This window comes from Parendozoicomonas sp. 209JJ7-1 (genome assembly GCF_058147085.1).
Window position 1 is genome coordinate 1 of record NZ_JBYVJU010000007.1, and the last position, 55,707, is coordinate 55,707.

The 55,707-nt window shown below is 51.2% G+C and carries 61 protein-coding genes, 4 tRNA genes and 1 rRNA gene (1 of these 66 only partly in view); 56 read left to right on the forward strand and 10 right to left on the reverse strand.

What is annotated here, in order from left to right:
- Positions 1-110 precede the first annotated feature (110 nt).
- Positions 111-226, forward strand: a 5S ribosomal RNA gene (gene rrf / locus ACY2RQ_RS08350).
- Positions 227-295: 69 nt separating this feature from the next.
- Here rrf and ACY2RQ_RS08355 read toward each other — a convergent pair.
- Entirely contained in the window at positions 296-907 is a 612-nt protein-coding gene (locus ACY2RQ_RS08355) for a DUF924 family protein (protein ID WP_490112511.1), read from the reverse strand.
- An 83-nt stretch (positions 908-990) separates the two neighbouring features.
- Here ACY2RQ_RS08355 and birA point away from each other — a divergent pair, with 83 nt between their 5' ends.
- From birA to ACY2RQ_RS08440, 17 genes are all read left to right on the forward strand, one after another.
- Positions 991-1,959 (forward strand): bifunctional biotin--[acetyl-CoA-carboxylase] ligase/biotin operon repressor BirA, encoded by a 969-nt coding sequence (birA, locus tag ACY2RQ_RS08360; protein WP_490112512.1) that lies wholly within the window; start codon positions 991-993, stop codon positions 1,957-1,959.
- Entirely contained in the window at positions 1,946-2,686 is a 741-nt protein-coding gene (locus ACY2RQ_RS08365) for a type III pantothenate kinase (protein WP_490112513.1), read from the forward strand. Before birA ends, ACY2RQ_RS08365 begins: the two co-directional genes overlap by 14 nt.
- 6 nt (positions 2,687-2,692) lie before the next feature.
- Positions 2,693-3,403 carry an SPOR domain-containing protein gene (locus tag ACY2RQ_RS08370; RefSeq protein ID WP_490112514.1) on the forward strand — a complete coding sequence of 237 codons (711 nt, stop codon included), beginning with the start codon at positions 2,693-2,695 and terminating at the stop codon, positions 3,401-3,403.
- A gap of 153 nt (positions 3,404-3,556) precedes the next feature.
- Positions 3,557-3,640, forward strand: a tRNA-Tyr gene (locus ACY2RQ_RS08375).
- A gap of 114 nt (positions 3,641-3,754) precedes the next feature.
- Positions 3,755-3,828, forward strand: a tRNA-Gly gene (locus ACY2RQ_RS08380).
- Between the two features lie 14 nt (positions 3,829-3,842).
- A tRNA-Thr gene (locus ACY2RQ_RS08385) sits at positions 3,843-3,918 on the forward strand.
- A gap of 88 nt (positions 3,919-4,006) precedes the next feature.
- A complete protein-coding gene (gene tuf / locus ACY2RQ_RS08390) occupies positions 4,007-5,230 on the forward strand; it encodes an elongation factor Tu (RefSeq protein WP_490112515.1) in 1,224 nt (407 codons plus the stop codon).
- 121 nt (positions 5,231-5,351) lie between these two features.
- Positions 5,352-5,427: transfer RNA gene (locus ACY2RQ_RS08395), tRNA-Trp, on the forward strand.
- Positions 5,428-5,470: 43 nt separating this feature from the next.
- Positions 5,471-5,842: a preprotein translocase subunit SecE gene (gene secE / locus ACY2RQ_RS08400; protein ID WP_490112516.1), complete on the forward strand. Its 372-nt coding sequence runs from the start codon at positions 5,471-5,473 to the stop codon at positions 5,840-5,842.
- Between the two features lie 9 nt (positions 5,843-5,851).
- A complete protein-coding gene (gene nusG / locus ACY2RQ_RS08405; RefSeq protein WP_490112517.1) occupies positions 5,852-6,385 on the forward strand; it encodes a transcription termination/antitermination protein NusG in 534 nt (177 codons plus the stop codon).
- Positions 6,386-6,550: 165 nt separating this feature from the next.
- Positions 6,551-6,982: a 50S ribosomal protein L11 gene (rplK, locus tag ACY2RQ_RS08410; RefSeq protein ID WP_490112518.1), complete on the forward strand. Its 432-nt coding sequence runs from the start codon at positions 6,551-6,553 to the stop codon at positions 6,980-6,982.
- A 1-nt stretch (position 6,983) separates the two neighbouring features.
- Positions 6,984-7,679 (forward strand): 50S ribosomal protein L1, encoded by a 696-nt coding sequence (gene rplA, locus ACY2RQ_RS08415; protein WP_490112519.1) that lies wholly within the window; start codon positions 6,984-6,986, stop codon positions 7,677-7,679.
- A 333-nt stretch (positions 7,680-8,012) separates the two neighbouring features.
- A complete protein-coding gene (rplJ, locus tag ACY2RQ_RS08420; RefSeq protein ID WP_490112520.1) occupies positions 8,013-8,543 on the forward strand; it encodes a 50S ribosomal protein L10 in 531 nt (176 codons plus the stop codon).
- A gap of 105 nt (positions 8,544-8,648) precedes the next feature.
- Positions 8,649-9,023 carry a 50S ribosomal protein L7/L12 gene (gene rplL / locus ACY2RQ_RS08425; protein ID WP_490112521.1) on the forward strand — a complete coding sequence of 125 codons (375 nt, stop codon included), beginning with the start codon at positions 8,649-8,651 and terminating at the stop codon, positions 9,021-9,023.
- 653 nt (positions 9,024-9,676) lie between these two features.
- Positions 9,677-13,756, forward strand: coding sequence for a DNA-directed RNA polymerase subunit beta (rpoB, locus tag ACY2RQ_RS08430; RefSeq protein ID WP_490112522.1), 4,080 nt, complete (start codon positions 9,677-9,679; stop codon positions 13,754-13,756).
- A 79-nt stretch (positions 13,757-13,835) separates the two neighbouring features.
- A complete protein-coding gene (gene rpoC, locus ACY2RQ_RS08435; protein ID WP_490112523.1) occupies positions 13,836-18,032 on the forward strand; it encodes a DNA-directed RNA polymerase subunit beta' in 4,197 nt (1,398 codons plus the stop codon).
- 276 nt (positions 18,033-18,308) lie between these two features.
- Positions 18,309-18,788 (forward strand): TetR/AcrR family transcriptional regulator, encoded by a 480-nt coding sequence (locus ACY2RQ_RS08440; protein WP_490112524.1) that lies wholly within the window; start codon positions 18,309-18,311, stop codon positions 18,786-18,788.
- A gap of 73 nt (positions 18,789-18,861) precedes the next feature.
- Here the strand turns inward: ACY2RQ_RS08440 and ACY2RQ_RS08445 are convergent, their stop codons facing one another.
- The 3 genes from ACY2RQ_RS08445 to ACY2RQ_RS08455 form a co-directional block, all read right to left on the reverse strand.
- On the reverse strand, positions 18,862-19,563 hold the full coding sequence (locus ACY2RQ_RS08445) for an HAD family hydrolase (RefSeq protein ID WP_490112525.1): 702 nt from the start codon (positions 19,561-19,563) through the stop codon (positions 18,862-18,864).
- Positions 19,564-19,723: 160 nt separating this feature from the next.
- Entirely contained in the window at positions 19,724-20,632 is a 909-nt protein-coding gene (locus ACY2RQ_RS08450) for a hypothetical protein (protein ID WP_490112526.1), read from the reverse strand.
- Between the two features lie 334 nt (positions 20,633-20,966).
- The gene (locus ACY2RQ_RS08455) at positions 20,967-21,650 is read right to left on the reverse strand and encodes a hypothetical protein (RefSeq protein WP_490112527.1); all 684 of its coding nucleotides are present in this window, start codon (positions 21,648-21,650) and stop codon (positions 20,967-20,969) included.
- Between the two features lie 511 nt (positions 21,651-22,161).
- On the opposite strand from ACY2RQ_RS08455, the gene ACY2RQ_RS08460 reads away from it, so the two are divergent.
- Entirely contained in the window at positions 22,162-22,911 is a 750-nt protein-coding gene (locus tag ACY2RQ_RS08460) for a SapC family protein (protein WP_490112528.1), read from the forward strand.
- An 8-nt stretch (positions 22,912-22,919) separates the two neighbouring features.
- Here the strand turns inward: ACY2RQ_RS08460 and ACY2RQ_RS08465 are convergent, their stop codons facing one another.
- Complete coding sequence (locus ACY2RQ_RS08465) at positions 22,920-23,285, reverse strand: hypothetical protein (protein ID WP_490112529.1); 366 nt, start codon at positions 23,283-23,285, stop codon at positions 22,920-22,922.
- Between the two features lie 278 nt (positions 23,286-23,563).
- On the opposite strand from ACY2RQ_RS08465, the gene rpsL reads away from it, so the two are divergent.
- The 4 genes from rpsL (at position 23,564) to tuf (ACY2RQ_RS08485) (ending at position 27,943) form a co-directional block, all read left to right on the forward strand.
- Positions 23,564-23,938 carry a 30S ribosomal protein S12 gene (gene rpsL / locus ACY2RQ_RS08470; RefSeq protein ID WP_490112530.1) on the forward strand — a complete coding sequence of 125 codons (375 nt, stop codon included), beginning with the start codon at positions 23,564-23,566 and terminating at the stop codon, positions 23,936-23,938.
- Positions 23,939-24,074: 136 nt separating this feature from the next.
- Positions 24,075-24,545, forward strand: coding sequence for a 30S ribosomal protein S7 (gene rpsG / locus ACY2RQ_RS08475; RefSeq protein WP_490112531.1), 471 nt, complete (start codon positions 24,075-24,077; stop codon positions 24,543-24,545).
- 24 nt (positions 24,546-24,569) lie between these two features.
- Complete coding sequence (gene fusA / locus ACY2RQ_RS08480) at positions 24,570-26,684, forward strand: elongation factor G (RefSeq protein WP_490112532.1); 2,115 nt, start codon at positions 24,570-24,572, stop codon at positions 26,682-26,684.
- Positions 26,685-26,719: 35 nt separating this feature from the next.
- Positions 26,720-27,943: an elongation factor Tu gene (tuf, locus tag ACY2RQ_RS08485; protein ID WP_490112515.1), complete on the forward strand. Its 1,224-nt coding sequence runs from the start codon at positions 26,720-26,722 to the stop codon at positions 27,941-27,943.
- A gap of 134 nt (positions 27,944-28,077) precedes the next feature.
- Here tuf (ACY2RQ_RS08485) and ACY2RQ_RS08490 read toward each other — a convergent pair whose 3' ends face one another.
- On the reverse strand, positions 28,078-29,484 hold the full coding sequence (locus ACY2RQ_RS08490; protein ID WP_490112533.1) for a YfcC family protein: 1,407 nt from the start codon (positions 29,482-29,484) through the stop codon (positions 28,078-28,080).
- A gap of 320 nt (positions 29,485-29,804) precedes the next feature.
- Between ACY2RQ_RS08490 and ACY2RQ_RS08495 the strand changes: the two genes are divergently transcribed.
- The 33 genes from ACY2RQ_RS08495 (at position 29,805) to ACY2RQ_RS08655 (ending at position 49,612) form a co-directional block, all read left to right on the forward strand.
- On the forward strand, positions 29,805-30,668 hold the full coding sequence (locus ACY2RQ_RS08495) for a hypothetical protein (protein WP_490112534.1): 864 nt from the start codon (positions 29,805-29,807) through the stop codon (positions 30,666-30,668).
- 166 nt (positions 30,669-30,834) lie between these two features.
- Positions 30,835-31,161, forward strand: a complete 327-nt coding sequence (rpsJ, locus tag ACY2RQ_RS08500; RefSeq protein ID WP_490112535.1) for a 30S ribosomal protein S10 — start codon at positions 30,835-30,837, stop codon at positions 31,159-31,161.
- Positions 31,162-31,280: 119 nt separating this feature from the next.
- The gene (gene rplC / locus ACY2RQ_RS08505; protein ID WP_490112536.1) at positions 31,281-31,949 is read left to right on the forward strand and encodes a 50S ribosomal protein L3; all 669 of its coding nucleotides are present in this window, start codon (positions 31,281-31,283) and stop codon (positions 31,947-31,949) included.
- A 14-nt stretch (positions 31,950-31,963) separates the two neighbouring features.
- Complete coding sequence (rplD, locus tag ACY2RQ_RS08510; protein WP_490112537.1) at positions 31,964-32,566, forward strand: 50S ribosomal protein L4; 603 nt, start codon at positions 31,964-31,966, stop codon at positions 32,564-32,566.
- Complete coding sequence (gene rplW / locus ACY2RQ_RS08515; protein ID WP_490112538.1) at positions 32,563-32,859, forward strand: 50S ribosomal protein L23; 297 nt, start codon at positions 32,563-32,565, stop codon at positions 32,857-32,859. The genes rplD and rplW overlap by 4 nt, the downstream gene beginning before the upstream one ends.
- A gap of 11 nt (positions 32,860-32,870) precedes the next feature.
- Positions 32,871-33,695: a 50S ribosomal protein L2 gene (rplB, locus tag ACY2RQ_RS08520; protein ID WP_490112539.1), complete on the forward strand. Its 825-nt coding sequence runs from the start codon at positions 32,871-32,873 to the stop codon at positions 33,693-33,695.
- 18 nt (positions 33,696-33,713) lie between these two features.
- Positions 33,714-33,992 (forward strand): 30S ribosomal protein S19, encoded by a 279-nt coding sequence (rpsS, locus tag ACY2RQ_RS08525; RefSeq protein WP_281647855.1) that lies wholly within the window; start codon positions 33,714-33,716, stop codon positions 33,990-33,992.
- A 12-nt stretch (positions 33,993-34,004) separates the two neighbouring features.
- The gene (rplV, locus tag ACY2RQ_RS08530; RefSeq protein ID WP_490112540.1) at positions 34,005-34,340 is read left to right on the forward strand and encodes a 50S ribosomal protein L22; all 336 of its coding nucleotides are present in this window, start codon (positions 34,005-34,007) and stop codon (positions 34,338-34,340) included.
- Between the two features lie 11 nt (positions 34,341-34,351).
- A complete protein-coding gene (rpsC, locus tag ACY2RQ_RS08535; RefSeq protein ID WP_490112541.1) occupies positions 34,352-35,053 on the forward strand; it encodes a 30S ribosomal protein S3 in 702 nt (233 codons plus the stop codon).
- Between the two features lie 12 nt (positions 35,054-35,065).
- Positions 35,066-35,479 carry a 50S ribosomal protein L16 gene (rplP, locus tag ACY2RQ_RS08540; RefSeq protein WP_155162188.1) on the forward strand — a complete coding sequence of 138 codons (414 nt, stop codon included), beginning with the start codon at positions 35,066-35,068 and terminating at the stop codon, positions 35,477-35,479.
- Positions 35,479-35,670, forward strand: a complete 192-nt coding sequence (gene rpmC / locus ACY2RQ_RS08545; protein ID WP_490112542.1) for a 50S ribosomal protein L29 — start codon at positions 35,479-35,481, stop codon at positions 35,668-35,670. The genes rplP and rpmC overlap by 1 nt, the downstream gene beginning before the upstream one ends.
- 2 nt (positions 35,671-35,672) lie before the next feature.
- Positions 35,673-35,936 (forward strand): 30S ribosomal protein S17, encoded by a 264-nt coding sequence (gene rpsQ, locus ACY2RQ_RS08550; protein ID WP_490112543.1) that lies wholly within the window; start codon positions 35,673-35,675, stop codon positions 35,934-35,936.
- 54 nt (positions 35,937-35,990) lie between these two features.
- Positions 35,991-36,359 (forward strand): 50S ribosomal protein L14, encoded by a 369-nt coding sequence (gene rplN / locus ACY2RQ_RS08555; RefSeq protein WP_490112544.1) that lies wholly within the window; start codon positions 35,991-35,993, stop codon positions 36,357-36,359.
- 9 nt (positions 36,360-36,368) lie between these two features.
- Positions 36,369-36,686, forward strand: a complete 318-nt coding sequence (gene rplX, locus ACY2RQ_RS08560) for a 50S ribosomal protein L24 (protein ID WP_490112545.1) — start codon at positions 36,369-36,371, stop codon at positions 36,684-36,686.
- A gap of 11 nt (positions 36,687-36,697) precedes the next feature.
- Entirely contained in the window at positions 36,698-37,237 is a 540-nt protein-coding gene (gene rplE, locus ACY2RQ_RS08565; RefSeq protein WP_490112546.1) for a 50S ribosomal protein L5, read from the forward strand.
- 13 nt (positions 37,238-37,250) lie between these two features.
- Positions 37,251-37,556: a 30S ribosomal protein S14 gene (gene rpsN / locus ACY2RQ_RS08570; protein WP_490112547.1), complete on the forward strand. Its 306-nt coding sequence runs from the start codon at positions 37,251-37,253 to the stop codon at positions 37,554-37,556.
- Positions 37,557-37,580: 24 nt separating this feature from the next.
- Entirely contained in the window at positions 37,581-37,973 is a 393-nt protein-coding gene (gene rpsH, locus ACY2RQ_RS08575) for a 30S ribosomal protein S8 (RefSeq protein ID WP_490112548.1), read from the forward strand.
- A 12-nt stretch (positions 37,974-37,985) separates the two neighbouring features.
- Positions 37,986-38,519, forward strand: coding sequence for a 50S ribosomal protein L6 (gene rplF / locus ACY2RQ_RS08580; RefSeq protein WP_490112549.1), 534 nt, complete (start codon positions 37,986-37,988; stop codon positions 38,517-38,519).
- Between the two features lie 25 nt (positions 38,520-38,544).
- Entirely contained in the window at positions 38,545-38,895 is a 351-nt protein-coding gene (rplR, locus tag ACY2RQ_RS08585; protein ID WP_490112550.1) for a 50S ribosomal protein L18, read from the forward strand.
- A 12-nt stretch (positions 38,896-38,907) separates the two neighbouring features.
- On the forward strand, positions 38,908-39,417 hold the full coding sequence (gene rpsE / locus ACY2RQ_RS08590; protein WP_490112551.1) for a 30S ribosomal protein S5: 510 nt from the start codon (positions 38,908-38,910) through the stop codon (positions 39,415-39,417).
- A 7-nt stretch (positions 39,418-39,424) separates the two neighbouring features.
- Entirely contained in the window at positions 39,425-39,610 is a 186-nt protein-coding gene (gene rpmD / locus ACY2RQ_RS08595; protein WP_490112552.1) for a 50S ribosomal protein L30, read from the forward strand.
- Position 39,611: 1 nt separating this feature from the next.
- Entirely contained in the window at positions 39,612-40,046 is a 435-nt protein-coding gene (gene rplO / locus ACY2RQ_RS08600; RefSeq protein ID WP_490112553.1) for a 50S ribosomal protein L15, read from the forward strand.
- Positions 40,047-41,372 (forward strand): preprotein translocase subunit SecY, encoded by a 1,326-nt coding sequence (secY, locus tag ACY2RQ_RS08605; protein WP_490112554.1) that lies wholly within the window; start codon positions 40,047-40,049, stop codon positions 41,370-41,372.
- 42 nt (positions 41,373-41,414) lie between these two features.
- Positions 41,415-41,531, forward strand: coding sequence for a 50S ribosomal protein L36 (rpmJ, locus tag ACY2RQ_RS08610; protein WP_155162175.1), 117 nt, complete (start codon positions 41,415-41,417; stop codon positions 41,529-41,531).
- A 168-nt stretch (positions 41,532-41,699) separates the two neighbouring features.
- Positions 41,700-42,056: a 30S ribosomal protein S13 gene (gene rpsM / locus ACY2RQ_RS08615; protein WP_490112555.1), complete on the forward strand. Its 357-nt coding sequence runs from the start codon at positions 41,700-41,702 to the stop codon at positions 42,054-42,056.
- A gap of 43 nt (positions 42,057-42,099) precedes the next feature.
- Positions 42,100-42,489: a 30S ribosomal protein S11 gene (gene rpsK / locus ACY2RQ_RS08620; RefSeq protein WP_087112141.1), complete on the forward strand. Its 390-nt coding sequence runs from the start codon at positions 42,100-42,102 to the stop codon at positions 42,487-42,489.
- A gap of 16 nt (positions 42,490-42,505) precedes the next feature.
- Positions 42,506-43,126: a 30S ribosomal protein S4 gene (gene rpsD, locus ACY2RQ_RS08625; protein ID WP_490112556.1), complete on the forward strand. Its 621-nt coding sequence runs from the start codon at positions 42,506-42,508 to the stop codon at positions 43,124-43,126.
- Positions 43,127-43,156: 30 nt separating this feature from the next.
- Positions 43,157-44,158 carry a DNA-directed RNA polymerase subunit alpha gene (locus ACY2RQ_RS08630; RefSeq protein WP_490112557.1) on the forward strand — a complete coding sequence of 334 codons (1,002 nt, stop codon included), beginning with the start codon at positions 43,157-43,159 and terminating at the stop codon, positions 44,156-44,158.
- Between the two features lie 31 nt (positions 44,159-44,189).
- On the forward strand, positions 44,190-44,576 hold the full coding sequence (rplQ, locus tag ACY2RQ_RS08635) for a 50S ribosomal protein L17 (RefSeq protein ID WP_490112558.1): 387 nt from the start codon (positions 44,190-44,192) through the stop codon (positions 44,574-44,576).
- Between the two features lie 742 nt (positions 44,577-45,318).
- Positions 45,319-46,599, forward strand: a complete 1,281-nt coding sequence (locus tag ACY2RQ_RS08640; RefSeq protein ID WP_490112559.1) for an amino acid permease — start codon at positions 45,319-45,321, stop codon at positions 46,597-46,599.
- A 109-nt stretch (positions 46,600-46,708) separates the two neighbouring features.
- Positions 46,709-47,869, forward strand: coding sequence for a pyridoxal-phosphate-dependent aminotransferase family protein (locus ACY2RQ_RS08645; RefSeq protein ID WP_490112560.1), 1,161 nt, complete (start codon positions 46,709-46,711; stop codon positions 47,867-47,869).
- 323 nt (positions 47,870-48,192) lie between these two features.
- Positions 48,193-49,086, forward strand: a complete 894-nt coding sequence (locus ACY2RQ_RS08650) for a DMT family transporter (RefSeq protein WP_490112561.1) — start codon at positions 48,193-48,195, stop codon at positions 49,084-49,086.
- Between the two features lie 379 nt (positions 49,087-49,465).
- Positions 49,466-49,612: a hypothetical protein gene (locus tag ACY2RQ_RS08655; RefSeq protein ID WP_490112562.1), complete on the forward strand. Its 147-nt coding sequence runs from the start codon at positions 49,466-49,468 to the stop codon at positions 49,610-49,612.
- 163 nt (positions 49,613-49,775) lie between these two features.
- On the opposite strand, the gene ACY2RQ_RS08660 is transcribed toward ACY2RQ_RS08655, so the two are convergent.
- The 4 genes from ACY2RQ_RS08660 to ACY2RQ_RS08675 form a co-directional block, all read right to left on the reverse strand.
- Positions 49,776-50,636: a hypothetical protein gene (locus ACY2RQ_RS08660; RefSeq protein ID WP_490112563.1), complete on the reverse strand. Its 861-nt coding sequence runs from the start codon at positions 50,634-50,636 to the stop codon at positions 49,776-49,778.
- 14 nt (positions 50,637-50,650) lie between these two features.
- On the reverse strand, positions 50,651-51,493 hold the full coding sequence (locus tag ACY2RQ_RS08665; RefSeq protein WP_490112564.1) for a HEAT repeat domain-containing protein: 843 nt from the start codon (positions 51,491-51,493) through the stop codon (positions 50,651-50,653).
- Between the two features lie 175 nt (positions 51,494-51,668).
- Positions 51,669-54,509 carry an excinuclease ABC subunit UvrA gene (uvrA, locus tag ACY2RQ_RS08670; RefSeq protein WP_490112565.1) on the reverse strand — a complete coding sequence of 947 codons (2,841 nt, stop codon included), beginning with the start codon at positions 54,507-54,509 and terminating at the stop codon, positions 51,669-51,671.
- 129 nt (positions 54,510-54,638) lie between these two features.
- Positions 54,639-55,707 carry the 3' portion of an alpha-hydroxy acid oxidase gene (locus ACY2RQ_RS08675; protein ID WP_490112566.1) on the reverse strand. 122 nt of this gene lie beyond the right edge of the window, so only the last 1,069 of its 1,191 coding nucleotides appear in the window; the start codon falls outside the window, past its right edge; the stop codon is at positions 54,639-54,641.

The following is a 55,707-nucleotide window of genomic DNA, read 5'->3' on the forward strand; positions in this document are numbered from 1 at the left end:
AACGAAGCATCGCCGATGGTAGTGTGGGGCTTCCCCATGTGAGAGTAGGTCATCGCCAGGCTTCAAATTCGAATATCCAGACCGATTGTCTGTTTATTCAAACAGTTTTGCTTGACGGCAAAAGAGCTTTGGAACCACCCGATCCCATCCCGAACTCGGCAGTGAAACGAAGTATCGCCGATGGTAGTGTGGGGCTTCCCCATGTGAGAGTAGGTCACTGTCAAGCTTTAAATTAAAAACCCTGAAAGGTCTCCTTTCAGGGTTTTTTCGTTGTGCATGATTTTTTGTTTGCGCCTTACTGGCCAAAGGTGGCGGCTTCCCTTTCCAGCCAGTTTTTTTCCTCTTCTGTGGTGTCTCTTTGAAGTGCTGTGTTCCTGTATGGAAAACGGCCAAAGCGAGCAATAATATCTCTGTGGCTTTGGGCGTAGTTTATGCTGCTCTCTACAATTTCTTTTTTCTCTGCTGGGACTTCTTTAGCTAGTGATAAAAATACTTTGATGGATAGCTCCTGGGCCTCCAGATTTTCAGCATGCATCAGAGGCATATAAACAAACTGGCGCTCTGAGTAGTTCAGCTCTTTATCCCAGCCTTTCCCTATACATTGATAGGACAGTTCAAGGGCTCGCTTATCACCTGCAAATGCTTTTGCTGCTTTTCGGTAAATATTCCGGGGAAACTGATCCAGAAGAATAATAAGGGCCAGAAGGCTTTTTGGGGATTGCTCCCATTCAGATAAACCGCCTTCAATGGCCTTGTCTGCAGAGGCTTTAAATTTTGCTGAGATTTCAGAGTCAGTATCAGGGCTGGAACCAAACCAGAGTGGTCCTTTGTTTTCGGTTGGGTAGCCATCTTTCATAGGGCCGAACCAGAAGGATAATACGGATTCCGGGGTGATATTCGGGGTCATGTCTGGGTGTCCCGCAATTTGCCACTGTCCTCTCCGAGATTGTCACTATATTATCCGGCTATCAAGAGATATAGATATTGCCCATGGAAAGTTTATTAAAGCTGTTGGCGGATGGTCGCTTTCATTCCGGAGAGGAGCTTGGTGCTGCTCTGGGGGTCAGCCGTGCGGCGGTTTGGAAAAAGCTGAAGACATTATCGGATCTAGGGCTCAGTGTTGATGCGGTCAGAGGGAAAGGGTATCGCCTTCCGACGAGTATTGAGTTATTGAACCACAATTCCGTGCTTTCTGGAGTGACTCCTGATGTTCGGGATGATGTGGCCCTTGATTGTCGCCTGATTACCACGTCGACCAATGATGATGTGCGAAAAATTCCAAAAGACCGGGGGCGGTGGCCTGTATGCATATCGGAATATCAGAGTCAGGGGCGTGGTCGCAGGGGGCGGGTCTGGCAGAGTCCGTTTGGTGCCTCCCTCTATTTTTCCATGGTGTGGCGAGTGGATGGCGGCCTTGCCGGTATGGAAGGGCTGAGTCTGGCTGTTGGATTGGTTGTATTAAGGACGTTGGAATCTCTGGGGGTGCCGGGTCTGAAGTTAAAGTGGCCCAATGATATTTTGGCGGGCGACAAAAAGCTTGCCGGTGTCTTGCTGGAGATAAGTGGTGATCCGATGGGGGTCTGTGAAGTTGTTATTGGAACAGGTATCAATCTGGCTCTTGGTCTTGAACAAAAAGCAAAAATTGATCAGCCGGCCACAGATGTAAAAACGGTATCGGGAAGGGTTATCAGCAAAAACCGCTTGGCGGGTATGCTGATAGGTAGCCTTGTGGATATGCTGACAACTTTTAAAAGTTATGGCTTCACGCCTTTCCGAACGCAATGGCAGGAGTACGATGCTTTTGCCGGGCAACCAGTTGTGTTGAGCATGGGTGCAGGAAGCGTTTCGGGAGTGGTTGCGGGTGTCAATGATGCCGGGGCTGTACTTATAAAAGGCGATTCAGGAATCACGGCGTACTCCGGAGGGGAGATTTCTCTGCGTAAATATGAATATTCTTGATATTGATGCAGGAAATACGCGTCTGAAGTGGCGATTTCATGAGAATGACAAAGAGTCTCTGGCGGGCACGTTATCCAATCGCAGCAATCAGGAATTTCTTGATGCTTTTTGCAGGGCATTACCAGCTCCTGTTGATATATGCAGGTTGTCGTCAGTCAGATCGAAAGAAAAAGTAAACGACCTGGTGCAGGTGCTTGAGGAAGGCCTGAGCGTAAATGTTCTGCAACCCGTTCCGGTAAATGATCTGGGGGGGCTTGTTGTGGAAGGTGTTGATCCCGCCAGGCTCGGATGTGATCGGTGGCTCGCTATGCTGGCTGGAGTGTGTCTCTATCCCGGGAGAAACATTATTGTTGTGGATAGTGGAACTGCCCTTACTCTGGATGTTATCGGGGCTGATGGTGTTTTCCTGGGAGGGCTGATTTGCCCCGGGATTAACACAATGCTTACGGCTATGGTGAAAACGGCAGACCGGCTGGTTTTGCCGGAGCGTCTGGATTGCAAAAGGGGTACAGCGCTCCACAGTATTCAGGCCGTACAAAATGGTGCACTGTCTATGGCTGTTTCATTAATAGAAAAAGAAGTTGAACGATTAAATAGGGAGGTTGTTGTTGTTTTATGTGGCGGGGATGCATCAATCCTGGCAGAAAGCCTGGAGATTCCCGTTCAGCATCAACCGGATTTGGTGTTTACAGGGCTTGAAGTTGCATTGCCCGTACGGGAACTATAACGAGTCATGATTATGCGCTGGTTGCTGGCTGTGCTTCTTGTTTTAAATTGTGGTTACTTTGCTTATAACCAGTGGTTCCGGGAAGTTGAAGTAAAGTCTGAGAAAGAAATCTCCCAGCCTGTCTCCGGAGAAGTTATACGCCTTTTGTCTGAAGATATTGCTTCAGGCAGGGCGGAGCGAATAGCTTCTGCTTCTTCTGAGGTTGTTCAGGAGTCTGTGCAGAAGGCGAAAACCTTCCTTTGTACACAGATTGGGGCTTTTCAGGCTGAAGGCACTGCTGACCAAGTTGTGCAAAGACTGATGGCGGCAGGTATAGGCTCAGATATCCGCAAGGTGAAAGTTCCCACCAGGCCGGATTTCTGGGTTTATATTCCACCCCTGCCAAACAGAGGTGCGGCTATTCGAAAGCTGAAAGAACTTCAGGCAAATAAAATAGACAGCTTTATTATTACCGAAGGTGATCTGGCCAATGGCATTTCCCTGGGCCTGTTCACAAAAGAAAAGTTGGCCAGGCAGTTATACGACAAATACTCGGCAGAAGGTTACAATGTAAAAAAGAAAGAGTTGGAGCGCTTTCATTTTGAATACTGGGTTGAGATAAAAAGAGAGGATCGGGATCTTTTCAGTGATGAGCTTTGGGCCAGTATTAAGGAGAGATACGGGTTTGTAGAAAAACACGACAATTTGTGTGATGCACCTGTTGCAAGCCCTCAGTAGTTTCAATAGAATGCGCCTCGCGCTGGTGAGGCAGGCGTCGCAAACGAGGGGAGGTTAGTCGAAAATAAATTAACTTTTTCTAACCGTTTGAAAAGAGAAGAAAAACTTCTCTTGACATCGAAAGGTCTCAAGATAAAATATCGGCGAAAATAAGGTGGGGTTCCCGAGCGGCCAAAGGGATCAGACTGTAAATCTGACGCGAAAGCTTCGCTGGTTCGAATCCAGCCCCCACCACCAAACATTTCAAGGTTGAAATGCCATGCTCTTGAAGGGTGCTTCAACTCTGTTATTCTCATAATGTTTTTTCGTGACCTGTTTTTCTGTATGGGTCCGGGTTTTCATGTGGGTTATGCGGGTATAGTTCAATGGTAGAACCTCAGCCTTCCAAGCTGATGATGCGGGTTCGATCCCCGCTACCCGCTCCAATATCTTTTTTGTGGCTCTTATAGCTCAGTTGGTAGAGCGCATCCTTGGTAAGGATGAGGTCACCGGTTCAAATCCGGTTAAGAGCTCCATGTTTCTTGGGGTAGATACTTTGTGTCTGCCCTGTTTGCGTATGTGCGGTTGTCGCGCAGATCTCGAAAGCCTCAAGCGGAGAGCGTTATGGCTAAGGAAAAGTTTGAACGTACGAAGCCGCACGTAAACGTCGGCACCATCGGTCACGTTGACCACGGTAAAACCACTCTGACGGCAGCTCTGACTCGCGTTTGCGCCGAAGTTTTCGGTGGTGAGATGAAGGCTTTCGATCAAATCGATAACGCTCCCGAAGAGCGTGAGCGTGGCATCACCATCTCTACTGCCCACGTAGAGTATGATTCCGACAAGCGTCACTACGCCCACGTAGACTGCCCCGGACACGCTGACTACGTTAAGAACATGATCACCGGCGCTGCCCAGATGGACGGCGCGATTCTGGTTTGTGGCGCTACCGACGGCCCCATGCCCCAGACCCGTGAGCACATCCTTCTGTCCCGTCAGGTTGGTGTACCCAGGATTGTTGTTTTCCTGAACAAGGCTGACCTGCTGGCTGAAGATTGCGGCGGTGTTGGTTCTGAAGAGTACGCTGAGATGCTGGAACTGGTTGAAATGGAGCTGCGTGAGCTGCTGGACACGTATGAGTTCCCCGGTGACGACACTCCGATCATCGCTGGTTCCGCTCTGATGGCCCTGAACGGCGAAGACGACAACGAACTGGGTACTACTGCTGTTAAGAAGCTGGTTGAGACTTTGGATACTTACATCCCTGAGCCTGAGCGTGCTATCGACCAGCCCTTCCTGCTGCCTATCGAAGACGTATTCTCCATCGCTGGTCGTGGTACTGTTGTTACCGGTCGTGTTGAGCGAGGCGTCATCAAGGTTGGTGAAGAAGTCGAAATCATCGGCATCAAAGAAACCACCAAGACCACTGTTACCGGTGTTGAAATGTTCCGTAAGCTGCTCGACGAAGGTCGTGCGGGTGAGAACGTTGGTGCCCTGCTGCGTGGTGTGAAGCGCGAAGAGATCGAGCGTGGCCAGTGTCTGGTTGCCCCTGGCTCCGTAACTCCTCACACCAAGTTTGAATCTGAGGTTTACGTGCTGTCCAAGGACGAAGGTGGTCGTCACACTCCGTTCTTCAAAGGCTACCGTCCTCAGTTCTACTTCCGTACCACTGACGTGACCGGTAACGTAGAGCTGCCCGAAGGCGTTGAAATGGTAATGCCTGGCGATAACATCCAGATGGTTGTTACCCTGATCGCGCCTATCGCGATGGAAGACGGTCTGCGTTTCGCTATCCGTGAAGGTGGTCGTACTGTTGGCGCAGGTGTTGTTGCCAAGATCATCGAGTGATAATGATGGCTCTTCTTGTTCTGTAAGTGGTTGAATTTGCTCCGGGATGGTGTATAGTACGCGCCCCGGAGCTGCTTGGAATCCGTGAGGATTTTTTGGCTTAAGGGATTCATTTTTCAGTAGGCCATTAGCTCAATTGGTAGAGCACCGGTCTCCAAAACCGGGGGTTGGGAGTTCGATTCTCTCATGGCCTGCCAGATCCCTTCCCGGATAAGTCCCTGATCTGTTGAGATATTCTGGATGAGTGGTAAAACAGAGATAGAAACCGTCAGTCGCTATGATGGCCTGAAATGGGTTATTGCGGTGCTTCTCGTGCTTGCTGGGGCGAGTGCGAATGTTTATTTTGCTGATGTGTCTATTCTGTACCGGGCCATTGGTCTGGTCGTGCTGGCCTGTGTGGTTGTTGCTGTCGCTCTGCAGACAGAAAAAGGACAGACATTCTGGGGGCTTCTGCGTGATGCCAAGGCCGAAGTTCGCAAGGTTGTATGGCCGACACGTCAGGAAACAGTACAGACCACCGTTATCGTAGTATTGGTCGTGCTGGTAATGAGCCTGGTTTTATGGGGTTTGGATAGTCTGCTAGGCTGGATTGTCAGCAGCCTGATTGGATAAGGACAGAAGATGGCTAAACGTTGGTATGTTGTCCACGCCTACTCCGGATACGAGAAACAGGTGCTTCGCTCTCTGGGTGAGCGAGTCAAGCTGTATGGTATGGAAGACCTGTTTGGCGAGATTCTGGTTCCTACAGAAGAAATCGTAGAAATCAAGAACGGGCAGAAGCGTAAAAGTGAACGTAAGTTCTTCCCGGGCTATGTCCTGGTGCAGATGGAGATGACTGAAGACTCCTGGCATCTGATTAAGGATACTCCCAGGGTTCTTGGTTTTATTGGTGGTACGGCAGACAAACCCATGCCGATCACCCAGAAGGAAGCAGATGTTATCCTTCAGCACGTCCAGGAGGGTGGTGACAAGCCACGTCCCAGGACGTTGTTCGAGCCCGGCGAAATGGTGCGGGTTATTGATGGCCCCTTCGCAGATTTCAATGGTGTTGTCGAAGAGGTGAACTACGAGAAGAGCAGGCTGCAGGTTGCAGTTATGATCTTCGGTAGATCTACTCCGGTTGAGCTTGAATTCGGGCAGGTAGAGAAAAGCTGATTCGCTGCTGTAAGGCGGTGTCAGGCAGATATGGAATTTCTGGCCTCGCATGTCGTAGAAGTACGTAGTGCGGGGCTTTTGGTGTCCGGGGTTAATCCCTGGTTGTGGGGAGCCGAGCTGATTCTCTGAATCGGTATGGCGTTTGAACCCTTTAAGAGGTTTATCATGGCTAAAAAAGTTACAGCTTATATTAAGCTGCAAGTGCCTGCTGGTAAGGCAAACCCGTCTCCGCCCGTTGGTCCTGCTCTGGGTCAGCACGGCGTGAATATCATGGAATTCTGTAAGGCTTTTAATGCTCAGACTCAAAGCGTTGAAGCTGGAATGCCGATTCCTGTAATCATCACCGTTTACAATGATCGCAGCTTTACTTTCGAAACCAAGACTCCGCCGGCTTCCGTCCTGCTGAAGAAGGTTCTGAAGCTGAAGAAAGGTTCCGGTCGCCCCAACACTGAAAAAGTTGGTACTGCTACCCGCGAACAGCTGCTGGAAGTTGCCAAGATCAAAGAACCTGATCTGACTGCTGCTGACGAAGACGCCGCTATCCGTACCATCGCTGGTTCTGCCCGTTCCATGGGTATCAATGTGGAGGGCATCTAAGATGGCAAAACTGACTAAGCGTGCCAAGCTGATCGCTGAAAAGGTTGAGTCCACCAAGGCTTACTCTTTTGAAGATGCCGCCAAAATTCTAACTGAACTGTCCACCGTTAAGTTCAAGGAATCTGTAGACGTTTCCGTGAACCTGGGTGTTGATCCCCGTAAATCCGATCAGGTTGTACGTGGCTCCGCTATTATGCCCAGCGGTACTGGCAAAGACGTTCGCGTAGCTGTATTTACTCAGGGCGCTAACGCTGAAGCTGCTACAGCTGCCGGTGCTGACATTGTTGGTATGGATGACCTGGCTGCCCAGGTTAAAGCTGGCGAAATGAACTTCGACGTCGTTATTGCTTCTCCGGATGCAATGCGTGTTGTTGGTCAGCTGGGCCAGATTCTGGGTCCCCGCGGCCTGATGCCCAACCCCAAAGTTGGCACTGTAACTCCTAATGTTGCAGACGCAGTCAAGAACGCTAAATCTGGTCAGGTACGTTTCCGTACTGATAAAAACGGTATCATCCACGCCAGTGTTGGTAAAGTTGATTTTGAAGCAGCCGCTCTGAAAACCAACGTTGAGGCGCTGGTTGCAGAGCTCAAGAAGCTGAAGCCTGCTTCTGCCAAGGGCGTATATCTGAAGAAGATCACCCTGTCTTCTACCATGGGTCCTGGTCTGACTATCGACGCTTCTACTTTAGATATATAAAAACTGGGATATCTGATCCTGTAGAACTGATAGCAAAAATTCGCTGTTGCGCAGTGAGTGCTGCGCAACAGTAACCATCTTTGGGGTCCTCGCATTCGAGGACTGTCAAAGATCGCAGGTGCTGATCTGCCTTTTCAGTGGAAGCTGAACCTTTTCGGTATTAACTGGAAGAGCAGGGCGGAAATGCTTAATTTCCTGCGTAGACGGTGAATCGATTGTCTGACAATTAGCCCTTCACCGTATTAAGTATCGCTGGGTTTTGCACCGCAATGCAGAACTTAGTGAGTGAAGCACTTTACTAAGAAGCACTTTACTAAATTGGAGTAAAGCCCCATGGCGTTAGGTCTCGAAGACAAGAAAGCGATTGTCGCTGGTGTCAATGAGGCTGCCCAAAATGCTTTGTCGGCTGTAATCGCGAACTACCGCGGCCTGACTGTTGACCAGATGACTGCCCTGCGCAGTGAAGCCCGTAAAAACGGTGTTTACCTGAAGGTCGTACGTAACACTCTGGCCAAGCGTGCTGTTCAAGGTACTGATTTTGAGTGCCTGAACGAAGCTTTGGTAGGTCCTACTATCCTGGCGTTATCTCAGGAAGATCCGGGCTCTGCGGCTCGTGTCCTGAAGGAATTCGCTAAGGAAAATGACGCACTGGAAGTGAAGGCTCTGTCCATTGGCGGCAAGCTGCTCGGAGCCGAGCAGCTTGACGTTCTGGCCAAAATGCCGACCCTGGATCAGTCGCGTGCGATGCTGATGAGCGTGATGATTGCACCTGTGACCAAGCTGGTACGGACTATGAACGAGTTCCCGTCCAAGATCACCCGTGCAGTGGCAGCTGTTGCCGACGAGAAGAAGAAAGCCGCCTGATTTTTAAGATCAGGTTTTATGTAGCGCCCTTCTGATCGTTTTAACTTATTTTGCTCTCGCAAGAGGGTACAGGTTTTACCCTGAAGAATTCTGGAGAATAGAGAAATGGCTCTGTCCAAAGAAGATATACTGAACGCTATCGCTGAAATGAGCGTAATGGAAGTTGTTGAGCTGGTTGAAGCAATGGAAGAGAAGTTCGGCGTTTCTGCCGCTGCTGCTGTTGCTGCTGCTCCTGTTGCTGCAGGCGACGCTCCTGTTGCTGCCGAACAGACTGAGTTCGACGTAATCCTGACTGGCGCTGGCGACAAGAAAGTCAACGTTATCAAGGTTGTCCGTGCTGCTACTGGCCTGGGTCTGAAAGAAGCCAAGGCTGTTGTAGACGGCGCACCTTCTCCTGTTAAGGAAGGCGCGTCCAAGGACGAAGCTGAAGAGCTGAAGAAGCAGCTGGAAGAAGCTGGTGCATCTGTAGAAGTTAAGTAATTCTACTTTGCATGCTAAGGCTTATTGCAGAATAAGCCGAATGGCTGGTGCCTGAAGGCACCGGCCTCTTTCCGTTGTTAAGGCTTAATCTTCTGGAAACTATCCGGAGTTAGCTGTACCCTGTCATGTTAGCTGTCGAGGTGATTCGGTTGTGGCCGGTATTCGACGGAAAAGAATAATCGTCTGGTGACAGGCGTGATCGGTTTTGTTATGCGGAATGCGCGAAAAACTGCATAACCAGGCTGGTTTGAAAGTAAAAGTATTTGTGTTCTGGTCAACTTGGTTTGGCGGTTCAGAATCTGCGGAACAGCAGGTTTGCGGGGGTAGGCACTCGGCTTGCAGCAACTATTGCGAGTGGTTTCATGACAGACTTTTTCGACTTCATGTTCAACGGGGTTCCGGTGGGCAGAGGTCTTTTTCTGTGTGAAAAGCTGGGCTTTTCCTAGTATTCCCTTCTGTACCAGTGAGGTTCGGTTTTGGGTTAGAGCCGGACAAACCAAGTTTACCGGAGCACCGGTCGTGAAGGCTTCGTTTTCTTCGTAAAACGTGGACTTCAGGAAACTAAATGAGAGGCTACCCGCCCTCGAGACAAAGGTCGTGGCCTATGTAGGCTTGCACGACAGATCCGCAGGTGACCTAGCTGGGGAACGCTGATGGCTTACTCGTATACAGAGAAAAAACGTATCCGTAAGGATTTCGGCAAACTGCCGCAAGTCATGGATGTGCCCTATTTACTGGCAATTCAGCTGGATTCCTATCGGAAGCTGTTGCAAACCGATACGGGTCCGGAAGGACGTAACGATATCGGATTGCACGCGGCTTTCAAGTCCGTATTTCCGATTGTCAGCTACTCAGGCAATGCAGCACTGGAATATGTTGGATACCGTTTAGGGACTCCGGCATTTGACGTAAAAGAATGCCAGTTGCGTGGCGTAACCTATGCCGTGCCTCTGCGCGTCAAGGTGCGTCTGATTATCTATGACAGAGAAAGTGCCAATAAGGCAATCAAGGACATTAAGGAACAGGAAGTCTACATGGGCGAAATTCCGCTCATGACTGACAACGGTACCTTCGTTGTAAATGGTACCGAGCGGGTGATTGTATCCCAGCTCCACCGTTCTCCGGGTGTTTTCTTTGACCACGACCGTGGTAAAACCCATTCATCCGGCAAGCTACTTTATTCCGCGCGGGTTATTCCCTACCGTGGTTCCTGGCTGGACTTCGAGTTTGATCCGAAAGATCTGCTTTTTGTTCGTATCGACCGTCGTCGCAAGCTGCCGGCAACAATTTTGCTGAGAGCCCTGGGCTACAGCAGTGAACAAATCCTGGATCTGTTCTTCGAAAGCAACGGATACAAAATTGGCAGCGAAGGTGTCACCTTCGATCTGGTGCCTGAGCGTCTGCGTGGCGAAGCAGCCAGCTTCGACATCAAAGACCCTGATGGCAATGTGATTGTTGAGCAGAGCCGTCGTGTCACTGCGCGTCATATTCGTCAGCTGCAGAAAGCCAATATCAGAACTCTGGATGCACCGCCCGAATACATCCTGGGCAAGGTGCTGGCCAAGCCGGTTATCCACTCCGCCACTGGTGAAATCCTGGTTGAGTGCAACACTGAGCTGACCATGGAACTCTATGAGAAGCTGCTGGCTGCCGGCGTTAAGTCCGTTGAGGTTATTTATACCAACGAGCTGGACTGTGGTTCTTATGTTTCCGATACCCTGCGTGCCGACACCACTACAAACGCCATGGAAGCACTGGTAGAAATTTACCGTATGATGCGCCCTGGTGAGCCGCCTACCAAGGAAGCCGCTGAGCAGCTGTTCCAGAACCTGTTCTTCACCGCCGAGCGTTACGACCTGTCCGCTGTTGGCCGTATGAAGTTCAACCGTCGCCTGGGTCGTGGGAGCGACACCGGCTCCGGTATCCTGGATAACGCCGATATCACCGAAGTTATGAAGACTCTGGTGGATATCCGTAACGGTAAGGGCGTATGTGACGATATTGACCACCTGGGTAACCGTCGTGTCCGTTCCGTTGGTGAAATGGCAGAGAACCAGTTCCGTGTCGGCCTTGTGCGTGTAGAGCGTGCGGTCAAGGAACGCCTGTCCATGGCAGAATCCGAAGGCCTGATGCCCCAGGATCTGATCAACGCCAAGCCTGTTGCAGCGGCTATCAAGGAATTCTTTGGTTCCAGTCAGCTGTCCCAGTTTATGGACCAGAACAACCCGCTGTCCGAGGTTACTCACAAGCGTCGTGTTTCTGCTCTCGGTCCTGGTGGTCTGACCCGTGAACGTGCCGGCTTTGAGGTTCGAGACGTACACCCCACTCACTATGGTCGTGTATGTCCTATTGAGACCCCTGAAGGTCCGAACATCGGTCTGATCAACTCCCTGGCAACCTATGCCCGCACTAACGCATACGGTTTCCTGGAGTCCCCGTACCGTAAGGTTATCGACGGTCAGGTGACTGATGAGATTAATTACCTGTCTGCTATCGAAGAAGGTGAGTATGTTATCGCTCAGGCTTCTGCGACAGTCAACGAAAAGGGTAAGCTGAGCGAAGACCTGGTTAACGTTCGTCACCGCAACGAAGTGACCCTGACGCCTCCGGAAAATGTTCAGTACATGGACGTTTCTCCCCGTCAGGTTGTGTCTGTTGCGGCATCACTGATTCCGTTCCTGGAACACGATGATGCGAACCGTGCATTGATGGGTTCCAACATGCAGCGTCAGGCTGTACCTACCCTGCGTGCTGACAAGCCGCTGGTTGGTACCGGTATGGAGCGCAACGTAGCCCGTGACTCCGGTGTATGTGTCGTGGCCAAGCGTGGCGGTACTATCGAGTCTGTTGATGCCAGCCGTATCGTTATTCGTGTGAACGATGACGAAGTTCAACCTGGTGAAGCCGGTGTTGATCTGTACGGTATGACCAAGTACACCCGTTCTAACCAGAACACCTGCATCAACCAGCGTCCTCTGGTTAAGGCTGGTGAACATATTGCTCGCGGTGACATCCTGGCTGATGGCCCGTCCATCGACATGGGTGAGCTGGCTCTGGGTCAGAACATGCGTATCGCGTTCATGCCCTGGAACGGTTACAACTTTGAGGACTCCATGCTCGTATCTGAGCGTGTGGTTCAGGAAGACCGCTTCACCACGATCCACATTCAGGAACTGACCTGTGTGGCCCGTGACACCAAGCTGGGTTCCGAGGAAATCACCTCTGATATTCCTAACGTTGGTGAGTCCGCCCTGAACAAGCTGGATGAAGCCGGTATTGTTTACGTGGGTGCGGAAGTGGAAGCTGGCGATATCCTGGTTGGTAAGGTGACGCCGAAGGGCGAAACCCAGCTGACCCCGGAAGAAAAGCTCCTCCGTGCCATCTTCGGTGAAAAGGCCTCTGACGTTAAGGACACCTCTCTGCGTGTTCCGACCAGCGTGAAAGGTACTGTTATCGACGTTCAGGTCTTCACCCGTGACGGTGTAGAGAAGGACACCCGTGCTCAGGCTATTGAAAAGTCTCAGCTGGATGAAGTTCGCAAGGATCTGAATGAAGAGTTCCGTATCGTAGAGGGTGATACCTTTGCCCGTTTGCTGACGGCTCTGGAAGGGCAAAAGGTCGATCGTGGCCTGAACCTCACGAAAGGCGACACGGTAACGTCCGAATACCTCGAAACCCTGGAACACGAGCAGTGGTTCAAGCTGGTTATGGCAGACGAAAGTCTGAATGAACAGCTGGAAGCTGCCCAGAATCAGCTGGCCGAGCTGCGTGCCCAGCTGGATGAGCGTTTCGAAGATAAGAAAAAGAAACTGCAAACCGGCGATGACATGGCACCTGGTGTCCTGAAAATCGTTAAGGTTTACCTCGCTATCAAGCGCCGCATTCAACCCGGTGACAAGATGGCAGGTCGTCACGGTAACAAGGGTGTTATCTCCATCATTATGCCGGTAGAAGATATGCCGCACGATGATCAGGGTAACCCGGTTGATATCGTACTGAACCCGCTGGGTGTACCGTCCCGTATGAACGTAGGGCAGGTACTGGAAACCCACTTGGGTGCAGCGGCACGCGGTCTGGGACACAAGATTAATAAAATGATCGAGTCCCAGCAGGCGATTGCCAAGATCCGCAAGTTCCTCAACGAAGTTTATAACGTTGTTGGCGCAGGACGTGACCTGGAAGAAATCGACACCTTCTCGGATCAGGAACTTATGGAGCTGGCTCGCAACCTGTGCAAGGGTGTTCCCATGGCCACCGCCGTATTTGACGGTGCCAAGGAAGCGGAAATCAAGGCGCTGCTGCGTTTGGCAGATATGGATGACAGTGGTCAGGTTTCCCTGTACGACGGCCGTTCCGGTGATCGTTTCGAGCGTCCGGTAACTGTCGGTTACATGTACATGCTGAAGCTGAACCACCTGGTAGACGACAAGATGCATGCTCGTTCTACCGGCTCCTATTCTCTGGTAACCCAACAGCCTCTGGGTGGTAAAGCCCAGTTTGGTGGTCAGAGATTCGGTGAGATGGAAGTGTGGGCACTGGAAGCATACGGTGCTGCCTACACCCTTCAGGAAATGCTCACGGTTAAGTCCGATGACGTTGCTGGTCGTACCAAGATGTATAAGAACATCGTCGACGGTGACCATCGTATGGAACCGGGAATGCCTGAGTCCTTCAACGTGTTGGTGAAGGAAATCCGTTCTCTGGGTATCGATATTGAGCTGGAATCCGAATAAATATTTATTCGGAGCCGCTCGGGTCAAGGGTTAATGCTTCGGCGGGCACTGCGCCCGTCGGCTTCTGCGAGGAGAAGCGATGAAAGACTTACTCAATCTGCTGAAATCCCAGGGACAGTCGGAAGAATTCGATTCGATTCGCATCTCCCTGGCAAGCCCGGAGATGGTGCGCTCCTGGTCTTACGGCGAAGTGAAAAAGCCGGAAACCATCAACTACCGGACCTTCAAGCCGGAACGGGACGGCCTGTTCTGCGCCAAGATCTTTGGCCCGGTCAAAGACTACGAGTGCCTGTGCGGTAAGTACAAGCGCCTTAAGCACCGTGGTGTTATCTGTGAAAAATGTGGTGTTGAAGTTGCGCTGGCAAAGGTTCGGCGTGAACGTATGGGCCACATTGAACTGGCTGCGCCGGTTGCCCACATCTGGTTCCTGAAGTCCCTGCCGTCCCGTATCGGCCTGCTGCTGGACATGACTCTCCGTGATATCGAACGGGTTCTGTACTTTGAATCCTATGTTGTTATCGATCCGGGCATGACCACCCTTGAAAAAGGGCAGCTGCTGAACGACGAAGAATACTACGAGTCTCTGGAGGAGTTCGGTGATGACTTTGATGCCCGCATGGGTGCCGAAGCGGTTCAGCACCTGCTGGGCGACATCGAACTGAAAGAAGAGATCGACCAGCTGCGTGAAGAGATTCCGCAGACCAACAGTGAAACCAAGATCAAGAAGCTGACCAAGCGCCTGAAGCTGCTGGAAGCCTTCTTCCATTCTGGCAATAAGCCTGAGTGGATGATCATGACCGTTCTGCCGGTTCTTCCGCCGGATCTACGTCCTCTGGTTCCCCTGGATGGTGGCCGTTTCGCTACCTCTGACCTGAACGACCTGTATCGTCGGGTGATCAACCGTAACAACCGTCTGAAGCGCCTGCTTGAGTTGAACGCTCCTGACATCATCGTACGTAACGAAAAGCGTATGCTGCAGGAGTCTGTCGACGCCCTGCTGGATAATGGTCGTCGCGGACGTGCTATCACCGGTTCCAACAAACGTCCTCTGAAGTCCCTGGCCGACATGATCAAGGGTAAACAGGGGCGTTTCCGTCAGAACCTGCTGGGTAAGCGTGTTGACTACTCCGGCCGTTCCGTAATCACCGTAGGCCCGACTCTGCGCCTGCATCAGTGTGGTCTTCCCAAGAAGATGGCACTGGAGCTGTTCAAGCCGTTCATCTTTGGCAAGCTGGAAACCCGTGGTCAGGCAACCACCATCAAAGCTGCCAAGAAGATGGTTGAGCGTGAAGAGGCTGTCGTCTGGGATATTCTCGACGAAGTCATCCGTCAGCATCCGGTCATGCTGAACCGTGCACCGACTCTGCACCGTCTGGGTATCCAGGCCTTTGAGCCGGTTCTGATCGAAGGTAAGGCGATCCAGCTGCACCCCTTGGTGTGTGCGGCCTACAACGCTGACTTTGACGGTGACCAGATGGCGGTGCACGTACCGCTGACCCTGGAAGCCCAGATCGAAGCCCGTGCCCTGATGATGTCTACCAACAACATTCTGGCACCCGCGAACGGCGAACCCATCATCGTACCTTCCCAGGACGTTGTGCTGGGTCTGTACTACATCACCCGTGACCGTATCAACGCCAAGGGCGAAGGTATGGCGTTCAAGGATATCGACGAAGCCCTGCGTGCATACCGCACTGGCGCCGCCGAACTCCACGCCCGGGTTAAGGTGCGTCTGGAAGAAACTGTTAAAGACGAAAAAGGCAATGCCACCACTCGTCAGTTCCTGGCTGACACCACCGTAGGTCGTGTACTGCTGTGGGAAATTGTACCGGAGGGCCTGCCTTTCGAGCTGGTTAACCAGGCCATGAAGAAGAAGGCGATCTCCCGCCTGCTGAACGCCTGTTACCGGAATGTCGGCCTGAAAGAGACCGTTATTTTCGCTGACCAGATGATGTACATGGGCTTCAGCTACGCCACTATTTCCGGTGCATCTATCGGTGTAAACGACTTCGTTATCCCGGCTGAAAAAGGCCAGATCATCGACGAGGCTTACAACGAAGTCCGCGAAATCGAAAACCAGTTTGCTTCCGGTCTGGTAACCCAGGGTGAAAAGTACAACAAGGTTATCGATATCTGGTCCCGTGCCAACGAGGTACTGGCCAAGCGCATGATGGATAACCTGAAGTCTGATCTTGTCATCAACAAGAAAGGCGAAGAGGAAGAGCAGGAATCCTTCAATAGCGTTTACATGATGGCTGACTCCGGCGCGCGGGGTTCCGCAGCCCAGATTCGTCAGCTGGCCGGTATGCGTGGCCTGATGGCCAAGCCCGACGGCTCCATCATCGAAACACCTATTACCGCAAACTTCCGTGAAGGTCTGAGCGTACTTCAGTACTTTAACTCAACCCACGGTGCCCGTAAGGGTCTTGCGGATACCGCACTGAAAACCGCTAACTCCGGTTACCTGACCCGTCGTCTGGTAGATGTGGCCCAGGATCTGGTTGTTACCGAGTTTGACTGTGGTACCTCCTCTGGTTTGCCCATGAGCCCGCACATTGAGGGCGGTGACGTGGTAGAGCCTCTGGGTGAGCGTATTCTTGGTCGTGTTGTTGCTGAAGATGTTTATATCCCCGGCACTGACGAAATTGCTATCAAGGCCGGTACTCTGGTCGACGAAAGCTGGGTTAAGAAGCTGGAAGATCTGAACGTAGATGAAATGCTCGTACGTTCTCCGATCAGTTGTGAAACCCGTCACGGTGTCTGCTCCATGTGTTACGGTCGTGACCTGGGTCGCGGTCACCTGGTTAATGCTGGTGAGGCGGTTGGTGTTATTGCAGCCCAGTCCATCGGTGAGCCCGGTACCCAGCTGACCATGCGTACCTTCCACATCGGTGGTGCTGCATCCAGAAACGCGGCACAAGACAACATTACCATCAAGAGTAAGGGTGTTGTTCGTCTGAGCAACATCAAGACAGTTGAGCGTAAGGATGGCAGCCTGGTGGCTGTATCCCGTTCCGGTCAGTTGGCGATTGCTGATGAGTTTGGTCGTGAGCGTGAGCGTTACAAGCTGCCATACGGTACAGTTCTTTCTGTGAAAGATGCTGCCAATGTTGAAGCTGGCGCTATTGTTGCGAAATGGGATCCGCACACTCACCCCATCGTGACAGAGATTGCCGGTCAGGTTCGCTTTATCGGTATGGAAGAAGGCATCACCGTCAAGACCCAGACCGATGACATCACTGGCCTGTCCAGTATTGAAGTTATCGATCCGAAGGATCGCCCGGCTGCCGGCAAGGATATCCGTCCTGCCATTGAGCTGCTGGATGAAAACGGTAACGAGCTGACTCTGCCGAATACCAACAACCCGGCCCAGTACTTCCTGCCCGCCAACGCACTGGTGAGCTTGAAGGATGGGGAAAAGGTTGAAATCGGCTCCATTGTTGCCCGTATGCCCCAGCAGTCTGCAGGTAACAAGGATATCACCGGTGGTCTGCCCCGCGTTGCTGACCTGTTCGAAGCCCGTAAGCCGAAAGAGCCGTCCATTCTGGCGGAAATCTCCGGTGTGGTTTCCTTCGGTAAAGAGACTAAGGGCAAGAAGCGTCTGGTTATCACCCCGACCGACGGTGCAGATCCTTACGAGGAACTGATTCCCAAGTGGCGACAGCTGAACGTGTTTGAAGGTGAAAACGTCGTTAAGGGTGAAGTTATCTCTGACGGTCCGTTTAACCCCCACGATATCCTGCGCCTGCTGGGTGTTGGTGAGCTGGCCAAGTACATTGTTAACGAAATCCAGGACGTATATCGTCTCCAGGGCGTTAAGATCAACGATAAGCACATTGAGACCATCCTGCGTCAGATGCTGCGTAAAGTTGAAGTAAGCGACGCTGGCGATTCTGATCTGATCCGTGGTGAGCAGATCGAATACGTGAAGGTGCTGGAAGTTAACGATGAGATGGGTGCAAGCGATCGCTTCCCTGCGAAATACGAGCGCATCCTGCTGGGTATCACCAAGGCATCTCTGGCAACAGAATCCTTCATCTCCGCGGCTTCCTTCCAGGAAACTACGCGGGTACTGACCGAGGCAGCGGTAACCGGCAAGTCCGACCACCTGCGCGGCCTGAAGGAAAACGTTGTTGTGGGTCGTCTGATTCCGGCTGGTACCGGTCTGTCCTACCACGAAGAGCGTCGCAAGCGCGATCAGGAGCAGGCGGTTACCATCTCTGCCTCTGATGTTGAAGCGGCTCTGTCCGAAGCTCTCAGCCAGGGTGATATTTAATCATTCGGTTTGACTGTAAGACTGGCCAGATTGGGTAATACTGATCTGGTCTATGATATGAAAACAAAAAGCCAGTCAGGTACCTGACTGGCTTTTTGTTTAATAAAGATTTCTCTTGTTTTCAATATACCGGACATCTATGTATTATTTGACGATTCGTAATATCAGTAGGTATCTGTGGTGATAGGGAGTATGAAAAGAGCCGCAAGAAGCTCTGTCAGGGATGCAGTGCTAGAGGCGGGAATAGCAGTATTGGCGGTAAACCCGGGCGCAAGTATGAGTGATATTGCTCAAAGCGCAGGTGTTGGCAGGGCCTCTCTGCACAGGCATTTTGCCAGTCGGGAAATGCTTCTCAAGGAAGTTGCGATTCAAGCCCTTGATGGAATTATTGAAGTTGTCAAGGGGGTTGTTGATCTGGAAGATAAGCAACCTTCGGAGAAACTGGCGTTGTTAATCGAACGTCTGGTGCCTGTTGGTGACTTGTTGCACTTTGTCGCTTATGAGTGGAAAACCCTGTTTTCGCCGGAACTGGTCGATAAATATGTTTGGCAGGAACAAGCCATTGTTGGATTAATTAATGAGGCCAAGAATTCGGGCCAGCTGGGGGCTGGTTTAAGCGGTCGCTGGCTTTATTATTTAATTGACTCTGTTGTTTATACCGCCTGGTATGCTATCCAGGATGGTACTGTTGCACGGCGTGATGCGCCTGAGCTGGCTAAGTCTGCTCTGATGCATGGTGTCTTCGAGTCTGACTAAGCGATTTGGTGAGGGGCTGCAGCGTCTTTCCGTTTAACAGCCCTCGTCGCTTAATGTTGATTTCCAGTGTTGGTTAAATAAGTGTTTTGGCAATCAGAGCGGGCAGCTCGGAAATTGTTTTCAGCTCATGATAAGTTTTTCGGGTATTTTCATCCAGTTCAACTGTTTCGTGAACCCAAGTGCTTTCATAAGGAATATGGACAGCGGTTCCGCCGATTCTGACAACAGGCAGTACGTCAGATTTAACGGAATTACCTGTCATCCAGAAGTTTTCAGCTTTAATGTTGTGCTTATTTAAAGTTTTTTGGTAAGTCTTGTCGTCTTTTTCTGATACGATTTCGATAATATCAAAATGATCCGCCAGTCCTGACCGGGCGATTTTGCTTTCCTGGTCAAATAAATCCCCTTTGGTAAGAAGCATCAGGCGATAATCGGAAAGGTTTTCCAGAGTTTCTTTAACGCCATCCAGAAGCTCAATCGAGTAAGTCATAATGGATTTACCCAAATCAACAATGCGTTGAATTTCCGTACCGGTGACTTTTCCTTCAGATAGCTCTATAGCGCTTTCTATCATGGAGAGGGTAAACCCCTTGGCTCCATAACCAAAAATATGCAGGTTGCGGATTTCGTGCTTATAGAGGTGTTCAAGAAGGTTGTCCCTCTTATAGTAGCGGGACAGCAGCTTGAGCATTTCCTGCTCGGCTTCACGAAAGTAAGGCTCATTCGGCCAGAGGGTATCGTCTGCATCAAAGGCGATAACAGTATCGTTTTTCATAGGTCATAGAGAGTCGAAACTTCAGATAAAAAGAGTATATCACTCTATGTTATGGCTTGATTTGATGAGTAGGACTCAGGGAATGTGAGCAGAGAGTAATAATTATGAGATATCCTCCACATCGGTGGTGGTTTAGATAGGCAGTTATTGAATGGCCGCTTTACGGGTGGCCAAAGTGATATGACAGATGCTCGTGTGGAGAAACCTCTCTGACAGTGAGGCCATTACAGCTAACAGCCTCTTTATTGGCGTACATATTCAAGAGTGTGAATTTGACTGTAGAGGAACGTTCGCACGACATGCCCGAATAATCGAAGTGAAAAGTCATGGTTTCCGGATTGTCTGAGTACCACAGGATACCATGCTTTTCATCGTCATTAATGTCCATCCTGAATACTTCCCCTCCTTTTTCGGTGTCTGCTGAGGGGATATAAGCCCCACAGGAATCATCTTTGGAAACAGATGACAGTAAAAAGCCTTTAGGGATATGACAGGTGCCTTGGGCATGATTCCCGGAGATAGAGAGTGATAACTCAAACTTCTGAAGGTGTGGATTACTCAGGACGTCATCCACATCGAATTTTTCAGTTTCTTCCCCGCCTGTACTCGTACAGTCTGCCCAGAGAGGGCCGCCGGATGTCAGCGCATTTTCTATTTTTATTGCCAGATCAAAAGGACGACGGACCCATTGGCCGCTGCAGGTGGTTGTACCCTTTACACTGAGCTGTCGTTTATCTGGCGTGGCGTTCACTGCGTTAATATTTATATCTTTCGAGTGACTAATATTCACCCCTGCGCAGGCATAACTGGTGCCTGATGAGCCTTGGCCCGTGGCAGTGCCGGTATAAACCATATGGCACCCTTTCTCACTTGTTAAAGTGCATTGCAATGAGCCACTGGCATTCTTTGCTCCTGGGGAGTTGTGAGTGGAAATATTAAGTTTGGCTCCAGGGGGCATCATGTAGCTTTTTGCTTCTGAACCGAGAGGAATGGCACTGAGAACAGCGCTTAACACAGGACAGGCGGCGGTGAAAAGAAAACGACGATAGCTGAGCGGTTGACATATCATGATGGCTTAACCCCATGAAAGATCATTGGTGTGCGAAAATAATAGCAGGAGCCTTCCCGTTCAGAGGGCGATTTTACTATTGGCTTTCTTAGAGTCGATAGAGACAAACGGAACAAGCCCAAATTGGGTACTGCCTTTTGGGGTGCCATTGTCAGCTGAGTAACTGAGGTCTGTGAGCCTGATTGGTAGAGACTTGTGTTGTCAGTAGGCAGGCTGTTGTTAAGAGTAAGCAGCACCTGGCAGACATTTGCCTGCCCTCTGATGGGTGAACCCTGCCTTGTACAGAGCAGGGCGGCTGATTTAGAAAAAGTTTGTAACCTGGGTGTTATGCCCTTTAATGAGAACGAAAATCTTCACTTTGGGTAAGATCCTTTACGGTGACCCCTGTGCAATGAATGGCCTCTTTCTTTCTGTAGGCATTTAACAGGGTAAATTTTAAGGTCGTGGGCATGTTGTCACCTGCGCCCTGATAATCAAGGTGAGAACTCAGTATTTCTGGTTTGCTTGAATACCATAGCAAGCCATTTTCCATGTGGGTTTCGCCATCCATCCTGAGAATTTGCCCGCCATCCTGTGACTTCACAGAGGCAATAAAGGCATTACCGGGATCATCTTTAGAGGCTGACAATAACAGGAAGCCTTCAGGGATATGGCAGCTTCCCTGGGCATGGTATGTCCAGGATGTGGAGATTGATAACTCAAACTTCTGGAAGTCCGGACTGCTCAGGGCGGCGCTCAGATCGAATTTATCTGTTTCTTCCCCGCCTGTGTTCGTGCAGTTGACTTGGAGCGGACAGTCGGATTTCAGGAGGTTTTCTACTTTTATGGCAAGGTCGATAGGGCGACGGAGATAATGTTCTGTGCAAGTCGATGAGCCAGTAACACTGAGCTGAGACTTTTCAGGCGTGTTGATCATCCCGTCAAAGCTAACGTCTTTTGAGGGGGTGATTGTTACATGCGGGCAGGCGTAACCCGTGCCCGGGCCTCCCTGTCCTGAAGCGCTTCCCATATAGTTCATATGGCACCCTTGCTCACCTGTTAAGGCGCAGTGCAGTGCGCTTGTCAAATCATCTCCGCCTGGGGCTGTTGCCGTTGATATATAAACTTTCGTACCCGGGGGCAGCATGTAGGTTTTTGCCTCTGAGCAGAAGGGTATTGCGCAGAGAATAATGCCTGGAACACAACCGACGACAGTAGAAAGAAAACGGAAAGGGAAGGCAGACTGCTGGCATACCATGACGGCTAACTCTCATTAAGGATAGGCACATTGAGGATAGGCAGCGTGTGGAATAATAGCAGATAGTAAACAAAAGCATGCCGGTAGGTATGTGAGGCTTTCTGCCTTGCGGAGCCACCAATGTTATTAACCTGAATTTTCAGGTTGATAAAATGCGATAGAAGTTATGTATATTGGTGCCTATCTCAGATTGAGAAATCGTTGTACTCTGCCTGTGCAGGTTTCGGATGAATCTGCTCGGACAATAACTCGGGCTATGAGAAGTTATAAAAAAAGAAGCGAGAATAAAAAAATGGAAAAGCAGTTACTGATCTATGGAAAAGCACAGCCTGTATCCGCTGAAAGACATGGTGCCTGGTCTGTAGAGCAAACAAATAACTACAGCTTTGCTGGCGATGTAAATTCTGTTCCCCTGATGGCCGTTGAATTTATTAATGCGGTGGGGGACTACCCGATCGTTTTTGCAGGACAGAACGATAACATTATGCCGGTTGCGGTGCTTGGCATTCGGGATCAGGAAAACCTGTTTCTACAGGAAAATGGCGAAATGGATGCCCGCTATGTGCCGGCCTTCCTCAGGCGCTATCCTTTTGTTTTTTATGGGGATGAGGGTGGTGACCGGCTGACCCTGTGTATCGATGAAGCCCATGAGGGTTGTAACCAGGAAGGTAAGGGTGAAAGGCTGTTTGATTCAGAAGGCAAGCAAACCCAATACCTCAGTGGTGTACTTGAGTTCCTGCAGGAATATCAGGGGCACTCCGTCAGAACCCGTCATTTCTGTAAAAAACTGAAAGAATATGGCCTGCTTGAGCCGGTTGGGGCAAAACTGAACCATGAGAGCGGAGCGGAATTTAACCTGTCCGGGTTTATGGCTGTTAATCGAGAGAAGATTAAAGAGCTGACCGGTGAGCAGTTGTCCGAGCTGGCGAAGATGGATGCCCTGGAGCTGATTTATACCCACATTCATTCTATGGGTAAGTTCAATGCCCTGGTGGGGAGGGTCAAGCTGGAAGAACCTGCTGAAACGGAAGCGGCTGAATAATCAGATGCTTATGGCCCCAGTGTCCAGACGGTAATTGGTAACCGGTAATACCAGATCACCTTGCGGGCGGCTTCCAGATGATGGGAGTCCCCCGGGTTTTTCAAAATCAATACAATCCCCGCTTCCCGGTTGGTGAGCATGGCATATTGAAGGGATTGTCCGATGGCCTCGGGCCATTTGCTGGCAAAATCCATCTCGATGGCGTGTTTATTGGTCAGGCAGTCCACCCTCGGGCCTTCCGGAAGCTCAATCTCCATTTTTCCGCCCACACCATCACACCAGACCTTCTGATACCAAGCCTCTTTGGCGGCTTGTGCGGGTGGAGTTACGCAGAATAACAATAAAAACAGCAGGAAACCGGTCGTATTGGGCATAGATGTATATACTCGTCCTTGGCTGATAGCTGTAAAACATTCCAATTGTCGGTTTTTGTTGACTTTTAAAATGCCGTCGAGGGGGGAGAATCCTTGACGCAGAATTTCACACTATTTAAAATCCGGTGCCTTTTATTGTGTCTCGCTTTTCTGTGTTGTCAAAACGCAGTCTAAAAAAGGAGGGGCAACAGGCTGGACCTCGTGTCCAGTTTTTTGTGGTTGTGTCCCCAATCCTCTGGGGGGCCAGCCAATGTATTTAGAAACGGAGAGTGTGCCTAATGGCAACTATCAACCAGCTTGTTCGCAAGCCGCGTAAGCGTAAGGTCAAAAAGACCGACGTACCCGCGCTGCAAGCCTGCCCGCAGAAGCGTGGCGTTTGCACCCGCGTATACACCACTACCCCCAAGAAGCCGAACTCCGCACTGCGTAAAGTATGTCGTGTTCGTCTGACCAACGGGTTTGAAGTGACTTCCTACATCGGTGGTGAAGGTCACAACCTGCAGGAGCACTCCGTGGTCCTGATCCGTGGCGGTCGTGTAAAGGATTTGCCCGGTGTTCGTTATCACACAGTCCGCGGTACTCTGGATACTCAGGGTGTTAACGACCGTAAGCAAGGCCGTTCCAAGTACGGTACCAAAAAGCCTAAGTCCTAATCTGGCCTTAGCTTTTTAAATAATCCAGTTTTAAAACATATAGTTTTTTAAAACATATAGTTTTGCATCTGGTTGAAGAGTAAGGCCGAGTCAAAGCCTGATCTCGGATTAACCTGAAAATCGAGGACATATTGTCATGCCAAGAAGAAGAGTTGTCGCCAAACGCGAAGTACTGCCGGATCCTAAGTTTCATAACAAGGTCCTGGCCAAGTTTATCAACCACGTAATGGTTCACGGTAAAAAGTCCGTAGCCGAGCGTATCGTTTACGGTGCCATGGACAAGATCCAGGAGCGCAGCGGTAAAGATCCTCTGGAGACTTTTGAGGCAGCCCTCGAGACGATCTCTCCCGTGGTTGAGGTTAAGAGCCGTCGTGTTGGTGGTGCCACTTATCAGGTGCCCGTAGAAGTTCGCCCCTCCCGCCGTACAGCCCTGGCTATGCGTTGGTTGGTAGATGCCGCTCGTAAGCGTGGCGAGAAGTCCATGGCCCTCCGCCTGGCTGGCGAAATGCTTGACGCTGCTGAGAAGAAAGGCGCAGCTGTCAAGAAGCGTGAAGACGTGCATCGCATGGCAGAAGCTAACAAAGCTTTCTCCCACTACCGTTTCTAATACGTTCTTTCAGAGGATTGAGTCGTGGCCCGTAAAACCCCGATACGCCGTTACCGTAACATCGGTATCTGTGCCCACGTCGACGCGGGTAAGACCACTACCACCGAACGCGTTCTGTTCTACACCGGTCTGTCCCACAAGATCGGTGAAGTGCATGATGGCGCGGCTACCATGGACTGGATGGAGCAGGAACAAGAGCGTGGTATTACTATCACCTCCGCTGCTACCACCTGTTTCTGGCGTGGTATGGATGCCCAGTTTGACGAGCACCGTGTAAATATTATCGATACTCCAGGACACGTTGACTTCACTATCGAAGTAGAACGTTCCCTGCGTGTACTGGATGGCGCGGTTGTTGTTCTGTGTGGTTCTTCTGGTGTTCAGCCCCAGACCGAAACCGTATGGCGTCAGGCCGACAAGTACGAAGTACCCCGCATGGTCTTCGTAAACAAAATGGACCGTACTGGTGCTGACTACATGATGGTAGTTGACCAGCTGAAAGATCGTCTGGGTGCGAACGCTGTTCCCATGCAGATGACTATCGGTTCCGAAGACGAATTCAAGGGTGTTGTTGACCTGGTGAAGATGAAGGCCATTCTGTGGAATGAAGCTGACCAGGGTATGACCTTTGAATATGCCGATATTCCTGCCGATCTGGCCGACACTTGTGCTGAAATGCACGAGTACCTGGTTGAATCTGCGGCTGAAGCAAATGAAGAGCTGATGGAGAAGTACCTGGAAGAAGGTGAACTCTCCGAGGAAGAAATCAAGGCTGGTATCCGTGCGCGGACCCTGGCTAACGAGATTATTCCTGTCTTTGGTGGCTCCGCATTCAAGAACAAAGGCGTACAAGCCGTTCTGGATGCTGTTATCGAATACATGCCTTCTCCTCTTGAGGTTAAGGCGATTGAAGGTATCGTTGGCGAAGATGCTGACGGTGAGAGCATTATGGAAGAGCGTCCTGCTGATGATAATGCGCCCTTCTCTGCTCTGGCCTTCAAAATTGCGACCGACCCGTTTGTTGGTACTCTGACTTTCGCCCGTGTTTATTCCGGTGTTGCTACTTCCGGTAGCTCCGTAATTAACTCTGTGAAGTCCAAGAAAGAACGTATCGGCCGTATGGTTCAGATGCACTCCAACAACCGTGAAGAGATCAAAGAAGCCCTGGCGGGTGATATTGTCGCCCTGATCGGTATGAAGGATGTGACCACCGGTGAAACCCTGTGTGATCCGGCTTCCCCGATCATTCTGGAGCGTATGGAGTTCCCCGAGCCGGTAATCTCCGTAGCTGTAGAGCCCAAGTCCAAGGCGGATCAGGAGAAGATGGGTATCGCTCTGGGCAAACTGGCCCAGGAAGATCCTTCCTTCCGTGTGAAGACTGACGAGGAAACTGGTCAGACCATCATCTCCGGTATGGGTGAGCTCCACCTGGATGTACTCGTTGACCGTATGCGTCGTGAATTCAAGGTGGAAGCCAATATCGGTAAGCCTCAGGTTGCTTACCGTGAAAAGATCAAACAGAGCGTCGAAGCCAACCACAAGTTTGCCAAGCAATCTGGTGGTCGTGGTCAGTACGGTCATGTTGTGGTTGAGTTCTCTCCGGCTGACCCGGGCGAAGAAGGTCTGGTATTCATCAACGAAATCGTTGGCGGTACTATTCCCAAGGAATACATTCCTGCCGTCCAGAAGGGTATCGAAGAACAGATGCAGAACGGTGTTATCGCCGGTTATCCTCTGCTGGGCCTGAAAGCTCGTCTGTTTGATGGTTCCTTCCACGAGGTTGACTCCAACGAGATGGCGTTTAAAATCGCCGCATCCCAGGCTCTGAAGAAGTACGCGCCGCAGGCCAAGCCTGTGCTGATGGAACCCATGATGCAGGTTGAGGTGGTAACACCTGAAGACTACATGGGTGACGTTATGGGTGACCTGAACCGTCGCCGCGGTATCGTTCAGGGTATGGAAGATACTCCGACCGGTAAGACTATCAATGCTCAGGTTCCCCTGGGTGAGATGTTCGGTTATGCCACCGACCTGCGTTCAGCGACTCAGGGCCGTGCAACGTACACCATGGAATTCTGTGAGTACGCTGAAGCGCCCAGCAGCATTGCGGAAGCAGTGATCAAGGCGAATCAGGGTTAATTAATTTTTCAGGCTTGTTAGAAGGTAAGTGAGAAATGGCTAAGGAAAAGTTTGAACGTACGAAGCCGCACGTAAACGTCGGCACCATCGGTCACGTTGACCACGGTAAAACCACTCTGACGGCAGCTCTGACTCGCGTTTGCGCCGAAGTTTTCGGTGGTGAGATGAAGGCTTTCGATCAAATCGATAACGCTCCCGAAGAGCGTGAGCGTGGCATCACCATCTCTACTGCCCACGTAGAGTATGATTCCGACAAGCGTCACTACGCCCACGTAGACTGCCCCGGACACGCTGACTACGTTAAGAACATGATCACCGGCGCTGCCCAGATGGACGGCGCGATTCTGGTTTGTGGCGCTACCGACGGCCCCATGCCCCAGACCCGTGAGCACATCCTGCTGTCCCGTCAGGTTGGTGTACCCAGGATTGTTGTTTTCCTGAACAAGGCTGACCTGCTGGCTGAAGATTGCGGCGGTGTTGGTTCTGAAGAGTACGCTGAGATGCTGGAACTGGTTGAAATGGAGCTGCGTGAGCTGCTGGACACGTATGAGTTCCCCGGTGACGACACTCCGATCATCGCTGGTTCCGCTCTGATGGCCCTGAACGGCGAAGACGACAACGAACTGGGTACTACTGCTGTTAAGAAGCTGGTTGAGACTCTGGATACTTACATCCCTGAGCCTGAGCGTGCTATCGACCAGCCCTTCCTGCTGCCTATCGAAGACGTATTCTCCATCGCCGGTCGTGGTACTGTTGTTACCGGTCGTGTTGAGCGTGGCGTCATCAAGGTTGGTGAAGAAGTCGAAATCATCGGCATCAAAGAAACCACCAAGACCACTGTTACCGGTGTTGAAATGTTCCGTAAGCTGCTCGACGAAGGTCGTGCGGGTGAGAACGTTGGTGCCCTGCTGCGTGGTGTGAAGCGCGAAGAGATCGAGCGTGGCCAGTGTCTGGTTGCCCCTGGCTCCGTAACTCCTCACACCAAGTTTGAATCTGAGGTTTACGTGCTGTCCAAGGACGAAGGTGGTCGTCACACTCCGTTCTTCAAAGGCTACCGTCCTCAGTTCTACTTCCGTACCACTGACGTGACCGGTAACGTAGAGCTGCCCGAAGGCGTTGAAATGGTAATGCCTGGCGATAACATCCAGATGGTTGTTACCCTGATCGCGCCTATCGCGATGGAAGACGGTCTGCGTTTCGCTATCCGTGAAGGTGGTCGTACTGTTGGCGCAGGTGTTGTTGCCAAGATCATCGAGTGATGCTGAAGGCCTGAGATCAGGCTTTCTGTTCCAAAGAAGCTGTTCACAGCGAAAAACCCGAAGCATGGAAATGCTTCGGGTTTTTTTGTATCTGAAGTATCAGTTTGTCAGCGGCCATCTCTGTCAGGTGTAAATCAGAAGGGGCCGAGTTCAATGTGCTGGGCAATCAGTACCGCGATCAGTGCCGCAACCGACCACATCAGGAACAGAGGAAGGAAAAATTTCACCCAGCGGGTATAGGGGACTTTTGCCAGGGCCAGGACTGCCAGCAGGCCGCCGTTGGTAGGGTAGATGTAGTTGGAAATGCCATCACCCAGTTGAGAGGCCAGGGAGGCTACCTGGCGGGTAACGCCGCCAATATCTGCCAGAGGTACGATAATGGGCATGGTGATTATAGCCTGGCCGCTGCCTGACGGAATCATCAGGTTGATGATCGCCTGAATTATGTACATGGCTGCTGCGGATACCATCTCGGAGCTGCCGACAATCAGCTGGGCCAGGTAGTAAATAACGGTGTCGATAATGCGGGCGTCTTCCATGACGACCAGGATGGCGCGGGCGAAGAAGACAATCAGTACGGCAACCAGAACTTCATGACAGCCCTTGGTCCAGTAGTCGCAGATTTTGTTGGCCGGGAGACCACTTACCAGTGCCGGAATAATGGCCATGGCCACAAAGCAGCCAGCAATTTCGGTAAAGCCAAAGCTCTGTTGCAGAGTGCCGTACAGCATATAGGCAAATAGCAGCAGGAAAGTGACGCCAGCCGCTTTCTCCCGTCTGGATAACTTCTTGATGGTGAGGCTGCTCTGGGGGTAATGGGGTTGATCTGCCAGCAGGCTGGACTGTGGATTGGCTTTTACTTTTGCGGCATAGCGCAAAAGATAGATCAGGCCGGTCAGCCACATAAAGGCCATGAGCGCAGCTCGGTACCACATGGCGGAGTAGAGGGGCAGCTCGGCAATACTGTGTGCAATGCCGGTAAAGAAAGGATTAGCCAGGGCTGCGGCAAAACCGGCACAGCTGGATAACAGCACAATGCCGAGTGCGGTCATTACGTCATAACCCAGCTTCAGGCAGATGGGAATCATCAGGGTGATAAAAGTGACATCCAGTTCCCGCATGCCGGTAAAGGTGGCGTTCAGAGCTATGGCAAGCATGACAATCGGCGCGAAGGTTGCAATGCCCCGGTGTTTGAGGCGTTCTGTCAGGCCGTAAACGGCAACGTCTAGAATGCCCATGTGGCGCATAACGCCAAATGCGCCGCCAGCAAACAGCACAACACCCATCACACCGGACGCAGATTGAAAACCGGTGAAGAATGACTGGAAAAAAGACGACAGCGTAGTCGGATTGGTGCTGAGAAAGGTAAAGCTGTCCAGGTTAACCAGTGTACGCCCTTCAGATGTATAACGCTCAAACTCGCCGGCAGGAATAAAATAAGTGGCGATAGCTGCAAGGATAACCATGATAAACAGGGCGAGAAACGGGTGATTTCCCTGTTCTCCCTCATTAATTGCACGCGGTGTTGCAGTATTGGGCATGGCATCTCCTTTTGCTTGTGAGCGGGCAGCCCGGTGTGTTTCTTATTTACTATAGGGCACTCTGTGAAGGTTGGTTTCAGGTGGAGAGTGAGCGCATGTGGCCTGGCTGTTCACTTTGCCTCCTTTAGGGGTGGGTGGCTGGTGCCTGTGTGTTCCCTTCGGGGGGGCTGGTTTTGTATGGCAGTTGTTTGCATGCGGGCCATGTTGTGGATACGGGACCGTCTTCCCGTGGTGAGATAGCAGGCTCGTAAAAGTAAAAAATCCCGGACATTTTTGTTTCGGGATTTTTTGTGTAAGAGAGTGGAGGGGGCTATAAACTGATGTGGCCATGTCGTGTGATTGGTTGGGTCGTGAGAGTCTTACTGCTGGTTTGTTTGTGTCATTCGTTTGTTTTTATATCAGATTCTCTATTGGCTGCTTCAGGTGAAAGTCGTCCTGAGGTGTTGCGTTTCAGACAGTTCTGGCATGAATCGTCACTGAAAGGACTCATTTCAGAAATTGAGAACAGGGCAGTTTATGGGGATGAAAAGGTTGTTATATTGTTCGCAGGTTTGGATGACGCGTCTGCTATAGCAGAGTACCGTGGGGCAAGATTCAGTAGCTATTTGGAAAATTACAAGAGGCTGGTCCAGTATTTCGCTAAAGACAAAAGTGTCACATTTACGGGGGTCTCGGGTGGATTGGAGGGGTCTGGTCATTCAGAGGAGGTTCTCAGTGGTGTTGAGTATTTGTATCGTGAGGCTAGGCGTGCGTATTATGTGAAAACAGTGTTTTCTACGGATGAGCCAAGCATTTATGATGATGAGCCATTTGTTAATATCCACAGCTATGATGAGTTTCAACGATATATGAAGACGGATCTCGCGGGAGCGCTAAAAGATGCTGACTCTGTTGTTGTTATTGGGTTGGGGGATGAAACGGCAGTCCGCAGCCTGGTTGGAGAAGTTAGTGGGATGGGGAAAAAGGTTATTGTTGATCGTGCGTTAAATGTCACGGAGCGAGCAAAAACAGATTCAGGGAGTAAACCCTATGGGCCAGCTAGTGAAGAGCAGCTGGAGAATGACGAGAAATTGGAGCGCTATCTGGCCGCGTCGGATCAGGTGTGGGATGATCTGGCCAAAAAATATCCAGATACACTGAAGCTTGTAGAGCCTTCCGACGCTGCCACATGCCAGTCGGAATGAATCTTCACTGTTGACCGCGCGTTTTTTGCCCTGTTGGTGGAGTTGACAGTCTGGTTAATTGGTCTTAGAATTCCCCGTCTTTTTTGCTCCCTTGTCTCGGCTTGCTCAGGCTTGTCATGAGGTGGGTGAGTATTGTTCTTTATATCTTTTAAAGTAGGTTACTACGATGAGTCAGCAGCAGCCTAAAACTCAACAAATCCGCATCCGACTGAAGGCTTTTGACCATCGCCTGATTGACCAGTCCACGCAGGAAATCGTTGATACTGCCAAACGTACAGGTGCTCAGGTTCGTGGTCCTATCCCTCTGCCTACTCGCAAGGAAAAATTCACAGTACTGACTTCTCCGCACGTCAATAAGGACGCGCGTGACCAGTACGAGATCCGTACTCACAAGCGCCTGCTCGATATCGTCGAGCCCACCGACAAGACAGTTGATGCTCTGATGAAGCTCGACCTGGCTGCGGGTGTGGAAGTTCAGATTAGCCTTGGCTAAAGAATTCAGGCTGGAATTGCTCAGAACTCTTAACGGGAGCTGGGCAGTTCTTGCTTGTGTAACGCTCTGGAATGGGCGGCCATAGCGGGTAAAAGCCCCGTACACGAAAGAGGTAGACTATGTCTAGTCAAGAAAATGGCAAGCGGGCCCTGGGCCTTGTCGGTAAGAAGTGTGGCATGACCCGCATCTTTACCGAAGATGGCGCATCCCTGCCTGTTACTGTTATTGAAGTAGAGCCTAACCGTATTACTCAAATCCGTACTGAGGATTCTGACGGTTACTCTGCTGTTCAGGTTACAACTGGTTCCAAAAAAGCATCTCGGGTGATCAAGCCCGAAGCCGGTCATTTCGCCAAGGCGGAAGTTGAAGCCGGTCGTGGTCTTTGGGAATTCCGTTTGAACACTGCACCTGAGCTGAAAGTTGGCGAAGAGCTGACTGTCGAGCTGTTTGCAGCTGGTCAGAAGATCGATGTTACCGGTCGTTCCAAGGGTAAAGGTTTCCAGGGTGGTGTTAAGCGCTGGAATTTCCGTACTCAGGACATGACTCACGGTAACTCCCTGTCTCATCGTGCTCCTGGTTCTATTGGGCAGTGTCAGACCCCCGGTCGTGTCTTCAAAGGTAAGAAAATGGCCGGTCACATGGGTGATGCTCAGGTAACTGTACAGTCTCTGGAAGTTGTTCGCGTTGATGCTGAACGTAACCTGCTTCTGGTTAAAGGTGCAGTCCCCGGTGCTACTGGCGCTGATGTTGTTATCAAGCCTGCCGTTAAGGCCGGTGCTGCAGCCTGACAGGGGGGTTGAACATGGATCTGAACGTTATTGGTGCAGACGCCCTGAAGGTTTCCGACGTAACCTTCGGCGTTGACTTCAATGAAGCCCTGGTTCACCAGGCCGTTGTTGCATTTCTGGCTGGTGCCCGTCAGGGTACTAAAGCTCAGAAAACCCGCAGCGATGTAAGTGGCGGTGGCCGTAAGCCTTTCCGTCAAAAAGGAACTGGCCGCGCACGTGCCGGTACCATCCGCAGCCCTCTGTGGCGCGGGGGCGGTACTACTTTTGCCGCTCGTCCCAAGAGCTACAGCCAGAAGCTCAACAAAAAGATGTATCGCGGTGCTCTGCGTTCCATCCTGTCTGAGCTGGTGCGTCAAGAGCGTCTGGTTATCGTTTCTGAATTCAAGGCAGAAACTCCCAAGACCAAGGCTATGGTTGCCAAGCTCACTGAGCTGGGAGCCACCAACGCCCTGATCGTTGCCGACAGTGTGGAACAGAACGTCTATCTGTCTGCCCGTAACATCCCCCACGTAGACGTGCGTGATGTTGAAGGCGTCGATCCGGTAAGCCTGGTTGCTCACGACAAAGTGATCATGACTGTTGACGCGGTCAAGAAGTTCGAGGAGATGCTGGGATGAATCAGGAACGACTGCTGAAAGTCCTCATTGGTCCCCACGTATCCGAGAAGTCTTCGAACGTGGCTGAGGCAAACAACCAGTGTGTGTTCAAGATTGCTGTGGACGCAACCAAGCTGGAAGTAAAAAAGGCTGTCGAGCAACTGTTCGAAGTCCAGGTTAAGGCAGTAAACACTGTTAACGTGAAGGGCAAGACCAAGCGCACTATGCGCGGTATGGGCAAGCGTAGCGACTGGAAAAAGGCCTACGTAACCCTGGAAGCTGGTCAGGAAATTGACTTCGCGGACGCTGAATAAGGAGACAGACAATGGCTGTTGTTAAGTGTAAACCCACTTCTCCGGGGCGCCGTTTTGTAGTCAAGGTCGTTAATCCTGACCTGCACAAAGGCAAGCCCCATGCTCCCCTTCTGGAAAAGAAGAGCAAGAGTGGTGGTCGTAACAATGCTGGCCGTATCACTACCCGTCACGTGGGCGGTGGTCACAAGCAGCATTACCGTATCGTTGACTTCCGTCGCAACAAGGATGGTATTCCGGCTATCGTTGAGCGTCTGGAATACGATCCTAACCGTACTGCGCACATCGCCCTGCTGAAATACATGGATGGTGAGCGTCGTTACATTATCGCACCCAAGGGTGTGAAGGCGGGTGACGAGCTGAACTCTGGTGCACACGCACCGATCAAGCCCGGTAACACTCTGCCCCTGCGCAACATTCCCCAGGGTTCCGTTATCCACTGTGTGGAACTGAAGCCTGGCAAGGGTGCGCAGATGATTCGTTCCGCTGGTACATCTGCCCAGCTGGTTGCCCGTGAAGGTGCCTATGTCACCCTGCGTCTTCGCTCTGGCGAAATGCGCAAGGTTCTGGCTGACTGCCGCGCGACTCTGGGTGAAGTGTCCAACGGTGAGCACGGCCTGCGCTCTCTGGGTAAGGCTGGTGCTAAACGCTGGCGCGGTGTTCGTCCTACCGTTCGCGGTGTTGCCATGAACCCGGTAGATCACCCGCACGGTGGTGGTGAGGGCCGGACTTCCGGTGGTCGTCATCCTGTTACTCCGTGGGGCGTTCCCACGAAGGGCAAGAAGACTCGCTCCAACAAGCGCACTGATAAGTTCATTGTCCGTCGCCGCACCAAGTAAGTTTGAGAGGATAACACTGTGCCACGTTCACTTAAGAAAGGTCCGTTTATCGACCTGCACCTGTTGAAGAAGGTGGAGGACGCGGTAGGGGCTGGTAACAAGCGCCCGATCAAAACCTGGTCTCGCCGTTCCATGATCATTCCGCAGATGGTTGGTCTGACCATCGCGGTTCACAACGGTCGTCAGCACGTGCCCGTATTCGTCTCCGAAGAGATGGTTGGCCACAAGCTGGGGGAATTTGCAGCCACCCGCACCTACCGCGGCCACGCTGCAGATAAGAAGGCCAAGAAGCGTTAAGGGGTATAAGAGATGAAAGAAGTAGCTGCTACACATAATGGCGCTCGCATTTCTGCCCAGAAGGCTCGCTTGGTTGTCGACCTGATTCGCGGAAAGAATGTTGCAGAAGCTCTGGACACTCTGACTTTCAGCACCAAAAAGGCTGCTGTTCTGGTCAAGAAGGTTCTTGAGTCTGCTGTAGCTAATGCTGAGCACAACGAAGGTATGGATATTGATGAGCTGAAGGTGTCTTCTGTTTTCGTAAACGAAGGTATGACACTGAAACGCATCAAGCCTCGTGCCAAAGGCCGTGCTGATCGCATCCTGAAGCGGTCTTGCCACATCACCGTTAAGGTTGCAGAGGTTTAAGGAGCGATCAGATGGGTCAAAAAGTACATCCTACAGGTATACGCCTGGGCATCGTTAAAGACCACACTTCCGTATGGTATGCAGAAGGTGCCGCATACGCTGACAAACTGAATGCAGATCTGAAGGTTCGTTCTTACCTTGAGAACAAGCTGAAGAATGCTTCCGTCAGCCGTATTGATATTCAGCGTCCCGCTCAAAGCGCTCGCGTAACCATTCACACTGCCCGTCCCGGCATCGTAATTGGTAAAAAAGGCGAAGACGTTGAGAAGCTGCGTCAGGAGCTGAACAAGATGATGGGCGTGCCTGTTCACGTCAACATCGAAGAAGTGCGCAAGCCTGAAACCGACGCCAAACTGGTTGCCCAGAGCATTGCTGGTCAGCTGGAGCGTCGTGTAATGTTCCGTCGCGCCATGAAGCGTTCCGTACAGAACGCCATGCGTCTCGGCGCCAAAGGTATCAAGATTCAGCTGTCCGGCCGTCTGGGTGGCGCTGAAATCGCACGTACCGAATGGTACCGCGAAGGTCGTGTGCCTCTGCACACCCTGCGTGCGGACATTGATTACGCCACTTACGAAGCGCATACCACCTACGGTGTTATTGGCGTGAAGGTGTGGATCTTCAAGGGCGAAGTTATCGGCGGTGTTCGTGAGGAAGAGAAGGAGCAGAAGAAACCTGCTCGTCGTCCTCGCAAGAAGCCAGCCGCTAAGAAGTAAGGAGTTATAACGATGCTCCAACCCAAGCGTACTAAATTCCGCAAGCAGATGAAGGGCCGTAACCGCGGCCTGGCTCAGCGCGGTTCCAAGGTCAGCTTCGGCGAATACGCCTTGAAAGCTGTTGGTCGCGGCCGTATAACAGCCCGCCAGATTGAAGCTGCCCGTCGTGCGATGACTCGTCACGTAAAGCGTGGTGGTAAGATCTGGATCCGCATCTTCCCCGACAAGCCTATTACCAAGAAGCCTCTCGAGGTTCGTCAGGGTAAAGGTAAGGGTAGCGTTGAGTACTGGGTAGCACAGATCCAGCCGGGTCGTGTCCTGTACGAAATGGAAGGCGTTTCTGAAGAGCTGGCTCGTGAAGCCTTTGCTCTGGCCGCCGCCAAGCTGCCCCTGAAGACAGTATTTGTTAAGCGGGGTGTGATGTGATGAATGCGGCTGAGCTGCGTGAAAAGTCTGTTGAGGAGCTGAACGCTCAGCTGCTCGATCTGCTGCGGGAACAGTTTAACTTTCGCATGCAAATGACTACCGGACAGCTGAAGCAGACTCATCTGCTGAAGCAGACCCGGCGGGATGTTGCCCGTGTGAAGTCGGTGCTGACTGAGAAGGCAGGTAAATAAAGATGGCTGAGACCAAAAAAGTCCGTACACTGACCGGTAAGGTCGTGAGCGACAAGATGGACAAAACCATCACTGTCCTCGTTGAGCGCCGTGTAACGCATCCGATTTACGGTAAAATCGTAAAGCGGTCAACAAAGCTGCACGCTCATGACGAAAAGAATGAGTGCCGGATGGGCGATACTGTCGTAATCCGTGAGACTCGTCCTCTGTCCAAGAGCAAGTCTTTCGAGCTTGTTTCTATTGAAGAGCGTGCGACTCAAATATAAGGCTATCAACCGACCGCAAGGTCGGCTTGAGTCTGCAGTTTGAGGAGAACTGGAATGATTCAAACCGAGACACAACTCGAAGTAGCAGATAACAGCGGTGCCCGCCGCGTTCAGTGCATCAAAGTACTGGGCGGCTCTCACCGTCGTTATGCTGGTATCGGTGACATCATCAAGGTCACCGTAAAGGAAGCGATTCCTCGCGGTAAAGTGAAGAAGGGCCAGGTTATGAATGCCGTGGTCGTTCGCACTCGTAAGGGTGTTCGTCGCCAGGATGGATCTCTGATCCGTTTCGACGGCAACGCAGCTGTTCTGCTGAACGCGCAGAACCAGCCCATCGGCACCCGTATCTTTGGCCCGGTGACTCGTGAGCTGCGCGGAGAGCAGTTTATGAAGATCATCTCTTTAGCACCTGAAGTGCTGTAAGGAGTTACCGTGAAAAAGATTCGTCGTGACGATGAAATCGTAGTCATTGCTGGCCGTGATAAAGGCAAGCGCGGAAAGGTTCTGTCTGTTAATTCCGATGGTCGCATCCTGGTTCAGGGCGTGAACATGGTGAAGAAACACCAGAAGCCTAACCCGATGCTGGGTCAGCCTGGCGGTATCGTTGAAAAAGAAGCCCCCATTCAGGCTTCCAACGTTGCCATCTGGAACTCGGAAGCTGGTAAGGCTGACCGTGTTGGTTTTTCCTTCACTGAAGAAGGTAAAAAGCAGCGCGTGTTCAAGTCCTCCGGCAACCCTGTTGATGCGTAAGGGGCTGGCAAATGGCTGAACTGAAGAAAAAGTTTCGTGAAGAACTTGTACCTGCTCTGCAAAAAGAGCTGGGCCTCAAGAACGTTAACGAAGTACCGCGCATCACCAAAATCACCCTGAATATGGGTGTTGGTGAAGCGATCGGCGACAAGAAGGTTATCGAACACGCTCTGGGCGACATGCAGAAAATTGCTGGCCAGAAGCCTGTGGTAACCCACGCTCGCAAATCCGTTGCCGGCTTTAAAGTCCGTGAAGGATGGCCGATCGGCGTTAAGGTGACTCTGCGTGATGAACGCATGTACGAGTTCCTGCAGCGTCTGGTTGACATAGCTCTGCCCCGTGTGCGTGACTTCCGCGGTGTGAGCGCCAAGTCCTTTGACGGTCGTGGCAACTACAGCATGGGTGTGAAAGAACAGATTATGTTCCCCGAGATCGATTACGACAAGATTGATACTCTGCGCGGTCTGGACATCACCTTTACTACGACCGCCAAGTCTGATGACGAAGGTCGTGCGCTTCTGAAAGCGTTTAACTTCCCTTTCCGTAACTGAGGTAACGAGGTATATGGCTAAGGAATCCATGAAGCAGCGCGAACTGAAGCGACAGAAGACTGTTGCAAAGTTTTCTCAGAAGCGCGCTGAACTGAAAGCTATTATCAACAACCCCGCCAGCTCTGACGAAGAGCGTTGGGACGCACAGGTTGCTCTTCAGAAGCAGCCCCGTGACGCCTCCAAAGCCCGTCTGCGCAACCGCTGCCGCATCACTGGCCGTCCTCATGCATACCTGCGTAAGTTCGGTCTGAGCCGCATCAAGCTGCGTGAAGCCGCCATGCGTGGTGATGTTCCCGGCCTGACTAAGGCCAGCTGGTAGGTCGTTGACTAGGAGAGTGCAACTATGAGTATGCAGGACCCGTTAGCAGATATGCTAACTCGCATCCGTAATGCCCAGATGGCAGAACACGCTTCTGTCGTTATGCCTGCTTCAAAAATTAAGGCTTCTGTTGCCGAAGTTCTGAAGAATGAAGGCTACATCACCAGCTACAAGGTAGACGGTGAAGTGAAGGCTCAATTGACTGTTGAGCTGAAGTACTACGAAGGTAAGCCCGTTATTGAAGAGATCAAGCGCGTAAGTCGTCCTGGTCTGCGTAACTACGCAGCTTCCGCTGACCTGCCCAAGGTTAACGGTGGTCTGGGTATCGCCATTGTTTCCACCAGTAAGGGCGTGATGACTGATCGCGCCGCCCGTGCCCAGGGTGTTGGTGGTGAAGTTATCTGCACCGTATTTTAAGGGAGGATCGGAATGTCTCGTGTCGCGAAGACCCCGGTTGAACTACCTTCCGGTGTAGAAGTAAAACTGTCTGTCGGCCACATTGCTATCAAAGGTAGTAAAGGCCAGCTGCAGATGAATGTTCATCAGGCTGTAGAAATCAAGCAGGACGACAAAATCCTGACTTTTGAAGCCCGTGATGGCAGCAAACAGTCCCGTGCCATGTCCGGCACCATCCGCGCGCTGGTCAGCAACATGGTTACCGGCGTACACGCTGGCTTCGAAAAGAAGCTGCAGCTGGTAGGTGTTGGTTATCGTGCTCAGGTTAAGGGCAAGACCCTGAACCTGTCCCTGGGTTTCTCTCATCCGGTAGAGTACGCTCTGCCTGAGGGTGTGACTGCTGAAACTCCGAGTCAGACTGAAGTTCTGATCAAGGGTATCGACAAGCAGCTCGTTGGCCAGGTTGCCGCTGAAATCCGTGACTTCCGTCGTCCGGAGCCTTACAAAGGTAAGGGTGTCCGTTACGCCGATGAAATGGTTCGCCGCAAGGAAGCCAAGAAGAAGTAACGGTTAGGTAAATAAGGGTAAGATTATGAGCGAAAAGAAAGTAGCCCGTTTGCGCCGTGCCAAGCGCTCTCGGATGAAAATGCGTGAACTTCGCGTTGCCCGCCTGACCGTGCACCGCACTCCCCGTCACATCTACGCACAGGTGATCGACGCGGAAGGCGGCAAGGTTCTGGCAGCGGCTTCTACTGTTGAAAAAGATCTGCGTGGCGATGCCACCGGTAATGTGGATGCGGCCAAGAAGGTTGGTACTCTGGTTGCAGAGCGCGCCAAGGCAGCTGGTATTGCCAAGGTGGCCTTTGACCGCTCCGGATTCAAGTATCACGGTCGTGTAAAGGCTCTCGCCGACGCAGCCCGTGAAAACGGACTGGAATTCTAAGGGGTGGGAGCTATGGCGAAAGAAGATCGCAAAGATAAGGCTAACGACGAAGGTCTGATCGAAAAACTGGTTCAGGTGAATCGTGTAGCCAAAGTAGTTAAGGGTGGCCGTATCTTCGGTTTCACAGCCCTGACTGTTGTTGGAGATGGCAAGGGTAAGGTTGGCTTCGGTCGTGGCAAGGCGCGTGAAGTGCCTGTTGCTATCCAGAAGGCTATGGAAGCTGCCCGTCGCAACATGATCCAGGTAGACCTGAATGGCACCACTATTCAGTACCCGGTGAAGGCAGCCCACGGCGCGTCCAAGATTTACATGCAGCCTGCTTCCGAAGGTACTGGTGTCATCGCCGGTGGCGCAATGCGTGCCGTCCTGGAAGTTGCTGGTGTTCAGAACGTACTGGCCAAGTGCTACGGTTCTACCAACCCGGTAAACGTTGTTCGTGCTACCTTCAACGGACTGAAGGGCGTTCGCGCTCCTGAAGACGTTGCAGCCAAGCGCGGCAAGACTGTCGAAGAGATCCTGTGAGGTTCACATGGCAGATAAGAAGATCAAAGTAACACTCGTTAAGAGTGCTAACGGTCGACTGAAAAGCCACAAGGCCTGCGTTCAGGGTCTCGGCCTGCGTCGAATCGGTCACACCGTAGAAGTGGAAGATACTCCTTCCATTCGCGGTATGGTGAACAAGGTTAACTACCTCGTTCGCGTCGAAGGAGAGTAATATGAAACTCAATACTCTGTCTCCGGCCGAAGGTAGCCACAAAAGTGGTAAGCGTGTCGGTCGTGGTATCGGTAGCGGTATCGGTAAGACCGGTGGTCGCGGCCACAAAGGTCAGAAATCCCGTTCTGGCGGTAGTGTAAAGCCGGGTTTTGAAGGCGGGCAGCAGCCTCTGCAGCGTCGTCTTCCCAAATACGGCTTTACTTCCCGTCTGGCTCGTATAACTGCAGAAATCCGTCTGGCTGAACTGGCTAAGGTGGAAGCTGACGTTATCGATCTGGAAGCCCTGCGTGCCGCAGACCTGATCAACAACAGCATCAAGCGTGCGAAGGTTGTTCTGTCTGGCGAGCTGAGCAAGGCAGTCACCATCAAGGGACTGGCGGTCACGAAAGGTGCCCGTGCCGCTATTGAAGCAGCTGGTGGTAAAATCGAGGACTAAATGGCTAAGACATTACCTGTAGGAAATCAGAACGGCCTGAGCGAGCTCTGGTCTCGTGTACGGTTTGTCTTCCTTGCCATCCTGGTATACCGGGTCGGGGCACATATTCCCGTTCCCGGTATCAACCCGGATCGACTGGCACAGTTGTTCAGTCAGAACGAAGGGACCATCTTAGGTCTCTTCAATATGTTCTCCGGCGGCGCGCTGGAGCGTATGTCTGTACTGGCTCTGGGTATCATGCCGTACATCTCTGCATCTATTATCATGCAGCTGATGACGGTGGTGAGTCCTCAGCTTGAACAGCTGAAAAAGGAAGGAGAGAGCGGACGGCGCAAGATCAGCCAATACACCCGCTACGGCACAGTGATCCTGGCCCTGATTCAGGGTACCGGTATGACTGTAGGCCTGGCGAACCAGGGTGTGGCGTTCAGCGCTGATCTCAGCTTTTACTTCGTGGCCATCGCAACATTTGTGACAGGTGCCGTGTTCATGATGTGGCTCGGCGAACAGGTCACGGAGAGAGGTATTGGTAATGGTATCTCGATTCTGATTTTCGCAGGTATTGTCGCAGGATTGCCCGGTGCTATCGTGCAGTCCTTCGAGTCGGCCCGTCAGGGGGACGTGAATATCCTGGCACTGTTGGTGGTAGCCGTACTCGCGGTTGCCGTTATCGCTGGTGTAGTATTTGTGGAGCGCGGACAACGGCGCATTACAGTGAATTACGCCAAGCGTCAGCAGGGTCGAAAAGTATTTGCGGCCCAGAGCAGTCATCTACCACTGAAGGTGAATATGGCAGGGGTTATCCCGGCGATTTTCGCTTCCAGTATTCTGCTGTTTCCTGCTTCCATCGCTCAATGGTTTGGGCAGGGTGAAGGCTGGGACTGGCTGCAGGATGTTGCTTTGGCCCTTGGTCCCGGCCAACCGCTGAATATAGTACTATTCACGTTTGGTATTATATTTTTCTGCTTCTTCTACACTGCACTGGTCTTCAATCCGAAGGACGTTGCAGATAATCTGAAGAAGTCGGGAGCCTTTATTCCCGGTATTCGCCCGGGTGAGCACACAGCCCGCTACATTGATAGCGTACTGACCAAGCTTACTCTGGTTGGTGCCGTCTACATGACAGCAGTCTGCCTCCTGCCCCAGTTCCTGGTGGTATGGGCAAACGTGCCCTTCTATCTGGGGGGTACGTCCCTGCTGATCGTTGTGGTGGTTGTCATGGATACCATGGCTCAGATTCAGTCTCATCTGATGTCTAATCAGTATGAGTCTCTGATGAAGAAAGCTAATCTTAAGGGTTACGGTTCTAACGGCCTGGTTCGTTGAACAGGCACTGTAACCGTAACTCTGCCGATAGTGGAGAGAACAATGAAAGTTCGTGCCTCTGTAAAGAAGATCTGCCGCGATTGCAAGATCATCAAACGTAAGGGTGCTGTTCGCGTAATTTGCAGCAAAGAGCCCCGTCATAAGCAGCGTCAGGGCTAATCGCTCGGGTTTTACCCTTGTTGTCGGCTGACCGCTTGGCAGGCTTGTGATAATAACAGGTAAGCCGGGCGGTTGATTTGTGGGAGGTAAGCATATATTATGCAGCCCCTTTTCGACTTGGGTTTAACCTTCGCGTTGCAATTAGGCGAAACTCACGGAGACGATTGAATGGCCCGTATTGCTGGCGTCAATATCCCGGATAACAAACATACTGTTATCTCCCTGACCTACATCTATGGTGTTGGTCAGCACACTGCTCAGAGAATCTGTGCAAGCACCGGCGTAAGCCCTGCTGCCAAGATTTCTGATCTGAGCGATGATGAGATCGAGAAGCTGCGTACTGCGGTTGGTGAATTCACCACCGAAGGTGACCTGCGTCGCGAGCTCAGCATGAATATCAAGCGTCTGATGGATCTGGGCTGCTATCGCGGTCTGCGTCATCGTCGCAATCTACCGGTTCGTGGCCAGCGCACTAAGACTAATGCGCGTACCCGCAAGGGTCCACGTAAACCGATTCGTAAGTAACAACTGGTTCTTCCAGTCGTCTTGATACAGGAACAATTCTGATATGGCAAAGCCAGGTATTCGTTCACGTAAAAAGGTGAAGAAGACAGTTGTGGACGGTGTTGCACACATCCACGCTTCCTTCAATAACACCATCGTGACTATTACCGACCGCCAGGGCAACACGCTTTCCTGGGCCACCGCTGGTGGTTCCGGTTTTCGTGGCTCTCGCAAATCCACTCCGTTCGCTGCACAGGTAGCTGCGGAGCGTGCGGGAAATGCAGCCGCTGAGTACGGTCTGAAGAATCTTGACGTTTGTGTAAAAGGCCCCGGCCCCGGCCGTGAGTCTGCTGTTCGCGCACTGAACGCCTGCGGATACAAGATCACTAACATCACTGATGTTACCCCGATCCCGCATAACGGCTGTCGTCCGCCTAAAAAGCGTCGCGTGTAATAGGAGATAGGGTCAAATGGCAAGATATATCGGTCCCAAGTGCAAACTGTCTCGTCGTGAAGGCACCGACCTCTTTCTGAAGAGCGGTGTTCGTCCCCACGAGTCAAAGTGTCGCGCTGAGGTAATTCCCGGCCAGCACGGCCAGCGTCGTGGTCGTCTTTCCGACTACGGTGTCCAGCTGCGTGAAAAGCAAAAAGTTCGTCGTCTTTACGGCATACTGGAAAAGCAATTCCGCAGCTATTACAAAGAAGCTGATCGTCTGAAGGGCGCAACCGGCGTAAACCTGTTGCAACTTCTGGAAGGTCGCCTTGATAATGTAGTTTATCGTATGGGTTTTGGCTCCACTCGTGCAGAAGCACGTCAGCTGGTTAGCCACAAAGCCATTCTGATAAACGGAAAGAGTGTCAACATTCCGTCCTACCAGGTCAAGCCTGGTGATGTTGTCGCGGTCCGTGAAAAGGCTCAGAAACAGTTGCGCATTGGCGCAGCACTGGAACTGGCCGCCCAGCGTGGTTTTTCCATCTGGGTTGAAGTTGATGCCAAAAAGAAAGAAGGTACTTTCAAGGCACAACCGGAGCGGAGTGATCTGTCAGCCGACATCAATGAGAATCTGATTGTCGAGCTGTACTCCAAGTAAGGGATAGATAACTAGGTGGGGTGTTCATCCATGCAGAACTCGGCTACTGAATTTTTGACTCCTCGTCACATCGACGTTGAGGAACACAGCCCGACGCGTGCCAAAATCACGCTAGAACCGCTCGAGCGCGGTTTCGGCCATACGCTGGGAAATGCGCTACGTCGTATTTTGCTGTCCTCAATGCCTGGATGTGCCGTTGTCGAGGCCGAGATCGACGGCGTGCAGCATGAGTACAGCACAGTGGAAGGAGTTCAGGAAGATGTCATTGACATCCTGCTGAACCTCAAAGGTCTCGCGATCCGTATGACCGGACGTGACGAAGCAACTCTGACTCTGTCCCATAAAGGGGCGGGTGTCGTGACTGCTGGTGACATCCAGCTGGATCACGATGTTGAGATCCTTAACTCCGACCACGTGATTGCTCACGTGAGCGAAAAGGGCGATCTGAACATGAAACTGCTGGTTCGTCGTGGTCGTGGTTATGAGACTGCTGATCAGCGTCGCTCCGATGAAGACGAAAGTCGTTCCATCGGTCGCCTGCAGCTGGATTCCACCTATAGCCCGGTGCACAGGGTTTCCTATGTTGTAGAACGTGCGCGTGTAGAACAGCGTACCGACCTCGACAAACTGGTTCTGGATCTTGAGACCAATGGTACTCTGGATCCTGATGAAGCCATCCGTCGCGCTGCTACTATTCTGCAGCAGCAACTGGCTGTATTCGTAGACCTGGAAGGTGATGCAGAGCCCGAACCGGAGCAGAAGGAAGATGAAGTTGATCCTATTCTGCTGCGTCCTGTAGATGATCTGGAGCTGACTGTACGTAGCGCCAACTGTCTGAAGGCAGAGAACATCTACTACATCGGTGATCTGATTCAGCGTACTGAAGTTGAGTTGCTGAAGACCCCGAACCTGGGCAAAAAGTCCCTTACCGAGATCAAAGATGTTCTCGCTTCCCGTGGTCTGAGTCTGGGCATGCGCCTCGACAACTGGCCGCCGGCTAGCCTGAAGTCCGACGACAAGGTTTCAGCTTAAACCACCAGGTTACTGGTAAGGATCAAGAATCATGCGTCATCGTAAGAGTGGACGTAAACTCAACAGGAACAGTTCTCATCGCCAGGCGATGTTCAAGAACATGACTGCTTCCCTGGTTGAGCACGAAGTGATCAAGACTACTCTGCCCAAGGCCAAAGAACTGCGCCGCGTAGCAGAACCTCTGATCACTTTGGCTAAGGAAGATTCCGTAGCCAACCGCCGTCTGGCATTTGACCGTCTGCGTAACAAAACTACCGTTGGTAAGCTGTTCACAGATTTGGGCCCTCGCTATAAAGAGCGCCCTGGCGGTTACATCCGTATCTTGAAGTGTGGCTATCGTCAAGGCGATGCTGCACCTATGGCATACGTAGAGCTGGTTGATCGTCCCGTTGCAGTGGAAGCTGCTGACGAGGAATAAGATCTTCAGAGCATAAAAAAGCCGGGCCTCAGCCCGGTTTTTTTATGCTTCTTACTCTATCAAGGTGCGCAAGCTGTCTCGCCAGATCTTGAGTGACCGGTCAATACAAGATCAGGGTATTCTGCAGACAGTTGCTTCCATAGTTCATCGTTCTCCTTTAACTCTTGATCTGCACTTCTTCCTGATATGACATTCTTTTATCAATAATGATGTTAAGGTCGCTATCTACAGCAACCTTAAAATTAGCTGCTAATGCGCCGCGTGCAGTTTCCAATACACAATTACCATCAAAACATCCACTGATAACAACATCATCAATAATGCCTGTGGATCTTAAATGTGACGATAAAAACCCGGTAATTTGATGCTCGGTGGGCCAAAGTTATCTGCAAAGATAGACGAAAAATAAAAGTAGCTACATCACTATAAACATCTGAAAGTGAGGGTCAGAGGGACAACCACACTATTGAATGGCAAGAAGTGTGTAATTTGCTAATACTTCTTCTGCCGCAGATGCCTTGCTGCATCACATCACTTATTTCAAATAAAAAGGGCAGAAACCATACTGATGATTTTGCCCTTTACTTTCAATACAGAGCCCAAAGACAGGGTGTGATCAAAGAACAGGTCGGCTCATCATTGTTATCAGTCGGTGATTAACAGAATGGTTAGGTTATTTGTGCAATTACTTTCGCCCAATTCCATCTATAGTTCTGAGACCTTATAAAAAGGAGGGGCCGGTTTGGAAGAAGAGACGACTCTGAAACAGACAGGCAGCAAACGTAGAGTCAGCACGTTTTCCCGATACGAAATGGCCTGGGTTATGACGCTCACCGGAACCGGGCTGGGGGCGGGAGTATTGTTTCTTCCCTTCGCTATAGGCACGGCGGGGATTCTGCCGGTGATATGTCTTACGGTTTTCTCTGTTCCCCTTGTTGTTTACAGTCACAGGAACCTGTCCAGAATCTGTTTGAACCCGGAGCTGCCAACAGCGGATATTAACGGTGTAATCAAGCATGCCTTCCCTGGGCGAGCGTCCACTTTCCTACTTTGGGTCACGTTGCTTGCGGTTTTGCCGACGCTTCTGGTCTATTCCATTGGTATAACAAACATCACTTCAAGTTTTATTGAAAACCAGTTAAATGGGCCTGTACCTCCAATGTGGCTGGTATCCGGAGTGTTGATTGCTGCCATGGTGATGGTTCTTACAGGTGGAGAGAAATGGCTGCTACGGGTATCAAGCAGTATGGTGACACCCCTGGCGTTTATTATGCTGTGCTTTGCGGCTTATCTTATCCCCTATTGGGAAATGGACTTTCTCCTTTATCAGCCAACAGCCAGGGAATTCTGGAAAGTGTTCCTGCTTGGCATTCCGATAATGGCTTTCTCTTTTTATCATGCGCCTATGTGTTCTGTGATGGCACAAGCGTACAGAGAGAGGATGCATGATTCGGATGCCCAGAGACGAACTGTAGATAATATTCATCTCGCCAGCACACTGCTGCTTTTTGTAGTGATGCTGTTCTTTGTTATCTCTTGTCTACTGAGTCTGCCAAGGGAAGAACTCCTTGCGGCCAGCCATGCCAATCTTCCGATTTTATCGTTACTGGCGAACAGGTCGGGTAATCCGTGGTTTTATTTTATAGCCCCGGCTATTGCCTTCTTATCCATTTCAACTTCGTTCTTTGGTTTCTTTCTGGGGGCCGTAGAATTAAGCAATGGCATGTTGAGAAGCGCTATACAGTCATTAACAAAAAGAACTGTTACACCTTCTTCGATAAAGAGAATAAGTCTTTTAGGGGTTTCAATTGTTTGCTGGATCGCGGCAGTTAATAACTGGGATATATTAAGTGTTATTGCCGGGCTGGTAGCCCCTATGATGGCGATTGTCGTTTTCTTTATGCCGGTAGTTATTATCAGAAAACTGCCCTCACTTTCCTTTCTAAGGAGCAGTTTTCACGATCTTTATGTTTTGATTGGTGGTGTGCTTGTTATTACCGGGTTCTTTGTGTCTCTCATTTGAATATCAAGAGCACCTGAACAGAGCAGACAAGGAACTGGAATGAGAGTCATTGGCCCAATGGCTGTGGTACTATTCCACCGCCAAAAAACAGAATTAAAGCAGGGCTGCCATGAGTATTCAATCTTTTCATCCTCCCCGCCGTACCCTGATGGGTCCCGGACCTTCTGACGTTTATCCCCGGGTGACAGAAGCTCTCTCCCGTCCGACCATTGGTCACCTTGACCCTGAGTTTGTCCGCATGATGGATGAAGTAAAAGAGCTTCTCCAGTATGCCTTCCGTACCAAGAACGCCCTGACGTTACCCGTGTCTGCCCCGGGCTCTGCGGGCATGGAAACCTGTTTCGCCAACCTGGTTGAGCCGGGGGACAAGGTTGTTGTCTGCATTAACGGTGTGTTCGGTATGCGGATGAAAGAGAATATTGAACGCTGTGGCGGCGAAGCTGTTGTTGTTCAGGGTGAGTGGGGCCGCGGGGTTGATCCTGCCGCTGTTGAAGAAACCCTGAAGGCAAACCCTGATACTGCGATTCTGGCCTTTGTTCACGCGGAAACCTCTACCGGCGCCCGCAGTGATGCCAAAACGCTATGCGAGCTGGCCCGCAAGTATGACAGCCTGACAATCGTTGATTCTGTAACCTCTCTGGGTGGCAGTGAGCTGGAAGTGGATGCCTGGGGCATTGATGCGATTTACTCCGGTACCCAGAAGTGTCTCTCCTGTGTGCCCGGACTGTCTCCCGTCAGCTTTAACCAGAAGGCTGTGGAGAAAATTCAGAATCGCAAGACCAAGGTACAGAGCTGGTTCCTCGATCTGAATCTGGTAATGGGATACTGGGGCAAGGGTAGCAAGCGTGCTTATCACCACACCGCTCCGGTAAATGCTCTCTATGCTCTCCACGAATCCCTGGTGATTCTGAAGGAAGAAGGTATTGAGAATTCCTGGGTTCGCCACAAGCTGCACCACGATGCGTTGGTGGCCGGTCTGGAAGCTATGGGCATGAGTATGGTTGTTCCCGCTGATGAGCGCCTGTCCCAGCTGAACTTGGTCACCGTACCGGAAGGTGTTGATGAAGCCGCTATACGTGCTCAGCTTCTGTCTGACTACAACCTGGAAATTGGAGCCGGCCTTGGTGACTTCGCCGGTAAGGTATGGCGTATCGGCCTGATGGGCTGCTCTGCCACCAAGACCAATGTGCTGTTCTGCCTGGGAGCATTGGAAACTGTACTGGGCAAAACCGGTGCGACTGAAGCTGCCATGGGTGTATATAACGCCTAAAGTGAGTGCACGCTCAAGTAAGCGACGGCTGTGTACACAGCCGCCGTTTTTTGTTTAAAATCCTCGCCCTGAAAAATAATAGAAATCACCCATTCGCTCTCAAAGGTTCCAGTTACAGGTATGTAATGGAGCCATACCCTGAAGGTATAGTCTGTGCCTGTAAATGCTTTGGACTATACAAATATGTTCGGACTTTATGGCCGCCTGATTATAAAAATGCAGGTGAGAAGGGTCGCCCTGTTACAAAATCAATTGAACAGGTGAGATTTTTATATCCGCAAAGATTCTGCACGCGTTTTGGATTTATTTGTAGTAAGAGACAGATGTTTAAAAAGTATGTTTTTTTGATGGCCATTGGTTTGATCTGGGGCTCGCAGTTCCTGTTCCAGCAGAAGGCTGTTGCTGATCTTCCGGCTGTCTGGGTGGGAGCTGGCCGGGCTACTGTTGGAGCATTGACGCTGCTCTTTCTGGCCAGGGCTTTTGGTATTAAAGGCTCTTTCCGCCGTTTTGGTACTTACAGTTTTATTGGGTTTCTGGAAGCGACCATTCCTTTTGTCTGTGTAGCCTGGGGCCAGCAATATCTGGATACTGCGGTTGTTGCGATTCTGATGGGTACCATTCCTTTCTTCACTATCATGCTCTCTCCGCTGATTATGAAAGAAAGTCGGATCAGTATGGCAGGTGTATTAAGTGTGTTGACCGGTTTTGCGGGACTGCTGGTGTTGTTTTATCCCCAGCTCAGCACCAGTGAGATGAGTAATGGGCTTATGGGGGCGCTGGCTATTATCTTTGCGTCTGCCTGTTTTGGTGTGGCTCTGCTGCTGTTGAAGAAGGTTGATGATGAGCATCCGATCCTGGTTGCCCGTAATGTTCTGGGGGCTGCTTCGTTACAGCTTCTGGTGATAGCAAGCATTTACCATGCTCCGACAACCCTGGATATTTCCATGGGTGGTGCTGTTTCTATTCTCTACCTGGGCGTAATGTGCGCAGGTGTCGTGTACTTCCTGTATATGGCGCTGATTGCCATGGCTGGGCCGGTATTTACCTCTCTGACCAATTATCTGGTTCCGTTAATTGGTGTGTTCCTTGGGGCGACGGTCAACAGTGAAACACTGCCGACTACAACCTGGACGGCGCTGGTAGTTATTGTGGTGGCTTTGGTTATTAACCAGTTGTTTGATAAAAAGTCTGATGGTGTGTCTGGTGCTACTGTATAAAGACGAATAACTCAGGAACTAAATGTATGGTCCGCCCAGGGGCTGTTCTGCGTTAATGTATGTGGGCCTTCTTTGGAAGGCGCCACATATCCTGTTTCCCTGAACTGGGCCGCATGTTTAATTCAGAGTTCTGTCAAGGGTTCCTCCCGTTATGTCAAAAATTACTTACACTCACGCGCATATTGCTTATGGAAGAATAATAATCACCACCTACGCTTAAGATGCGGACTTTTCAGGTAAGTCTGTGGTTCCTTAAGCTGTTATTGGGGAGTAAACATGGTTAAACGCAAAAACAGGAAAATAACTGTTGTCAGCTATTATCAGGGCTTTCCGTAGCATGAATATCCGGGCTAGGGAATGTTAATGAAGGAGTATGAGCATGAAACGGTTTGATCAGAATAAGCAGAGGAAAGAATTCCTTCTGTCTGCAATTGCTAAGGCTTCAGAGAAAGAGATTGTGGTGGATTATGCTGGTAAGGCTCACCATAGTATCAATACTCGGGAGCAGGCACGCCTAACTCTGTAACGTAATGTTGAACAAGAGGTATGGCCAGAAAATCACATATCACATGTAGCGGGTATAAACCGCTTTCCACAAGTGGCTTTTGAAAGGCCTGTAAGTCAGCGCTTCTCCTGAGTGGTTTTGATGTAATAATTTGGGGGTGTTGGCTTTGTAGTGTTAGGCCGCATTATCCTGAATAGAGAATATCTGTATAGCCCCTGACATGGGGGTGAGGGTCGTGTTGAGACTCGTTAAACCAGTGCTCTTTCATGTCAGGATGGTGGCGGAACAGTGTATGCCAGGCGGCAGCTCGTACCCGCATAAATGGGTGGGTGCGGGCAATACTCTCGATCACCTCAAGGCTGTTTTCTCCCCCCAGAAGGCAGCCGATTTGCAGGCTGGCATCATCCTGATGCACAGGAATGGAATGGCCTGAGATTACGTGCCGATCCATATCAAAGGAACATTCAACCAGCTCTTTTTGATTACGACGGCGGATCAGGTTAAGGGATACGGAAAGGGACGTAGGTGAATACTGTATGTGCATATCCCGACCCGCGATATAACGCATAACCTTACCGGGGAAAAGTTGGCTTTTTTCCAGATGAGTCAGCTCCACCTCCTCGCCTATCAGACCACGATAATTTTGGTAGGCATAGTCATAGATATCCGTAGAATAACCTCCTCCGGAGTAGCCACAGGTTATAAAACCGACGTCGTGGTTATGGGCGTAGTTGTAGAGCAGCTGGTTCTGGCCTTCTGTGTGAGTTTTCTGTACCGGCCAGATAACAAAACGGAAAATATATTTGTCTGCAATGCGAGGCATAAAAACCGGTGGCAGGAAACTGTGGGCCGGCTCTGAAAGAGTTTTTTTCAGGAATGAACAGATATAACCGGAAACGAGGGTCTGGTTATTGGACAGTTGCTGCAGGAATGGAACTATTTCTTCCAGCTCGTCATCATCGGCCAGAGAGGCGTTGTTACAGAGGGTGAAAAACTCCTCAAGGGACAGGGACGATTGCTCCTGAAGTTGATAATTGAAAGCCATAGTGAAACTCCTGTTTATTCAGCCAGTTGCGCAATAGTTTCCTGCGCCATATGCCTGAGGTGGTTGTCTGAACTTTGGGTCAGGGTTTCCAGAGTGCTGATGGCAATTTCCGGTGCGTGAATGGACAGGCTTCTGACGCTCTCCCAGCGCACAAAAGCGGCATAAGTATCGGAAAGAGCAACCTGTTGAAGAGTGGAAACGACTTGTTCACAAGGGGGAAGTGCGCCGAGAGCCTGTATGGCAAGCTGGCTTCGGGAGTCGTATACCCGTGTAGCAATTGCCTGTACAGGTTCCAGTGTATTCAGGTCATAGCTCCATGTTGTGTCTGCTCGGGGCTGGGAGTGAACTGTCAGAAAACAGCCTGGAACCGTTACATGGTCAATCAGGGGCACGACCGTATAGGCTGGAAAGAGCTTAATCTGTCCCTGCTCCATAATCAGATCCGTCTGTTTTCTGGCTGAGGCTGGAGGCTGGTGGATCTGCTCAGTATTGATGGGTGTTTCCAGCAGTGGAATGTTAATGGAGGTTGGGCCGATGTTTATTAGAATAAGGTCAAATTCGTTAGTGCAGACTTTGTCTTTTGGATTGGCTTTCCCATCACAGTAAACCGCAGAAAGATTAAAGTCCCTGTCACTGAAAATATAATTTTTATCGAGGAAGGGCTCTGGCTCAGCATGCTTTTCCTTCCGCATCTTCTCAAGAACATTCTCCATAAGGGCTGAAGCCCGCTCTCTGCTGTAGCCCGCTGAAGAGGTGCTGGTAAAAATCTCCGTAAGCAGGTCAAACCGGTAGCCCTGGGCATCCATAACAGCCCCAGAGAGTCTGACTATTCTATCTAACTCTTTCTCTGTAGCCATGACTTTTAACCGTAATATACAGGCACACACAGAATGTATAGTTGTTTTTGGGGGAGCTATGCATAAATGTTGTTGGCACTTCTTTATGTTCTAGTGGCTATGGCTTTCCCCGTGTATCCATGGGCAGACCTTCTCAGCCATATTGTCTTATTCAGGGCTGTTTTCAAGCACCTGATTAACGAGTCAGCATGGGCTTCAGGAAGCGTCCGGTATGGGAGACTTCCTGACCAGCCACATGCTCAGGAGTGCCGGCAGCAATAATCTGACCACCACCGTCTCCGCCTTCAGGTCCAAGGTCGATAACCCAGTCAGCAGTTTTAATCACATCCAGGTTATGTTCAATTACCACAACGGTATTGCCATGATCCCGCAGACGGTGCAGAACCTTGAGCAGTAGCTGAATATCCTCAAAATGCAGGCCGGTGGTGGGTTCATCAAGTATATAGAAGGTCTTGCCGGTATCCCGCTTGGAGAGCTCTTTGGCCAGCTTCACACGCTGGGCTTCTCCGCCGGAGAGGGTGGTGGCGTTCTGGCCCAGATGAATATACGACAGACCAACATCCATCAGGGTTTCCAGTTTACGCTTCAGGGCGGGAATGGCGTCAAAGAAGGGCAGGGCTTCTTCTACGGTCATTTCCAGCACTTCATCAATACTTTTGCCTTTGTATTTTACTTCCAGGGTTTCCCGGTTATAACGTTTGCTTTTGCAGACGTCACAGGGCACATAAATATCCGGCAGGAAATGCATCTCTACCTTGATAACACCATCACCCTGACAGGCTTCACAGCGACCGCCCTTAACGTTAAAACTGAATCGGCCGGGCTTGTAACCCCGGGAACGGGCTTCCTGGGTACCGGCAAACAGTTCCCGGATCGGTGTGAAAATACCTGTATAGGTGGCCGGGTTGGAGCGAGGGGTGCGGCCGATAGGGCTTTGGTCAATATCAATACATTTATCGATATGTTCCAGTCCGTCCAGCTTCTTCCACGGGGCTGAAGTCAGCGTGGTCGCGCCGTTGAGCTTTTCCGCCAGGATAGGGTAAAGGGTGCCGTTGATCAGAGTGGATTTCCCTGAACCGGAAACGCCGGTTACGCAGGTCAGCAGGCCAAAAGGTACTTTCAGGGAAATATTTTTAAGATTATTGCCGGTACATCCAGAAAGGGTCAGCCTGCGGTCTTTATCCACAGGCACACGCTTCTCGGGAATCTCTATACGACGTGCGCCTGACAGATACTGGCCGGTAATGGAATTCTCATTGGCCATAACATCCTGCGGTGTGCCGCTGGCGATAATCTCTCCACCATGAATACCAGCGCCGGGGCCGATATCCAGCACATGATCAGCGGTGCGGATTGCGTCTTCATCATGTTCAACGACGATGACTGTATTTCCAAGATCCCGCAGGCGGGTGAGGGTTTTCAGCAGGCGATCATTATCCCGTTGATGAAGGCCGATGGAGGGTTCATCCAGAATATACATAACCCCAACAAGGCCAGCGCCAATCTGGCTGGCCAGGCGAATACGCTGGGCTTCACCGCCGGAGAGAGTATCGGCGCTGCGATCAAGAGTCAGATAATTGAGGCCCACATTGTTCAGGAAGCTCAGCCGTTCCTGAATCTCTTTAAGAATCTTGGAAGCGATTTCCCCTTTCTGCCCGGTCAGATGCAGGGATGCAAAGTGGCTCAGGGCACCTTCCACGGGCAGCTGGGTAATCTGGGGCAGGGCTACATCTTCAATAAAGACATGGCGGGCTTCTTCCCGCAGGCGGGTACCTTTACATTTCGGACAGGCCTGGGTTGCCACATACTTGCTCAGCTCTTCCCGCACAGACTGGGAATCCGTGTCTTTATAGCGGCGTTCAAAGTTGGGAATAATACCTTCAAAGCGGTGGCGCTTTTTAAATATATCGCCACGGTCGTTGATATAGCTGAAGTCAATGAGTTCATCACCGGAACCATGGAGAATCATCTCCTGCTGTTCGGCGGAGAGTTCTTCAAAGGGGCTTTCCATGGAGAAACCGCAGTGATTCGCCAGGGACTTAAGCATATGGAAGTAGTAAACGCTGCGTCTGTCCCAGCCGCGGATCGCGCCTTCGGCCAGAGTCAGTTCCGGGTTATGGATAATTTTGTCCGGATCGAAATACTGCTTCATCCCCAGGCCATCGCAACTGGGGCAGGCACCGGCGGGATTATTAAAAGAGAACAGCCGGGGTTCCAGTTCATTCAGGCTATAACCACATTCCGGGCAGGCAAAGCGGGCAGAGAATACTATATCTTCAGCCTTCTCGCCTGGATCGCCGTCATCCATAAAGCTGACCATGGCCAGCCCATCCGCCAGTCCAAGAGCGGTTTCAAAGGATTCCGATAAACGCAGCTGCAGGTCATCGCGAACTTTTATCCGGTCAACGACAACTTCGATAGTGTGTTTTTTATTCTTCTCCAACGCTGGAGGCGAGTCCAGGTCGGTAACAATGCCGTTAATACGGGCGCGGATAAAACCCTGTGCTTTCAGCTCGCTGAATACATGGAGATGTTCCCCTTTACGGGCGCGGACAACCGGTGCCAGAACCATAATTCTGGAGCCTTCCGGCAGGGCCAGCACCTGGTCAACCATCTGGCTGATGGTTTGCGCTTCCAGAGCATGATGGTGTTTCGGGCAGCGGGGTGTGCCGACACGGGCAAAGAGCAGTCGCAGGTAGTCGTATATTTCGGTGATGGTGCCGACGGTGGAGCGGGGGTTGTGGCTGGTGGACTTCTGCTCAATGGAGATGGCAGGCGACAGACCTTCGATATGGTCTACATCGGGCTTTTCCATCATCGACAAAAATTGCCGGGCATAGGCCGACAGGGACTCAACATAGCGGCGCTGGCCTTCTGCGTAAAGAGTGTCAAAGGCCAGTGAAGACTTGCCGGAACCGGACAGGCCGGTGATCACAATCAGCTTGTCCCGGGGCAGCTCCAGGTCGATATTCTTGAGGTTATGAGTGCGTGCGCCACGTACGGTAATCGAATCCACAGGCCAACTCCATATGATAACCGGTCGATTATAAGGCAGGAGGGCAAATGAAGCATTCAGTAACTGATAACGAATTATGATTGTTTATGCTGGCTGGAAGGTGAAGCAACGGGGCAGATTTATTGAGATTCAGGCACCTGTCGAACGATAAATAATATTTCTGTTTATATCGGCAATGCTTTTGCAGCCGGTCTGAACCATCGCTTCTTCCAGCTCTTTCACCAGCAGTTTTCCCACTCTGGCCACACCATCAGCACCCCCTACGGCCAGCCCGTACAGATAAGGGCGACCAATCATCACCCCGTCCGCACCAAGGGCAACGGCCTTGAGGATATCTATTCCATGGCGAACGCCTCCGTCCACCAGCACGGGTATATGCGCCTGTACCGCATCCCTGACCGACGGAAGAACTTCAATAGTCGCCGGAGTGGTATCAAGATTTCTACCCCCATGGTTGGAGACAATTATGCCTTTAGCTCCACACTCCACTGCTTTCACCGCATCGAACGGGTTCATAATGCCTTTACAGAGAATCGGAAGGTCGGTCTGTTGACAAAGCCAGGTCAGATCATCCCAGGTGGCATCAGCTTTATAAACATTCCCGAAAAATGAAAATAAAGGTCTATCCTGATCCCAGCCTGGAGCGCCATTAGCCATAGGAATATTTATCCATCCGGGAAGATTTGGCACACGCCCGTAACGGTCGTACCACTGACCTGAGGGTTCAGTATCCACAGTCAGGCACAAAGCCTGACAGCCAGACGCCTCCACCCTTCTCAACATTTTTATGGTAAAGGCTCTGTCCCGTGGCAGGTAAACCTGAAACCAGAAGCGTCCTTCTTTAAGGATGTTGCCTATCGCCTCTACCGAATTACAAGACAACGCACCCACCACCATCATCAGCTCGGATTCCCAACTGCCCCAGGCCACCGCCCGGCTACCCTGGGGATGCATCAGGCAGTCAAACCCCGTTGGCGCATACAGCAACGGTGCGTTATGAATGGAACCAAGGATTTTAGTTGCCATATAAGGATTGCAGACCCCTGTGAGGGCTCTCGGGGTTAGAAGAATCTTCTTATAAGCCTGTTCATTCCGTCGTCTGGAGAGTCCATTTCCTGCAGCCCCATCAATATAGGCAAAAACCTCGGGACACAGAGCCTTTTTCGCCAGCGCCCGAAACTGGGCAATGCTCTTGATA

Bases quoted from the DNA above. Each gene is read 5' to 3' on its own strand.
- rplL (WP_490112521.1), top strand. From the start codon at position 8,649: ATGGCTCTGTCCAAAGAAGATATACTGAACGCTATCGCTGAAATGAGC.
- rpsH (WP_490112548.1), top strand. From the start codon at position 37,581: ATGAGTATGCAGGACCCGTTAGCAGATATGCTAACTCGCATCCGTAAT.
- rplQ (WP_490112558.1), top strand. From the start codon at position 44,190: ATGCGTCATCGTAAGAGTGGACGTAAACTCAACAGGAACAGTTCTCAT.
- rplD (WP_490112537.1), top strand. From the start codon at position 31,964: ATGGATCTGAACGTTATTGGTGCAGACGCCCTGAAGGTTTCCGACGTA.
- ACY2RQ_RS08460 (WP_490112528.1), top strand. From the start codon at position 22,162: ATGGAAAAGCAGTTACTGATCTATGGAAAAGCACAGCCTGTATCCGCT.
- rpsD (WP_490112556.1), top strand. From the start codon at position 42,506: ATGGCAAGATATATCGGTCCCAAGTGCAAACTGTCTCGTCGTGAAGGC.
- rplB (WP_490112539.1), top strand. From the start codon at position 32,871: ATGGCTGTTGTTAAGTGTAAACCCACTTCTCCGGGGCGCCGTTTTGTA.
- ACY2RQ_RS08365 (WP_490112513.1), top strand. From the start codon at position 1,946: ATGAATATTCTTGATATTGATGCAGGAAATACGCGTCTGAAGTGGCGA.
- rpsQ (WP_490112543.1), top strand. From the start codon at position 35,673: ATGGCTGAGACCAAAAAAGTCCGTACACTGACCGGTAAGGTCGTGAGC.
- rplR (WP_490112550.1), top strand. From the start codon at position 38,545: ATGAGCGAAAAGAAAGTAGCCCGTTTGCGCCGTGCCAAGCGCTCTCGG.
- rplF (WP_490112549.1), top strand. From the start codon at position 37,986: ATGTCTCGTGTCGCGAAGACCCCGGTTGAACTACCTTCCGGTGTAGAA.
- tuf (WP_490112515.1), top strand. From the start codon at position 26,720: ATGGCTAAGGAAAAGTTTGAACGTACGAAGCCGCACGTAAACGTCGGC.
- rpoB (WP_490112522.1), top strand. From the start codon at position 9,677: ATGGCTTACTCGTATACAGAGAAAAAACGTATCCGTAAGGATTTCGGC.
- ACY2RQ_RS08440 (WP_490112524.1), top strand. From the start codon at position 18,309: ATGAGTGATATTGCTCAAAGCGCAGGTGTTGGCAGGGCCTCTCTGCAC.
- rpmJ (WP_155162175.1), top strand. From the start codon at position 41,415: ATGAAAGTTCGTGCCTCTGTAAAGAAGATCTGCCGCGATTGCAAGATC.
- rplK (WP_490112518.1), top strand. From the start codon at position 6,551: ATGGCTAAAAAAGTTACAGCTTATATTAAGCTGCAAGTGCCTGCTGGT.
- ACY2RQ_RS08465 (WP_490112529.1), bottom strand. From the start codon at position 23,285: ATGCCCAATACGACCGGTTTCCTGCTGTTTTTATTGTTATTCTGCGTA.
- rplO (WP_490112553.1), top strand. From the start codon at position 39,612: ATGAAACTCAATACTCTGTCTCCGGCCGAAGGTAGCCACAAAAGTGGT.
- ACY2RQ_RS08450 (WP_490112526.1), bottom strand. From the start codon at position 20,632: ATGATATGTCAACCGCTCAGCTATCGTCGTTTTCTTTTCACCGCCGCC.
- ACY2RQ_RS08490 (WP_490112533.1), bottom strand. From the start codon at position 29,484: ATGCCCAATACTGCAACACCGCGTGCAATTAATGAGGGAGAACAGGGA.
- rpsL (WP_490112530.1), top strand. From the start codon at position 23,564: ATGGCAACTATCAACCAGCTTGTTCGCAAGCCGCGTAAGCGTAAGGTC.
- ACY2RQ_RS08495 (WP_490112534.1), top strand. From the start codon at position 29,805: ATGTGGCCATGTCGTGTGATTGGTTGGGTCGTGAGAGTCTTACTGCTG.
- ACY2RQ_RS08655 (WP_490112562.1), top strand. From the start codon at position 49,466: ATGAAACGGTTTGATCAGAATAAGCAGAGGAAAGAATTCCTTCTGTCT.
- rplV (WP_490112540.1), top strand. From the start codon at position 34,005: ATGAAAGAAGTAGCTGCTACACATAATGGCGCTCGCATTTCTGCCCAG.
- ACY2RQ_RS08630 (WP_490112557.1), top strand. From the start codon at position 43,157: ATGCAGAACTCGGCTACTGAATTTTTGACTCCTCGTCACATCGACGTT.
- ACY2RQ_RS08445 (WP_490112525.1), bottom strand. From the start codon at position 19,563: ATGAAAAACGATACTGTTATCGCCTTTGATGCAGACGATACCCTCTGG.
- rpsC (WP_490112541.1), top strand. From the start codon at position 34,352: ATGGGTCAAAAAGTACATCCTACAGGTATACGCCTGGGCATCGTTAAA.
- rplJ (WP_490112520.1), top strand. From the start codon at position 8,013: ATGGCGTTAGGTCTCGAAGACAAGAAAGCGATTGTCGCTGGTGTCAAT.
- tuf (WP_490112515.1), top strand. From the start codon at position 4,007: ATGGCTAAGGAAAAGTTTGAACGTACGAAGCCGCACGTAAACGTCGGC.
- rpsM (WP_490112555.1), top strand. From the start codon at position 41,700: ATGGCCCGTATTGCTGGCGTCAATATCCCGGATAACAAACATACTGTT.
- rplP (WP_155162188.1), top strand. From the start codon at position 35,066: ATGCTCCAACCCAAGCGTACTAAATTCCGCAAGCAGATGAAGGGCCGT.
- birA (WP_490112512.1), top strand. From the start codon at position 991: ATGGAAAGTTTATTAAAGCTGTTGGCGGATGGTCGCTTTCATTCCGGA.
- rpsK (WP_087112141.1), top strand. From the start codon at position 42,100: ATGGCAAAGCCAGGTATTCGTTCACGTAAAAAGGTGAAGAAGACAGTT.
- ACY2RQ_RS08650 (WP_490112561.1), top strand. From the start codon at position 48,193: ATGTTTAAAAAGTATGTTTTTTTGATGGCCATTGGTTTGATCTGGGGC.
- rpsJ (WP_490112535.1), top strand. From the start codon at position 30,835: ATGAGTCAGCAGCAGCCTAAAACTCAACAAATCCGCATCCGACTGAAG.
- rplW (WP_490112538.1), top strand. From the start codon at position 32,563: ATGAATCAGGAACGACTGCTGAAAGTCCTCATTGGTCCCCACGTATCC.
- rpmC (WP_490112542.1), top strand. From the start codon at position 35,479: ATGAATGCGGCTGAGCTGCGTGAAAAGTCTGTTGAGGAGCTGAACGCT.
- nusG (WP_490112517.1), top strand. From the start codon at position 5,852: ATGGCTAAACGTTGGTATGTTGTCCACGCCTACTCCGGATACGAGAAA.
- ACY2RQ_RS08665 (WP_490112564.1), bottom strand. From the start codon at position 51,493: ATGGCTACAGAGAAAGAGTTAGATAGAATAGTCAGACTCTCTGGGGCT.
- rpsG (WP_490112531.1), top strand. From the start codon at position 24,075: ATGCCAAGAAGAAGAGTTGTCGCCAAACGCGAAGTACTGCCGGATCCT.
- ACY2RQ_RS08355 (WP_490112511.1), bottom strand. From the start codon at position 907: ATGACCCCGAATATCACCCCGGAATCCGTATTATCCTTCTGGTTCGGC.
- rpsE (WP_490112551.1), top strand. From the start codon at position 38,908: ATGGCGAAAGAAGATCGCAAAGATAAGGCTAACGACGAAGGTCTGATC.
- secY (WP_490112554.1), top strand. From the start codon at position 40,047: ATGGCTAAGACATTACCTGTAGGAAATCAGAACGGCCTGAGCGAGCTC.
- rplC (WP_490112536.1), top strand. From the start codon at position 31,281: ATGTCTAGTCAAGAAAATGGCAAGCGGGCCCTGGGCCTTGTCGGTAAG.
- secE (WP_490112516.1), top strand. From the start codon at position 5,471: ATGAGTGGTAAAACAGAGATAGAAACCGTCAGTCGCTATGATGGCCTG.
- rpsN (WP_490112547.1), top strand. From the start codon at position 37,251: ATGGCTAAGGAATCCATGAAGCAGCGCGAACTGAAGCGACAGAAGACT.
- ACY2RQ_RS08370 (WP_490112514.1), top strand. From the start codon at position 2,693: ATGATTATGCGCTGGTTGCTGGCTGTGCTTCTTGTTTTAAATTGTGGT.
- rpoC (WP_490112523.1), top strand. From the start codon at position 13,836: ATGAAAGACTTACTCAATCTGCTGAAATCCCAGGGACAGTCGGAAGAA.
- rplN (WP_490112544.1), top strand. From the start codon at position 35,991: ATGATTCAAACCGAGACACAACTCGAAGTAGCAGATAACAGCGGTGCC.
- ACY2RQ_RS08455 (WP_490112527.1), bottom strand. From the start codon at position 21,650: ATGAACTATATGGGAAGCGCTTCAGGACAGGGAGGCCCGGGCACGGGT.
- rplE (WP_490112546.1), top strand. From the start codon at position 36,698: ATGGCTGAACTGAAGAAAAAGTTTCGTGAAGAACTTGTACCTGCTCTG.
- ACY2RQ_RS08645 (WP_490112560.1), top strand. From the start codon at position 46,709: ATGAGTATTCAATCTTTTCATCCTCCCCGCCGTACCCTGATGGGTCCC.
- rplA (WP_490112519.1), top strand. From the start codon at position 6,984: ATGGCAAAACTGACTAAGCGTGCCAAGCTGATCGCTGAAAAGGTTGAG.
- rpmD (WP_490112552.1), top strand. From the start codon at position 39,425: ATGGCAGATAAGAAGATCAAAGTAACACTCGTTAAGAGTGCTAACGGT.
- ACY2RQ_RS08660 (WP_490112563.1), bottom strand. From the start codon at position 50,636: ATGGCTTTCAATTATCAACTTCAGGAGCAATCGTCCCTGTCCCTTGAG.